The organism is Bowmanella denitrificans, from assembly GCF_039522935.1.
GTDB lineage: Bacteria > Pseudomonadota > Gammaproteobacteria > Enterobacterales > Alteromonadaceae > Bowmanella > Bowmanella denitrificans.
The window spans coordinates 1024733-1082403 of record NZ_BAAAEI010000006.1 but is presented as its reverse complement, the minus strand read 5'-3'; the positions used below and the strand labels follow the sequence as shown (position 1 = coordinate 1082403).

The following is a 57671-nucleotide window of genomic DNA, read 5'->3' as shown; positions in this document are numbered from 1 at the left end:
GCATAGCGCCAAATTTCCATCTCACCGCTGGCATCATTAAAGGCGTACACCCATTTGCCATCATGACTCAACAAGGCATTGCGGCTACGGGAGTTTTTTGGCGTGTCCACTTCTACCAGACGGGATTTGTCGATGCCAGCAATGGCAATACGCCCCCTGGCTGTCAGTACCGCTTTTTGTTGCTCGCCAGCCAAGGTGCTGGAGGTCAGATAACGAAGTGGTTTGTTTTCCCACTGTTCACGTAAGTGAGGAAAATCAGAGGTGAGATCCAGTGGCACCACCTTTAACTGATTGCTGGTCAGATCCAGCACCTGGATATCGGCGCCTAACTGAAATACCAGCTTGTCGCCGCTTAGGCTGGCATGGCGCACGGTATAATCAGTAAAACGGGTGACTTGTTCCACCGCACTGCCATCGGTATTCATTCGCCAGATATTGTCAGAGCCGCTGGCATCGCTGATAAAATAAAGTTTACCGCCATGCAGCATTGGACCGCGCACTGAACCCTCATGTTGGGTGGTAAGTGGTGTGGCTTCTTGATTCGAATCCGGTTGGAAGTGCCAAAGCTCGCCCGTGGCGCCGCCCCGATACTGACGGGTATTGTCGGTGGAAATCTGCAACCCAAACTGACTGAAGAACAGGTTTTTACCCTGGCTGTCCAACACACCATCCACGGCATCAGCCACTTGCAATACTTCGGTCGTGAGGTCGCGCGGATTGACCTTAACCAGATTCCAGCTGTTAGACATGCCGGTGCGCCCGGTTGTGCTGTATAACACTTGTCCTTCTGCGGTCCAGCCATGCACTTTCACCTGCGCTTGCTCAAAGGTAATCCGCTTGGCTACGCCACCTTGCAGAGGTAATACGTAGACCTCATTGGCACCTTCGTAGTTGGCGACAAAAGCCACTTGTTGTCCATCTGGGGAAATCGCTGCCTGAGTTTCCTCTGCTGGGTGCGTGGTCAGGCGTCTGGCCTGTGGCTGGTTTAATCCGGCTACCCATAAATCGCCTTCGGCTGTAAATACCAAAGTATCGCCTTGCAAGGCGGGAAAGCGGTAGTAGCCTTCAGCGGCAAGGCCAGTGAAACTGGCACCAAACAGCATAGTGGCAAGGAGTTTTCTTTTCATGGAGGTGTCCTTCGGGCTTTTATCGTTGTTATGTCAAAAGGACCAGACTAGGGCAGGGAATGGCTCTTGTGAAGCCGGACCTGTCGCAAAACTGTAACAGGATGTCGCAACATTTCTGGCGCGCTAGAACAGACTTTCCTGGCTACTCAGGCGAGGCAAATTCAATTGCACCGGCGCTGGGGAATGTGGCCATTCCCGGAAAAATTGTTCTGCCAGCCAGGGCGCCTGACTGTTGTCGGCCTGGTGGAAGAATACAAAGGGAGTTTTGCCTTGTTCCAGCCACTGGTGGAGCTTAGCGTACCAGCTTTGATAGAAAATACGGTTGGCATGCAGTTCGGGATGGCCAACAAAACGTACTACAGGGCGCTGGCCTGTGGCGATGACATTGACCGGCACTCGGGGCTTTTTCATTTTTACCTGCCCCAATAAACCCTGATGACCGGGGGCGCTGAACAGGCCACGCGTATCCATGATCACCCTGTTGACACCAAACTCCATTAGTAAGCGATTAAATTGCCGCTCCTCTTCACCCTTGGCAAAAAATGCCGGATGGCGCACTTCTACTGCATAGTGAAAATCTTCGGGCAACAAACGTAAAAAATGTTCGAGTCGCCCCAGATGCGCAGGGGAAAAGCACGCAGGGAGTTGCAACATCAGGCAACCTGTCTGTGCCGCCAAAGGACGAAAGCGGGTGAGGAAAGTGTCCAGCTCCGGCTCGATATCGCTAAGTAACTTGTGGTGGCTGATACTTTGATGAAATTTGAAACAAAAGCGGAAGTTTTCCGCCACAGATTGTTGCCAGCGCTGCAGGGTGGCGGTATCCGGAATCTGATAGAAACTGGTATTGCCTTCTACCGAATTAAACAGGCGGCTGTAATGGTACAGGCTTTGTCCCTGACCGCTGCTTGCCGGAAACAATGTGCCTGTCCAGGCATCCATGTGCCACATAGGACAACCGCTAAACAGGGCGCTGGTTTGTTGCATGACAACGTCTGATGCTGGATTTCGGGGCACACAGTCTAACAAAGATACCAACAGTTGTGACAAGCCCGTGGTACACCTCGCATATTCAGTTGGTTTGGGTATACTATGCGGCCTTTGGTACAGGCATTTTCTCGGCTATTTCAGGGCCGACTTTTCAAATACAAGGTTTTATTCATGCGCACAGACTATTGCGGCAACATCAATGCATCCCATATTGGTCAGGAAGTAACCCTGACAGGCTGGGTAAACCGTCGACGTGATCTGGGAGGGGTTATATTCCTCGATCTGCGGGATCGTCAGGGCATAGTGCAGGTTGTGTACGATCCGGATTTAGTTGAGGTGTTCGAGCAGGCCAATAAAGTGCGCAATGAATTCTGCGTGCAGGTCAAGGGGCTGGTGCGTGCCCGTCCGGAAGGCCAGGTTAATAAAGACATGAGTACCGGCGAGATTGAAATTCTGGGTAAAGGCCTGACGGTATTAAATAAAGCCGCGCCGCTGCCGCTGGATTTCAATCAGGACAACTCAGAAGAGCAGCGCCTTAAATACCGTTACCTTGACTTACGTCGTCCGCTGATGACCCAACGTCTGATGTTCCGGGCCAGGGTAACGGGCGCGGTGCGTCGTTATCTTGAAGAGCAGGGTTTTCTGGATATTGAAACCCCGATTTTGACCAAAGCCACCCCAGAAGGAGCCCGCGACTATCTGGTGCCAAGCCGAACCCATAAAGGCGAATTTTTTGCTCTGCCGCAATCACCACAGCTGTTCAAACAATTGCTGATGATGTCGGGCATGGACCGTTACTACCAGATTGTAAAGTGTTTCCGCGATGAAGACTTGCGTGCCGATCGGCAGCCGGAATTTACCCAGATTGATATTGAGACGTCCTTCCTGGATGCCGATGGGGTAATGTCGACCACCGAAGGTATGATCAGAAGTTTATTCATTGATTTACTTAATGTTGACCTGGGCGACTTTCCGCGTATGACCTACGCAGAAGCGATGCAGCGTTACGGCAGCGACAAGCCGGACCTGCGTAACCCGCTGGAACTGACCGATGTGGCCGATTTACTTAAGGACGTGGAATTTAAAGTATTCAGCGGTCCGGCTAACGACCCCAAAGGCCGTGTGACGGTGATCCGCGTGCCGGGTGGTGCTGCGCTATCCCGCAAGCAATTGGATGATTACGGTAGCTTTGTCGGTATCTATGGTGCTAAGGGCTTAGCCTGGTTGAAGGTTAACGATAAAGCCGCCGGCATGGAAGGCTTGCAATCACCTATTCTGAAATTCCTCGGTGAAGAGGTGGCCAATGCCTTATTGGCCCGCACTGGCGCTGAATCCGGCGATATTCTGCTATTTGGCGCCGATTCTGCGCGGGTAGTGACAGAAGCGTTGGGTGCACTGCGTCTGAAACTGGGTGAGGATCTGAATCTGCTGCAAGGGGAATGGCGCCCATTGTGGGTAGTTGACTTCCCTATGTTCGAAGAAGTAGATGGTCAGTTGTATGCGCTGCATCATCCGTTTACCTCGCCCCGCGATATGACACCAGAGCAACTGGCAGTCGATCCGCAAAATGCCGTCTCCAATGCCTATGATATGGTGTTAAACGGCGTGGAACTGGGTGGTGGCTCTGTGCGTATTCATGATCAAGGCATGCAGGCCGAGGTCTTCCGCATTCTGGGCATCAGTGATGAAGAAGCGCAACTGAAGTTTGGTTTTCTGCTTGAAGCGCTGCGCTATGGTGCTCCGCCGCATGCTGGTCTGGCCTTTGGTTTGGACCGTATGGTGATGCTGATGGTTGGTGCGACCTCTATCCGTGATGTGATGGCCTTCCCCAAAACCACCACCGCAGCCTGTCCATTGACCGATGCACCATCACCGGCCAATCCGGATGCTTTGAAAGAGCTGGCAATCCAGACCGTTAAAACCAGTCAATGATATTTAAACAGCCGCGCTCGGTGTTGGTCGTGATTTATGACGACCAACACCGGGTGCTGGTGATGCAGCGTCTGGACGATGCTAGCTTCTGGCAATCGGTCACCGGCTCGATGGAAACTGGCGAGCAGCCCATTGAAACTGCATGTCGCGAGGTATGGGAAGAGACCGGTATCGATGTGCGTGCACTGGGCTACACATTGATTGACAGCCGTCAGGTTAACGAGTATGAGATCCGGCCAGCCTGGCGGCATCGATACGAACCCGGTGTTACCCGCAACACTGAATATGTATTTAGTCTTAAGGTCAGAAGCGGGCAGACGGTCCGTTTGTCCGAGCATAGCCAGTTTGCTTGGTTACCCTGGTCTGATGCCGCCGCCAAGGTCTGGTCCGCCACTAATCGCCAGGCTATTCAGCATCTGGGCAAAGACTGGGGGGCGTAGTTATGAGCATTATTCTGGGCATTGATCCCGGCTCCCGCATTACCGGCTATGGCATAATTTGCCAGATTGGCAGTAAGTTTGAATATCTGGGCAGCGGTTGTATCCGTTTACCTGATGGCGCATTGCCAGAGCGACTGCAGCAAATCTACAACGGTATTACCGAACTTATCACCCAATACCAGCCCAACCAGATGGCGGTGGAACAGGTATTTCTGGCCCGCAACCCGGATTCGGCACTGAAATTAGGGCAGGCCCGCGGTGCGGCTATTGTCGGTGCCACCAATCAGGGGCTGGATGTATTTGAGTACTCGGCCAGACAGATAAAACAGGCGGTGGTAGGCAAAGGCAGTGCCACCAAAGAACAGGTACAGCACATGGTGACCTACCTGTTGAAGCTGCCCGGCAAACCGCAGGCCGATGCCGCAGATGCACTGGCTGTGGCGCTTTGTCATGGTCACACTAACCAGAGCCTGGTTAAACTGGCAGGCCAGGCCAGTAAAACCGTACGAGGCCGGTTAAGACGATAGTGGTATCTGACCGTAACCAAAAAGACACAGGTTACGCGGAGAGACAGGATGTGGAAGAGAATCAAATGACCAAAGGTATCTGCACAATGCGTAATGCCAAAAACCTAAGCTCAGAGTGTGTTTGTAGTGGCAGGCAGAGTTAACAAACACATAAACGCCAGGTTTGGGTTTCGACCAGGTAGCAATAGCCAGCAGGAAGAAATTAAATTTCTCATACTCTGTGCCCTCTGTGCCCTCTGTGTCTCTGTGGTTACAACCAATATAAAGGAAAAACAATGATAGGTCGGATTCGCGGTGTGTTAATTGAAAAGCAGCCACCGGAAATTCTTATTGAAGCGGCAGGTGTGGGGTATGAAATTCAGTTGCCCATGACCAGCTTCTACCAGTTACCGGATCTTGGTTTGGAGGCCATTGTTTACACCCATTTTGTGGTGCGCGAAGATGCACAGCTGTTATTTGGTTTTGCCACCAAAGCCGAGCGTGCACTGTTTCGGGAACTGATCAAAGCTAATGGGGTAGGACCCAAACTGGCATTGACCATTTTATCCGGCATGTCTGCCAGTCAGTTTGTACATTGCGTGCAGAGCCAGGATGTCAATGCGTTGCTCAAATTGCCGGGGGTGGGGCGCAAAACGGCGGAACGGTTGCTGGTGGAAATGAAAGACAGGTTGGCACACTTTATCGGTGACGAGCATCAGGCATTTGCCCTTGCCGCGCAGTCTGGTCCGGTAGAAAATACCTTTGTGGTATCGGACGATCCTCGTGATGAAGCCATCAGCGCCCTGGTGGCCCTTGGCTATAAACCGGCGCAGGCGGAAAAAACCGTAAAAGGTTTATATAAGGAAGGAACAAGTTCCGAACAACTGATTCGTGACGCCTTGCGTTCTATGCTGTAACCCATTGTCACATGATTCCAGACAGGTAAAACATGATCGAAGCAGACAGATTGATTCAACCCACAGCCAGCCAGGAAGACGAAGCCGTTGATCGCGCTATACGCCCTAAAATGCTGGCCGATTACACGGGTCAGGATCATGTGCGTGAACAAATGCAGATCTTTATTCAGGCGGCCAGAAAGCGCCAGGACGCCTTGGATCATCTGCTGATATTTGGCCCGCCTGGATTAGGCAAAACCACCCTGGCCAATATTGTGGCCAACGAGATGGGGGTGAATATTAAAACCACCTCAGGACCCGTGCTGGAGAAAGCCGGTGATCTGGCCGCCCTGCTGACCAATCTGGAAGCCCATGATGTGCTGTTTATTGACGAGATCCATCGTCTTAGCCCTGTAGTGGAAGAGATTTTGTATCCGGCGATGGAAGACTACCAACTGGATATTATGATTGGTGAGGGGCCTGCTGCCCGTTCCATTAAGCTGGATCTGCCGCCGTTTACTTTGGTGGGTGCTACTACCAGAGCCGGCTCCTTGACTTCTCCGCTGCGCGACCGTTTTGGCATTGTACAGCGTTTAGAATTTTACAATGTACGCGACCTGACCCAGATAGTGCAGCGCTCAGCCAGCTACCTGAATCTGGCTATGCAGGAAGAGGGGGCAGTAGAAGTGGCCAGACGCGCCCGCGGGACACCACGTATTGCTAACCGTTTGCTGCGCCGGGTGCGGGATTACGCAGAAATAAGAGCTGATGGCCATATTAGCCAGGACGTGGCCGCCAAAGCACTGGATATGCTGGACGTGGACAAAGAAGGCTTTGACTATATGGACAGAAAGCTGCTCAGCGCCATTATTGATAAGTTCGATGGTGGACCTGTGGGGCTGGACAATCTGGCCGCCGCCATAGGTGAAGAGAAAGACACTATCGAAGACGTGATTGAGCCGTTTTTAATTCAGCAAGGCTTTTTGCAACGCACACCTCGTGGTCGTATCGCAACGCAGCGGGCCTTCTTACATATGGGATTTGATATCCAGGGGTAGGTGTTACTGGTTTGCCGTTGGCAGTTTGATGAGTGATTGTCAGTAGTCGGTTGTCAGAATTAAGTCGTCAGATGGCTGAGTTAAGTGGTCAGTAATCAGTTGGCAGAGCAGGGGCGACCTGAACTGCCAACTTTAAAGTAACCCGGGATTTGAAGCTATTGTTGTTGGGCTGGAGCCCAACCCACAGTGGGTCGAAATTGATTTCGACAGCAAAGTTCAGATAAACACAACGAGTCATAATTGATTCCGACAGCAAAGCTTAGTCTGAGCGCCGTGGGTCGGACTTGAGTCCAACAGCAAAACTCATTTAAAGCACTGTAGGTCGGACTTTAGTCCGACGGAATTTAAGTCGTCAGAGCTAAGTGGTCAGTAATCAGTAGTCAGTTAGCAGAAATCCGTTGACAGAGCGCGAGGGCGAGTCAGACTGAACAGCCAACAGCCAACAGCCAACAGCCAACAGCCAACAGCCAACAGCCAACAGCCAACAGCCAACAGCCAACAGCCAACAGCCAACAGCCAACAGCCAACAGCCAACAGCCAACAGCCAACAGCCAACAGCCAAAAAAAAGCCCACCTAAAAGGTGGGCAAAAGCAACAAGTGTTGAAGGAAAAGGAAAACCCTTCCAGGGAACATGTCAACAGGAGATGTGACACTGCATCTGGCTCTCAAAGATGAAACATCGTGCGCTAGCTCAGAATACGAAGCGTATTTTACGGCTTTTCAGTATGTGCACAATTGAGTTTTTTTGTGATTTGGCATTATTAAAACTAATGTGTAAATCTATTGTGTAAAATTGTTATTGTCATTTTTCTGAAATAAACGCCGTGCATCCCTTTAAAAATAAGGATTTGAGTTTTTGCTTGTTTTGTAACCTATTAAAAATACTATAGGTTTGGTCGTGTCTTATCGATTTATGCGGTATTAGTGGGTAGATATGCAAATGCTGCGAATAATGGTGGCTTTTATATTTTTTTCATTCTGCTAATCGAGCTGGAGCATGCGCAACATAAGGAACAGGAATAAAACCTGATTGGTATGTTTTTTCATCGGTTGCGACAATCTACCTGTTACAGAAGATAACCAGGCTTGGTATGCTAGATGGCTAATGTTAGCGTTTGGAATATTTTATCCGTGACCATCCATCTGCATGAAATTCGTGTGTATTATGAGGACACCGATGCGGGAGGCATAGTTTACTATGCCAACTATCTAAAATTTTTGGAGCGTGCCAGAACCGAATGGTTACGCGCCTTAGGTATAGAACAAGATCTGTTATTGGAACAATCCATAGGTTTTGTCGTCAAACGGGTGGAATTGGATTATAAGGCGGCCGCCCGCTTTAATCAGTTACTCAGGGTGGAGTCCCGTTTGAGTAACGTTAAACGTGCCAGCCTGCAATTCGAACAAAATATTGTAGATCAGAACAATAAGGTTTTAGTGTGCGCTTCGGTTAAGGTGGCTTGTGTCAATTTACTTGATATGAAACCCCTTGCCATACCGACATTTATTTTAGGGGAACTGTCCAGTGTCAGGTGAAATGTCTGTTTTAGGCTTGTTTTTGCAGGCCAGTTTGTTGGTTAAACTGGTGATGTTGTTGTTGCTTGCCACGTCTGTGGTGTCATGGGCCTTTATCTTTCAGCGCAGTAAAGCGCTGAAAAGTGCGCAAACGGAAATGCGCAAGTTTGAAGATAAATTCTGGTCCGGTGGCGATTTGAACCGATTATTTCAGGAAATTTCTGCACGAAGCCAGGTCAGCGGCATGGCCAGCTTATTTGTTGCTGGCTTCAAAGAGTTTGCCCGTTTGCGTAAAAGTGCGGCAGCATCGCCTCAGGCGGTCATGGATGGCACCTACCGAGCTATGCGGGTTGCGCTGTCCAGAGAAGTCGATGCATTGGAAAGTCACCTGCCGTTTTTAGCCACAGCAGGCTCCATCAGCCCTTACATCGGCCTGTTTGGTACGGTATGGGGTATTATGACCGCGTTTATTGCACTGGGAGAAGTACAGCAAGCCACCTTGGCCATGGTCGCGCCGGGTATTGCAGAAGCCCTGATTGCTACTGCTATGGGCTTGTTTGCGGCGATTCCGGCGGTAATAGCCTACAACAGGTTCAGCCACCAGGTGGAGAAGTTGGAAAACAGCTATGCCAATTTTATGGAAGAGTTTTCCAGTATTTTGCACCGTCAGTCTCATGCCAGTGAAAGCGCAGCTTAGGAGCGAATATGTACGAGAGAAAGCGTCGCCGCCCGGTCTCGGAAATTAACGTCGTTCCTTATATAGACGTGATGCTGGTTTTGCTGATCATTTTTATGGTCACTGCACCGCTGGTGACACAAGGTGTCAAGGTGGAACTGCCAAAAGCCTCTGCAGAAGCTTTGTCAGACGATTCCAAGCCGCCAATTATTGCGTCGGTCAACATGGATGGCGAGTATTTCCTGAATGTCGGTGATAAGCCTGAAAGCCCATTGGCGGCGGATGAACTTGCCGCTTTGGTGGCCGCCCAATTAGAGTTGCAACCCGAAGCCCCTGTGGTCGTGAAAGGAGATGGTAGGGTGGCTTATGAGCAGGTTGTTCAGTTAATGGTGTTGTTACAACGCGCTGGGGTGCCGTCTGTGGGTTTGATGACGGATTCCACGGAGCAGTAGATGGACAAGTTGAAGGTTTCCTTGGGGAAATCCGCCGCCCTGCATGTGGTGTTGTTATTGTTGTTGTTTGTCAGTGTTGACTTTCACACACCGACTCGCACGCCTGATTTGCCTCAAGTGCAGATAGTGCAGGCCGTCGCTATTGATAAAGCGGCGATAGATGCACAGGCTAAGCGCATTCAGGATAAAAAAGATGCGCAAAGACGGGCCGAGCAGCAGCGCCTGGCGGAGATTGAGCGCAAGGCCAGGGAAGCCGAGAGAAAGCGTCAGGAACAGGTACAGCGTGCCCGTGAGGCGGAACTGGAAAAACAGCGTAGGGCTGATGACAAGCGTAAGGCCGAGGCTGCGGCAGCAGAGGCAAAGCGAAAAGCTGAGGAAAAACGCAAGGCCGAACAGGCTGAAGCCGAGCGTAAACGCAAAGAGCTGGAGCGCCAAAAAGCAGAGCAAGCCGCCAGGGAAAAGCGTGAGCGCGAGAAAAAGGCTGAGGATGAACGTAAGAAACGCGAAGCACAGGAACAGGCCGAAATGGAGCGGCAAATGCAGGAACAACTGCAGGCTGAGCGTGCTGCCCAGCAACGTCGTCGTAATCAGCAAGTGCTGACCGAGCTGCAAAAATATACTGCGCTGATCAAGCAAACCATCCAACGTAATTTGATTGTCGATCAATCTTACAAAGGAAAATCATGCCGTCTGAATATTCGTCTGGCGTCCAATGGTCTGGTTACTCAGGTGCGCATTCTCAGCGGTGACGCCATATTATGTCGCGCTGCCGAAACCGCCATATATAAGGCAGAAACATTACCCGTTTCACCCGAACCAGATGTATTTGAAAAACTTAGAGATATTAACTTAACCGTAGAGCCGAATTTGTGATGAAAAAACTCTTTATAGCCCTGCTGGCATATACCTGCTGCGTGCTTAACGCTCATGCCACATTAGAAATTGTGATTACCGAAGGTATCGACACTGCCCGCCCTGTGGCAATTGTGCCATTCCAATGGCGCGGTGCGGGGCAAATGCCGATGAATCTGACCGAAGTGATTGCTGCTGATCTGGCCAGAAGTGGCAAGTTTAATCCGATTAAAACCGCTGATATGCCGCAGATGCCAAGTCAGGATAGTGAGATGGATTACGCTGCCTGGGCCGCAAAAGGCATAGAAGCCGTGCTGGTGGGCAAAGTGGAAGAGCAGGGCATTGACCGTTATCTGGTGTCTTTCGAGCTGATTGATGTATTGCGAGGTCAGATTACCGGCGGTCAGGCGCAGGTACTAAGCAATGGCAAACTGGTTAATAGTAAAGATCATGTACTCGCTAATCGTCAGCATGCCATTGATGGCAACAGTTTTCGCCAGCATGCCCACCGCATTTCCGACATAGTGTATGAGAAGCTCACTGGAGAACGTGGGGCTTTTCTTACCCGCATTGCCTACGTGATTGTGCGTGACCGTAGTCAGGAAGAATTCCCTTATCAACTGGTGGTCGCAGATTATGATGGTTTCAACGAAACGGTACTGTTGCGTTCCAAAGAACCGTTGATGTCGCCGGTCTGGTCTCCTGATGGCACTAAACTGGCGTATGTGAGCTTCGAAAACCGTCGCTCGCAGCTGTATATTCAGGATATTTATACCATGAGCCGCACACGCATAACTGATTTCCCAGGTATTAACGGTGCGCCGCAGTTCTCGCCGGATGGCAAGCAAATGGCCATGGTGCTATCCAAAGACGGCAATCCGGATATTTATATTATGGATCTGGCCAGCCGCCAGCTCCGCCGCCTTACTGACAGCAGAAATATCGACACTGAACCGAGTTGGACGCCAGACGGGCAAAACATTATCTTTACTTCAGAACGGGGTGGTAAACCTCAGTTATATAGCGTAAATTTAGGCTCGGGCAAGGTTCGCCGCTTGACTTTTGAGGGAGAAATGAACCTGGGGGCCACTGTCACGCCCGACGGTAAAGAAGTGGTGATGGTGAACCGTACAAACGGTAACTATCACATTGCAAGATTGAATCTGGCGTCTGGTTTGATGCAGGTGTTGACTAAAACCTATCTGGATGAGTCACCCAGTATTGCGCCAAACGGCAGTATGATAATATACAGCACCCTGCATAACAGAAGGCAGGTGCTATCGCTGGTATCGTTGGACGGGCGCTTTAAAGCGAGGTTGCCTGCGGCTAATGGACAGGTTAAATCACCAAGCTGGTCGCCGTTTTTAATGTAATTTGTTAAAACCTTTGAAAACAATAAGGATCACGAGAATGCAACTAAACAAAGTATTCAAGGGCGTCATCATTGCTCTGCCGGTAATCACTCTGATGGCTTGCTCTTCCAGCAGTCAGGTTGATGATCAGGCATCTACTAATCAAACACAAACTAGCACAGAGCAAGATACGTCTTCCACTGTTCAAACTGGTACTATGGAGCGCGTTAAATCTCCTCAGGAACTGATGCGTGAAGAGCTGGATGCCCTGCAGAATGAGCAAGTGGTGTATTTTGATTTTGACCGCTCCACTATCAGCTCTTCTTATTACGGTATTCTGGACAAGCACGCTGCTTTCCTGGTGAAAAATCCTGGTCAGCGCGTCACAGTGGAAGGCCACTGTGATAGCCGTGGTACGCCAGAATACAACATTGCTTTGGGCGAGCGTCGTGCTAAATCTGTGGCTACTTACCTGCAAAACGCTGGCGTAAGCAGCTCGCAAATCTCTGTGGTTTCTTACGGTGAAGAAAAGCCTGCCGATGCCAGCCTGACCGAAGCGGCATTTGCCAAAAACCGTCGCGGCGTGTTGGTTTATCGATAAGCCTTGCTGATGATCAAGCCTAGCGTTGCTTTAATTGGCACTTTGATGGGGGCTGCGGTTGTAGCAGCTCCTGCTCCTGTGACTGATGTAACATCCGGCAGCCTGGAAAGCAGGATGGCGGCATTAGAGCGTATGGTGGATGCCAGAACCAATGCTCAGCATTCAGTGCAGGCGCAACTGGATCAGGTGCAAAACGAGGTGAACGAACTGCGCGGTATGGTGGAATTACATAGCCACAAGCTGGAGCAGATTCTTGAGCGTCAACGCGAGCTTTATCTCGAAATCGACAAACGTATCGATGCGGTGATGAATCGTCCTGCATCCCCAGGTGCAGATTTGTCGGGTATGACACCGGATACACCAGCAGCCGGTTCTGCCAGTGAACAGGAGGCCTATGACCGGGCGGTAAATCTGATTCTACGTGATAAGCGTTATGATCAGGCTATCCCTGAGTTCGAGGCGTTTCTGAAGGCTTATCCAAACTCAAGTTTTGCCGCCAATGCCAGATACTGGCTGGGGCAGTTGCTGTTTAACAAGCAAGACTGGAGTGGAGCCGCCTCACATTTCGACAAGGTGATCAGTGAGTTTCCTGATTCCAATAAACGAGCGGATTCCTTGCTTAAACTGGGTATGATTGCGCAGAACCAGGCGAACCTGGCACGCGCTCAGCAACTTTACGAGCAAGTTATTCGTGAATATCCTGATTCGTCTGCCAGGAAGCTGGCAGAGCCCAGACTCAGGACGTTAAAGGCTAACTAACAGCCAGTTGCAAATCTCGTTAAACGCCGCTCAGCTTGCTGTTCGGCGTTTTTTTGTGTCTGAAATAATGTGACACAGCACATCTGGTACCTCTATGGGTACATCTGCTTATATAAGTAAAACAAATTGACATATTTGGTGGCACGTTTTAAGGTCGAGTTGCTCAAGAAAAGAGCAGAAAATTCAAAGCCTTTACTTATATGGAGATGTGTAATGAGAAAATCACTAAAAAATAAGATGTTATCTCTGGCGATATTGTGCGCTTCAGCCGTGACCACCAATGTGGTATCTGGTGAGCAATATGTCTGGACTGGTTCAGCAAGCAATGAGATAGAAGCTGCTTTCAAAGCCGCAAACGCGGCATCAAGGCCGTTAAAGTATTTCCCTACCTGTATAAACTTTCAGGCCGGCTTTGGTTGGCTCTGCGTAAGCGAGTATGTTGACTAAGAGTCTCCATGGCAGGTAATGCACGAAAACATTGCCTGCTCATGTATGTATTTAGTCGCTGGATCATGTTTAGCGTTTTGTTATTCTAACTTCAGGCATCCAGCTTTTCGCCCTGAGGGCCATCGCTGACGGCGCGATGTTCAAATTTTTTCCTGAAAAATTTGTCGAACCGGCTGGTTCTCACCCCACACGACCCATATAGGTTGTATTGAGTAAAGGGAAACTTGATTTATAGCTTGGATGTTTTGGTGATTGTGGTGGGTCGTGCTGGATTCGAACCAGCGACCAATTGATTAAAAGTCAACTGCTCTACCAACTGAGCTAACGACCCACAATCTTATGGAAGGTAGCAGATTTTCTCTTGGGCTGAATGCTTGGAGAAAGTGGTGGGTCGTGCTGGATTCGAACCAGCGACCAATTGATTAAAAGTCAACTGCTCTACCGACTGAGCTAACGACCCACTTGTTTTCGTTGTCTGCTGCAACGGGCGCATATAATACTTATTTCCGAACCTGGCGCAACCCAATTCTCCAAGAAAGTGACATTTTTCTTACTGAGTGCTGTATTTATAGGCTGTTTGCATAAAAATAGCACCATAAGGTCTGAAAATACTGGTTAATTCCACTGTTCTGGGCCTGGTTTTGGGAGATAAAAGTGCCGGCCAGCCGCAAGTATAATTCCTTACCAGTACTTCTCCACGGTAATATGACCAGGCTGACGTTTTAAGTGTTTATGCAAGCCTTTTTCCAGCAGCAACTGTTGGGTTTCACTTACCATATCCGGGTTACCACAAAGTACTAAGTGGCTATTGTCGGTATTAATGGGTAAACCGGCTGCTTGCTCCAATTGCCCCGTTGCAATCAGTTCAGTAATACGCTGATTAAATGCACCTGGTATGGCTTCACGGGTCACGCTAATCATCAAGCGCAATGATGGATTTTGGCTGGCAAGGGTATTCAGTTCATCTATATAGGCAAGGTCATGTGCGTAACGCACACCATATACCAGCACCGCATTTTCACATTGCGACCAAAGCTGCCCGGCACGCAGCATCGATACAAAGGGACCGACAGCGGTGCCGGTAGCCAGCATCCACAGATCGCGACATTTGGGTATCTCTACCAGAGTCATAAATCCACTGGCCCTGGCACTGACTTCCAGCTTGTCACCGGCTGACAATGCTGCCAAAGCGGGGGACAGCTGCCCCTGTTCCACGGCTACGACCAGGATCTCAAGTGTGGCGCTGCCGGGGGCATTTACCAGGGAGTAGGCGCGGCCAATGCGCTTCCCAGCTATTGGCAGTGCAACCTTAATAAACTGTCCGGGTAAGAATGGCGCAATGTCTGCCTGAATAAACAGGGAGAATAGCTTATCATTCCAATCCCGTCGCTCTATGACTTTGCCTTCAACCCACATTATGCCTCCTATTGCATGACCTACCTCAAATGAGGGGAGTACCCAGCTACCATATCAATTTTCAGGCAAAGCTAGTATAATTCGGTCCCTTTTTAGCAAGACCGATGCCGTACCATGATCCAGACTCAAACCATTGATACTCTCGATTATCCGTTTCCACCCAAGCCCAGGGTGTTAAGCGAAGCGGAGCAGTGTGACTATCGTGAACGTATCAAGCGTTTGCTGAAAGAAAAAAATGCTGTACTGGTGGCACATTATTACACCGACCCGGTCATTCAGGCCCTCGCCGAGGAAACCAACGGCTGTGTGTCTGACTCATTGGAAATGGCCAGATTTGGCCGTGATGCCAAGGAACAAACTCTGATTGTAGCTGGCGTGAAGTTTATGGGCGAAACGGCCAAAATCCTCAGTCCGGAAAAGACCGTTCTGATGCCAACGTTGGAAGCCACCTGCTCGTTGGACTTAGGTTGCCCCATAGACCGTTTCAGTGCCTTTTGCGATGCACATCCTGAACACACTGTGGTGGTGTACGCCAATACCTCTGCGGCAGTAAAAGCCCGGGCAGACTGGGTGGTAACTTCCAGCATCGCGCTGGAAATCGTAGAACATCTGGACAGTCAGGGTAAAAAAATACTGTGGGGACCAGATCGTCATCTGGGCGCTTATATCGAGAAGCAAACCGGTGCTGAGATGTTGATGTGGCAGGGCGCCTGTATTGTTCATGATGAATTCAAGGCCAGGGCATTGCAAGCCCTCAAACAGCAGTATCCTGACGCAGCGATATTGGTGCACCCTGAATCACCAGCCAATATTGTTGCCATGGCCGACGCGGTGGGTTCGACTTCACAATTGATCAAAGCCGCGCAAACCTTACCCAATAAACGCCTGATTGTGGCTACCGATAAGGGTATTTTCTACAAGATGCAGCAGGCTGCACCGGGTAAGATCTTCCTGGAGGCGCCTACTGGCGGTAACGGAGCAACCTGCAGAAGTTGTGCCCATTGTCCCTGGATGGCCATGAACGGTCTGCAAGCTATTGAGCAGGCACTTACAGATAGCAATGGGCATGAAATTTTTGTTGATGAGGGCACCAGAGTCAAAGCGATGCTGCCATTGAACCGAATGCTGGACTTTGCCGCTGCACATAAAATGAAGGTAAAAGGCAACGCCTGATGTTGACCGGTTGATAGAAATAAAAACCCCCATCTCTGTATGGGGGTTTTTATTATGTGCTGCAAAAAACATTTACATTGAGAACGGAATACATTGGAGATTAGGGCCAGGCCACTACTGCCTAAGTGTCGTCGCCGATTGTCCGGGCAATATGCCTGTACGGCGGCTTCTTATGCAGCATCGGCCTGACAGACAAAAGTAAAGCACAGCAAATTTAAAATGCCAGGGGCTTTTCGGTATATATGCAAAACGTTTTAGGCAGTTACCTGATAACGGGCCAGAAACATGCTCACTGTTTCTTCGATGATATGTTGCTGCTGCCTAGCATCAGGCTCATCAAAACCATAGAGTCTGGGATAGAACAGGAAGGATTTCAGCTGCATCACAAACTGTTTGGCTGCCAGCTCAATGTCATCAATTTTCAGTGCATTGGCCTTTACGGCCTGTTGCAGGAAGGTTTCAAGAAAACTCATACAGCCCACTTTACTGCCACTAAAGCGCTTCGCCAGCTCGGGCTGTTTCAACATATGCAGGAAGGCGACTCTGGCGGTGCGCAGGAAAGTATCTGAAATCAAAAGCTGCGCTTCCTGCTGAGCAATATGCAGCAGTTGTGGCTGAATCGCCTGATTCGCATCAAACTGTACCGCAGCGGTGCTACCCAGTTGCTCTCGCATTCTATCCAGGATGGCCTGAAACAACGCATCTTTGGTGTCGAAATGATTATACACTGTGCGCTTGGACACATTCGCCAATTGCGCTACCTGATCCATGCTGGTTTGCTCCAGTCCTTGCTGATAGAACAACTGTTCAGCCGCTTGTAGAATATCCAGTCGCTTTTGATCCGATAGTTTCATACATCACCTTGTTCAATTACCCCGCAGTTTACCTCCTAATAAAAAAACTTGCACTTAGTAGTTTACTTTTCTTTGGTGTTGTCTAAACTACACCGTGTAGTTTACATTTTGTGGCGAATGAGAAAACGTTATTGGCTGGCAGGCATTGTCCTGGTTTTGTTCCTGGGGGGAGCGGCATTGAATAATCAACTCAGCGCGATGGGCACACAGCACAGCATCACGAAGGCTAACTTTAGCCAAGGCAAATTCCACAATGATGATGCCGTGCCTGGCACAGGTTTAGCGAAGACGCTGGAGATTATGTGGCGTTTCTTTACCGAGAAAAAAGTGCATACCATGCCAGATACTGTTTTACCGGTGAAGTCACTTAGTCGTGAGCAGTTATTGCAACTGTCTGATACCGAATTACATCTGATTAAGTTGGGGCATTCTTCAGTGTTGCTGAAGGTGTATGGTGAATTCTGGTTGCTTGACCCGGTTTTTGCACAGCGTGCTTCACCTTTTACATTTGTCGGGCCAAAGCGATTTCATCAGGCCCCGATAAGTATCCAAGACTTGCCTGACATCCATAAGGTGTTGATCTCCCATAATCACTATGACCATCTGGATAAAACGGCCATACAGCAGCTAAATCATAAAACTCAACAATTCCTGGTGCCTTTGGGGGTGGAAGGGGACTTACTGAAGTGGGGGATTGATGCGGACAAGATCTTAAGCTTCGACTGGTGGCAAGAACTGCACACCGACAAGGCAATGCTGGCGTTTACCCCCACCCGGCATTTTTCAGGACGCGGACTCAGTGATGCGAATAACAGTTTGTGGGGCTCCTGGGTGATTAAAAGCCAATACGACAGCCTGTTTTTCAGTGGGGATTCAGGGTACTTCCAGGGTTTTAAACAAATCGGCCAGAAGTATGGTCCATTCGATGTCACCCTGATTGAAACCGGTGCCTATGACAGTGATTGGCCCGATGTACATATGACCCCTGAGCAAAGCCTGCAGGCTCATATAGATTTGCAGGGCAGGGTGATGATACCTATTCACAATGGCACATTTGATTTGGCGTTCCATGCCTGGTACGAACCACTGGAACGCATCAGTCAATTGGCCAGTGCAGAAGGGATCCCACTGTCTACGCCAATACCCGGCGAGGTATTAAGTCTGCTTGACGCCATGCAGGTACAACGTTGGTGGCAACCGTTAATGCCACAAAGTCCGTTAGCGCCACAATTTTAAGCCAAGGATACCTAATTATGACCAATATCAACGCCAAGGATAGCTTGCTGACACATATCAATGTGTTCAGGGTCGCTGTGCAGCATCAACGCCATTTGGTGGATATACTGGTGCACAGCACCGAATATTCTGTCAGAAGCATACCGGGTTTCGTCTCGGCCAGCTTGCATCAAAGTCTGGATGGAACCAGCGTCACGCTCTACTCCAAATGGCATAAAGAGCAACTTAGGCAGACAAGCGAGTCTGACTTCTTGGCCTGTTTTGCGGCGGCCTTGGATATTGCCACCTTGGAAACCACAGTGTCTGAATCGGTTAAACACTTTGAGCCGCTGTGGCCAGGATTACAGGTGTTGTCAGATCCCCTCCGACAGTTATCCGGACGGCGGCTAAACTAGTGTGGTTTGCCGCAGTTCGGGGTGATAACCACTCCTTTACGGGGCTGTACTTGCTATCCAGTGCTGACCCATTAATCGTCACGGGTTAGCACTTCCAGTAACTCAATTTCAAAGATCAGATTACTGTTTGCTGGGATCATATCGCCAACCTGACGTTCTCCATAAGCCAGGGATGCCGGTACCCAGAGTTTGCGTTTACCCCCTACTTGCATGCCTTGCAGACCCAGAAACCAGCCCTGGATCACCTTGGTAGACGATAGAACGGTCTGGAAAGGTTTGCCGCGATGGTAAGATGCGTCAAATTCGCGGCCGTCCTCCAGCCAGCCCCGGTAATGGGTGGTGATCAATGCCCCTTTAACAGCAACCTTACCTGTACCTGTTATCAGATCTTCAATTTTAATTGCATCTGTCATCTGTGTTGTCCTGCGCGAAATAGTTCAGTGTTGCAGAAAACAGCCCAACTTGCAGCTGCTGAGACAGGCTCTGATCATTCCTTGTATCGCCCAGGACGATATGCCGGTTGTATGAATGTAAAAACAATGTAAATATTAATTAAGTAAAATGTTTTTACTTAATTAATCGGAGACAGCAAATGCAATATAAAAACTGGTTAATCAGTGTCTTAGTTATGAGTAGTAGTGGGGCCCTGGCAATACATCCGCAACCTGATCCTGATAATCCCGGTGGCTATTTACTGGATAGAGGAGAAGTGCAGGCCACAGAGGCGGCGCTTACTGCCAACCCCATGTATGCACTCTGGGCTGACGCCCTGCAAACCCGGTCAAATGTGCTAGTAGAGGCGATTGTGCCCGATGCCAGCAGCAATCCGGACAACGTAAAGCGGGCCGAGCGCGTGTTTCCCCAGGCCCAGTGGGAATATCTGACGCAAATGGCGGCACCGGAATACACTTATACCCGTTTTTTACGTGCCATTGGCAAATTTCCGGCCTTTTGCGGCGACTATACCGATGGCCGCGATGCCGATGCGATTTGTAAACGTTCTATTATTACCGCCTTTGCGCACTTTGCGCAGGAAACCGGTGGCCATATTGCTAAAACCAATATTTGGGATAATCCGCTTGGTCTGGAGGAGTGGCAGCAGGCCCTGGTGCATGTGCGGGAAATGGGCTGGTCAGAAGGGCAGGCAGGTTACACCACAGGCTGTGGCCAGAATGACTGGCAGAATCTACGCTGGCCCTGTTCTCCGGGAAAAGGCTACTTTGGGCGCGGCGCAAAACAACTGTCCTATCACTTTAACTATGGGGCTTTTTCGGAAGTGATGTACGACGGTGATGCGACCGTGTTGCTGAATAATCCTGGTCTGGTGGCTGATTCCTGGTTGAATCTGGCGTCCGCCATCTGGTTTTTCCTTACCCCGCAAGCCCCTAAACCGGCTATGCTGCATGTGATTGATCGCACCTGGGTGCCCTCTCAGCGGGAAGTGGATGCGGGGATTGGTTATGGCTTTGGCACCACCATTAACATTATCAATGGCGGCATTGAGTGTGGTGAGCAAAATCGCTACAAAGGTCAACCGGTAAACCGTATTCGCTACTGGCAAGACTTAGCGGATTACTATCAAATTCCTATTCAAGCCGATGAATTGAATACCTGTTATCAGCAGACGCCTTATGGCAGTTTGAATTTAAGCGGTGCCACCGATGTGCTGTATACCAACTGGGACGGAAACTGGCAGCACTTTGCCGACAGGCCGGGGGGATATTCCTTTGAATGTCAGTTGGTGGGCTATCAAACCGCTTATTCTGCACTGGTACCTGGTGACTATGAGAAATGCGTGAGTAATTTCTATCAGTCTCACGCCAACTGGCCTGCGGTCAGGGTCGTGGATAACCTTGATATTCCACCGACTGATCCACCGGCCAACGGCACGCCTGCCTGGGAAGCAGGCAAGGTGTATAACAATGGTGATCAGGTCAGTTATCAGGGCGCCAACTATCAAGCCAAGTGGTGGACACAAGGCGATACACCTGGACAGGGCAATGTCTGGGAGTTGTTGCCATAATAGCTAGCGTCGGCGCTTTACCTGGCGGTCATTGTTGTTCGAAAGACCGCCAATGGATTCCCTGCCCGCTAACCCGGCAAGACTATGCGCAGGGCACAAGAGGCCCTGCAGCCCTTGCCAATTCATAGGTAAATTCGTTAGGCTGCAAAAAACTCAGGGATTGACCATGCAGCCTCATTCTTATCTGCTTCGGCCTTCTAAACAGCAAATCCGCGAGCTGCCAGCATTTGTTGGTTTGCAACCAGAAAACATCCATATGCTGACCTGCGCCAATGAAGTGGCGGATGCCTGCCACGTGCTGAGCCAGGCTGATGCGCTGGGCTTTGACACCGAGAGCAAGCCGAGCTTTGTCGCCAATCAGTCAACTGGCGGGCCGCATTTGCTGCAACTGGCCACTGATAGCCAGGCGTTTTTATTCAGTGCATCCTTGCTTGAAGGCAACCCGCACCTGGCAGACATTATTCAGGCCGACACTATTCTCAAAGTAGGCTTTGGTCTTCGATCAGATAAAGGGCCACTGCAACATAAACTGGGGGTGACGCTTAAACCCTGTGTGGATTTGGCCAAGCTGGTAAAATCTCTGGGTTATAAAGATCAGGTCGGTGTGCAGGCGGCAGTGGCTGTTGTACTTAAGCAATATCTGCCTAAGTCTAAACATTTGTCCACCTCAAACTGGGCAAAAATACCGTTGTCCGCTGCACAACTGGCCTATGCAGCCAATGATGCATACGCTAGTTTATGTGTTTATCGGCAACTGCTGGTTACCGCCCCGCAGCTTTTTAGCAACTGAGCATGTATGCAAACACTCCGTCAGGCTCTCTATGGCTGGGATGGTAAATCTGCCTCCGCCATTCGTCATATCTATACAGAATATAGCGTGGATGCGAATTTCCTAACGCAATTGATGCAATTGATACAAGTGCCGGAGTTACAACCTGGCGTGACCTGGCTGTTAAAGGCATCACTGGAACATGGCCAGGACTTGAATGCACAGCAGCAGGCGACGTTGCTGGAGGCCTTTGTCACTATTGACGCCTGGCAGGCGCAACTGCACATCTTGCAAAGTTTTGCGTATTTGTCAGTGAATCAGCTCAGAACAACGGCGGTGGAGGCCAAATTGCGCTATGGCCTGCGGCACCCCAATAAGTTTGTGCGGGCCTGGTCGTATCACGGCCTTTATCATCTTGCTCTACAGTATCCAGAGCTACAGCCAGACGTAACGCAGCTACTGGAGATGGCATTAATGGATGAGCCGGCATCGGTCAAAGCCAGGGTTAAAAAGCTGGTCAAGCAGGGGTTTTAATATCCTGCAACAAAGTTGCCAAAGCGAAACCTTGCATCCCCTGAACTTATCCTTTTAAGGTCTGCAACAACAAGTTTGCCTGTTTATGTCACAAGGAAAAGCATATGCACAATAGCAAACCCGGCAAGTTATTGCGTGGCACCTTATATCTGGATTTTGTTATCACCTTGGCCTTTGGCCTTTATTCGTTTTTCCATCCTTACCAAACCTTCGGTACGGTTGTGGCCATCAACGACTATGCTGGCCCGGCCATGCAGTCTGTTTTGGGGGCTCTGTCGGTTATGTATGTGTTAGTTGGACTGAGTTGCCTGATAGTGACACAAAGTGTCGGTAAAACGGCCTGTTGGTTTGGCTTATTAATGGTATTGCGACATAGCTGGGTCGGCATCAATGGTTACCAGCGCATCGGCGCGCCCTGGCTTATCGGCGATCCCTGGTCGGATATTATTATCCATGCGTTATTTGTTTCGGCTTATGGTCTGGGCGTTTGCCTGACAGTCCGTGCTAAGATGGCAGGATAGCAAGCATCTGTGTGGTGACGGCATCTGTCTGAGTGCTGCCCCGCTATTTTTGGAGAATAACAATAGTGCAATTGGAACTGAATTCCCTGCAACTGGCTCTGGCCTTAGGCGGTGTGTTGGCTGGTGGTCTGATAAGCTGGCTGGTGGTGGCTAACCGTGCCCGTGCCGATAAACTGCAAATGCACAGTGAGCTGGAAAAATTGGCGCAGCAACTGGAGCAAAGTCAGCGCAGTCTGCATCAGGCCTATACCGAGGTTAGGGACAAGGAACGCAGTATAGAAGCCTATCATCAACAGCAACTGCAAATTCAAAATCAGCTTGGCCAGTTTCGCCAACAGGCCGAGCGGATCCCTGAATTACAGGCACAAAGTCGCGAGTGGCAGGATAAATGGCAACAGGCCAATGAACAGTCAAATAGCCTTCGCACTCAACTTGAAGCTCAGGCGGCGCGTTTTGAGCAGGAACAAAAGGCTATGGCAGAAAAGCTTGCCATGTTGCAGGAAACCGAAGAGCGCCTTAAACAGCAGTTTGAAAACCTGGCCAATAAGATCTTTGAACAGAAAACCCAGAATTTCAGCCAGGCCAGTAAACAGAGCCTGGACTCGTTACTGACGCCACTTAAAGATCAGATTGAAGGCTTCAAAAAGCAGGTGAGCGATCAGTACGTACGTGAAGGGCAGGAGCGTGCGTCACTGAAAACCGAAATACTGGGCCTTAAAGAGCTGAACAAACAGATTACCGAAGAAGCCGCGGCCCTGACCAAAGCCCTGAAAGGCGATAATAAGCAGCAGGGGAATTGGGGGGAGATTGTGCTGGAACGCATACTGACCGAGTCGGGCTTGCGCGAAGGGCATGAATACGAGACGCAGGGCCAGTACAAAGATGAGCAGGGTAAGGCCTACAAGCCTGACGTGATAGTGCACTTGCCCGGCGGCAAGGATGTAATCATCGACGCCAAAATGTCGCTGGCGGCCTATGAACGTTATTTTAACGAGCAGGACGACGACAGCCGTGCCCGCCACCTGAGCGAACACATTCAGTCTATTCGTAACCATATCAAGGGGCTGGGTAACAAGGATTACCAAAAGTTGGATGGGGTAAGGACGCTGGATTACGTACTGATGTTTGTGCCGGTAGAGCCGGCGTTTTTGCTGGCCATTGATCAAGCCCCCGACCTTATCAAACTGGCCCTCGATAACAATATTATGCTGGTCAGTCCCACCAATTTACTGGTGGCCCTGCGCACCATCAATAATATCTGGCAGTATGAGTATCAGAACCAGAACGCCCAGAAGATAGCCAAGAAAGCGGCCGATCTGTATGACAAATTCGTGGCCTTTACGGCCGATATGGAAGGGCTGGGTACGTCCTTACAGACGGTGCAGAAAAAATATGATGGCGCCATCAAAAAGTTGTCCGAAGGACGCGGCAATCTGGTGCGACGCGCAGAAGAGTTTAAAAGCCTTGGCGTACAGTCATCGAAAAAAATCAGCAACAGCCTGGCCGAGCTGTCAGTGGATGATGACACTCAGGGGTAAAGCCCAATAACTCGCATGGTGATAACGTCGACGGAAGACTAGGATAAAAGCAGGTCTTCAATATTGTGAAACGCCATGCGTCAAGGTGTGTATGACTGCTTACTGGCACTGACTATTGTGTTCAGTGTGCTCAACCCGGTTTTGGCCAAGGAGCCTCTGGTGTTGATCTCCGGTAATTTGTATCAGCACCGGGACGTTGACCCTCAGGAAAAACATCTACTGGCGCTGTTTTCTCAGGCACTGTCCGGCGAATTTGCCGTGGAGACATTGTGGCTTAACCAGCAGATGCGTATGAGCATGATTAGACGTTTTGACAATTATTGCTCATACAATGCCATTCGCACGGCCGAACGGGAACAACACAGCTATTTTTCCCGCTATCCTTCGACAATCTATCCAAGCCGCAAGCTTGTCAGTCTCAAAGGGCGCTTTGATGGATTACCTGAACGGGTATCGGTCAGCGCGCTGCTGGAGCAGAAGTTTACGATGGCCATTGTGGGGATGAGCTATTACGGCGAGCTGACCCCGTTACTGAGCGCCAGACCGGAGCAAATCGTGCAATTAAGTGGCAGTGAAACCTATGATCAACTTATTTCGATGTTCGAACGCGATCGTTTTGACATGCTGATTGAATATGAAGATTTTGTCAGGCGCATTGTCGGTCAGCGCGATGTATTGCAGTTTCGGCAAATTGCTGAATATGATAACTCGCCTGTGGCTGGATTTTTTTTCTGCTCTATATCGGAGTCCGGGCGCCGGGCTGTAGACATTATCGATGATTTTTTCCGCAGCAAGGCCATGCTTGAAGGACTCAGGGACTTTCATACCAGTCGCTTCAGCCCTGGCGATCAGGCATTGATATTCCGGCAGTTCAGGGAATTGTACGGTTTGGACTTGCAAAAAGGGCAAACTCAGCATTAGATTGAAACTGTGGCCTATGTTGATGTTTTGCAGGGAGAAATTGTGAAAGTCAGCAAGATTATGAGCGCACCGGTGGTAACGGTAAAGATGGATGACAATCTGTACCGGGTGCACGAGATTTTTCAGAAACATAAGTTTCATCATGTGCTGGTGGTGGACGGCAAAACCCTGCTAGGGGTGATTTCTGATCGCGATCTGCTTAAAGCGGTGAGTGCCCGTATTGGTTCAAACAGCGCAGATGCCAGGGATATGGCGTCTTTTCAGAAAAAAGTGTACCAAATCATGAGCCGCAATCTGATTACTATCAATCTCAATGACTCCGTGTTGCAGGCGGTTCGCTTATTTAACCGCCATGCTATTTCCTGTTTACCTGTGGTTGATGACAACAAGCACTGGGTGGGGATACTCAGTTGGCGGGATATTTTCCGGCAAATTGAAAAAATGAAAGATAGTAGAGCGTCTTGACCTTTTGCGATCCCAATAAATTGCCATAAGCCGCAATCTCCAATATACCAGACTACTGACAAAGCCTGACACAACAGAACAACAAGACCAGAGCCGATCCCATAGAATTCCTGCAAGCCATTTCACCGCCTGAATCTCTGACGTCAGGCTTGTATGGGATATCAGGGAACTATGTATCACTTTCGGCTTTTTCAGGAACCTGCCGAGCTCGAGCAAAGCGGCTGGCAGGACTTTGTTCAGCGCCATGCCGCTCATGATCTGGCTGATTTAGCGTTTTTACGTGCCATTCACGCCAGTCTGTCTTCTGCCGATCGGTGTTTCTTTGCCCTGTTTTTTGATGCGCAGCAGCAATGTGTGGCCTGTGCCGTGTTGTCACTGTTTAACTGGGATCCACTCAATGTACCGGGCGCAAAGCGGCAACGACTGCTGCGGGGTATTCGCCGGATCTGGCCGGGTTTTTTGAAGCTGCCACTGCTGTTGTGTGGCCCACCCGTATCCCTGGGAAGCAATCTGCTGGTGGTACACAACCAGGTAGACGGTGATGCTCTGGCAGAAACCCTTAAAAATGCCCTCGAACAAGTCGGGCGGCAATGTCGTTGCAGCCTGCATATGGTGACGGAGTCAGCACCTGAACAATTGCCGCTGTTAGGCAAACTGACAAACTACGGTTATCAACTGGCGCCCAGTCCTCCCTATTATTATTTTCCTTCAAAATTTCGTCGCTTCAGTGACTACTGTCAGGCGCTTCAGGCCAAGTACCGTGCCAATGTACGCAGGGCACAGCAGCATTTTTTGCAATCTGGCTTTGCCATCTCCCATCTTTCCAAAGCACAGTTATTCGATGCCTTTGGGCCTGATCTTTACCAGTTGTATCTGGCCGTTGTGAAGAAATCTGCCTACAGATTCGAAGTGCTGGAGCATGACTTTTTTCAGCAACTGATACGGCATCAATCTGATCGACTGTTACTGACGTTGGCGGTTAAAGAGGAACGAACCGTCGGCTTTATGCTGTCTTTGTTCAGTCATAAACGTTTCTATCTGCTGTTTGCCGGTTTGGACTATCAGGCCAATCGGCAGACCAATGTCTACTACAACCTGGTATACGCCGCCATTGAGCAGGCGCTGGAAAAAGGTCCCTTCGACAGTATTCATGTGGGGCAGGCCGCTGACACTTTCAAGGCCCGCTTGGGATGTCAGGCGGTACCTATGACCTTGCTTCTCAAAGCTCGCACCAGGCTTGGCCGCATCCTGCTGGATTGGTTTGGTCAGGACATGCTGACAAGCCCACCACCGCAACCCAATTACCGGGTATTTAAGGTATCTGATAACAGACACTTCCATAGTCATGTCGGAGGCAAAGATGAATAAAGATAAAAAACACAAGGACGCCCAGATTGGGATGGGGATGTCGCTGTTTCGATTTCTGAAATTTTGGCGGCAAACGCAATGGCAGGTTGCCAAAGACAAGGAATCCTTGCTGGTGGATTACCTTGCATATTTCCTGTTATTCGGCTGGTTTTTTACGCTGTTGGGATGGTTGGAATACCTGCTGTACCAGCGACGGATTACACGCACTCCCATTGTTCATCAACCGGTTTTTTTGTTGGGACATTGGCGCAGTGGTACCACCTATTTTCACTATTTGCTCAGCCAGGACCCACAGTTTGCCTGTCTGACCCTGCGCCATGCATCTACCTATCCCTGCTGCCTGATCCTGGACAAATTGGGATGGTTGAAAAAACTCTTTGATGACCAGGTACCGCAAAAACGCCCTATGGATGATGTTGAGTTGACACCTGATGCGGCGTTTGAGGAAGAATATGCCCTGCTTTACACACAGGGCTCCTGCTATCTGGCATGGTTGTTCCCTGCAGTGTTCCAGACCTTCTTCCAACGTTTTTTGTTTTTCGGCAATACTTCGTTGGCGGCCAGCCAGTGGAAGCAGCAGTATGCTAAGGTCATCAAAAAACTGAACTTTTTGTATCGGCAAAAGCGTCTGCTGCTCAAGAATCCTATCAACACTGCCCGGGTCAAGTTGCTGTTGCAGCTATATCCTGATGCCAAGTTCATTTACATCAAACGTAACCCTGTGGATGTGTTTCATTCCACCCTCAGGCTACATCGCAAGATGTGTCAGGACTCTGCCATACAAACGCTGACAGAAGAGCAGAACAAAGCTGCGGTGATGAACATTTATCCTAGCCTGCTGCAACGCTATTTTGATGAGCGTCACCTGATACCCGCAAACAACCTGTTTGAGGTGCGGTATGAAGATCTGGTCCATGACCCCCTTGGCAACCTGGCGTCGTTGTATGAGCGTTTACAACTGCCTGGTTTTGAGCAGGTCAAGTCGCGCTTTGAGCACTTTGTTATGGCGCATCAGCACTATGCCGTTGAGTCCTACCAAAGTGATGATGAGCTGCTGAATACCCTGCGTCAGCAATGGCATGACGGATTTTGCGACTGGCAACCGGATGCACCTTCAGTGTCTTCATCCCGAGCCGCCGGGTAAGGCTGGCAAGTGACAGATGTCATGTGTTTGTCAGTAATTTTCCGGCCTATTTTCGCCTTTGTCAGCATCTCTGCGCAAAGGCTAAACAGGCCAAATTTCTATGCTAGTTTGGCGCGTCGACATCGCTTTTTGGTTCTGCCACTAACTTAAGGATTCAGAGGGAAACATGAACTTTGCTGCGCGCATCCTGCAAACTGCACACCGCTTTCCTGAGCGCATTGCCATGGAATATGGCCAATATCACCTGAGTTATGCCCAACTGGCGCAGCAGGCAGATTTGTTGAGCACCAAAATTAGCCGGCATTGTTGTTCCGGGGGCGTTATTTGCACTTATCTGGGGATTCAGCCGGAGCTCATCAGCGCCATGCTGGCGATTGGTCAGAGTCACTGTGTGTTTACGCCTGTGGATCCATTCCAGCACCCTTCACGTCAACAGCAGGTTTTGTCACAGGCAAAGCCCATATTGATTATCACCACGGCCAACTGGCTGGCCCAGTTGGATCAACTGGCGCAGCGCATTCAGCAACCCTTAGCGGTGTTGCTGCTGGAGGAAGATCAACAACCAGTGCAGACTTATACAAATCTGCACCAAGCCATTGACGAGCTGGCCGGGACCAAAGTGTCAGCGGAGGTTGGCTATTTGTATTTCACTTCGGGCTCCACTGGTGTGCCCAAGGGAATTTTGGGCCGCCACCAGGGGCTATGTGCCTTTATCGATTGGGAAAGCGACTATCTGCAGATTCAGGCGCAGGACAAAGTGAGTCTGCTGACACCACAAACCTTTGATCCCTTCCTCAGGGACGTACTGCTGCCGCTTTTCAATGGTGCAACATTGTGTATCCCGCCGGATCCCGGTGTTCGATTGGATCCAGAGCGCACCAATGACTGGTTGGCGCAAAGCGGGGTGACGGTGCATCATAATGTGCCATCCCTGTTTGCCATCCTGCTGGATAACGCCAATACGCAGCCGGTCAATACCACGCTCCGTCATGTATTGCTGGCCGGTGAACCACTGAAACCCAGGCTGGTGGAGCATTTTTTCGCGCACAAGCGCTTTGCCAATGCCAGCCTGACTAATCTGTATGGTCCAACTGAAACCACCCTGGCCAAGTTTTTTTACCCGGTGTCAGATGCCGACGCAGAGCGCAAAAGAATACCGGTTGGCCGACCCATCAGCGGCGCGCGTTTTTTACTGCTGAATGAGCGCGGTGAAGCGCAACAAAGTGGGCAAGGAGAAGTCGTCATTGTAACTCCGCACAGGTCGGCAGGATATCTGGGCAAAACCCCGCAAGACCTGGTGGACTGGTTTGCAATAGGCGATGAGTCCGTGCCTGGATACCGAACCGGAGACTTAGCACAGGTTAATGAATCCGGTGAGCTGGAGTTGATGGAGCGCATCGACTTGCAGGTCAAAATTCATGGACAGCGCGTGGAGCTCAGCGAGGTGGAACTGGCCCTTGAAGCTGTCGAGGAGATTGAGGCTGCCGTGGTGAAAGCTGTTGGTGACGAAGAGGCCATGCTGGTTGCCTATGTGATTAGCTCAACAAGCATAGCGCCGCATGCCCTGGCTCAGAGCCTACGTGCTCGCCTGGCTGACCATATGATACCGGCACATTTTATTCAACTTCAGTCATTCCCCCTTCTACCCAACGGCAAGGTGGACCGTCGCAGCTTACCTATGCCACCGTCGGGGCGGCCCAATGCTTTGGATGCTGAGTTTGAAGCCCCGCAGGGAAAGTGGGAAATAATGTTGGCGAAATGCTGGCAACAGGTGCTGAATATGGACAGCATTGGACGCCACGATAATTTTTTTCAATTAGGTGGCCGTTCGCTGCAAGGCTTGAAGCTTAACAGTCTGGTGCAAAGCGAATTCGCTGTCGTTTTAAATCCTGCCACGTTGTTTGCCTACCCAACTATTGCCGAACTGGCAGCTTATCTGACTAAGCCACATGATAATCAGGCTGATAGCACGCCATCAGCCGCATCAGAGGGACTTACGCCGGATCAACGACGGTTGTGTTTCTTCCAGCATCGTCATCCTGACAGTGCCTTGTATAACATGGCCTATGAAAGTTGTTGGCAGGGTTACCTGGATGTTAAAGCACTGCAAAAAGCATTGCATGTAGTGGTGGCGTCTCAGCCAGCACTGAGAACCGGAGTTATCCTGCAAGACGGTGAGTTTATGCCGCTGCCTCTGGCGTCAGAGCCAGACTTGAACTTTGTCGACCTGAGCGACGAAGTGAACGCCAGCGACGCTGCACGGCAGTGGATGGAAGCCGCGGCAAGGCAGCCATTTCATCTGGATGGTCAAGCCTTATGGTGTGCAGCGCTGCTTAAGGTTAGTGATGCTGAATATCGGCTGTATATCTGTTTACACCACAGTATTGCTGACGGCTGGTCTTTTGACCTGTTCTGGCAACAATGGCTTGATGCTTATAAGCAGTGTCTGAGTGGCAAGTCGGTGCCACACACAATAACAAGTAACGCAACCGCCTGGCCCAAGGTTGAACAGGCAGCAAGCCTGGCTTACTGGCAGGCATTGATGCAGGATGCGCCCCCTGTTACCAGCTTGCCAGGTGATTATGCCAGGCCGGCTCAGTGGCAATATCAGGGGCATCGCCTGCGTTTTACCTTACCCAAAGCCCTGGCACAGGGCTGTGCCATGCAGGCCCGGCGTCTCAATGTGTCGGTGTTTTCCTTTTATCTGGCTGCGTTTAAAGTGCTGCTGAATCACTACAATGGTCAGCAGGATCAAGTGATTGGTGTACCGGTCGCCAACCGCAATCAGCCTGGCAGTGAGCAGCGCATTGGCTTCTATGTCAATTTACTCTGCTATCGCTCCAGTCTTGAGCCGCACAACAGTTTCGCCCAGTTTGCGCAACAGATTCACCGCCAAAGCAGTCAGAATCTATATCACCAGCAGTTGCCATTTGATGAGCTGGTTCAGGCGTTAAACCCCTCCAGAGCGGCCAATTTGTCGCCACTGTTTCAGGTGATGTTTGCCATGCAACAACAAGAGGCAAATGAACAGATTCTGCCTAATGCGGTGCTGGCAAGGCCGAGACAGTTGGATAATGGTACCGCAAAATATGATCTGACCCTGCAACTTTGGGACGAAGACTGGGGACTGGAAGGAGAGCTGGAATATGCCAATTCGCTCTTCTGTGAAAAGACTATACAGCGGCTAACCGATAGTTTTGCGTATTTGCTAGCGCAGCTCAGTAGCGATCCTCAGCAACCAGTCAGTTCACTTAAACTGCTGTCAGTTGCGCAACGTCAGCAAATTCTGGCCTGGAATCAGACGGCCCGGCCATTCACTGACAATTGTGGAATTCATGAGCTGATTCGCCGACAGGCACTAAAAACGCCGACCAATACGGCTCTGGTTTTTCAACAAGAGCAAATGAATTATCAGGACCTGGAACGCACCGCCAACCAACTGGCGCATGTGTTGATCGCCAAAGGCGTCGGTAAAGGTGACCCGGTAGCCATCAGTCTGGCGCGCGGCATACCGCTGGTGGTGTCTTTTCTGGCCGTGCTTAAAGCCGGTGCTGTATACGTGCCGGTAGATCCGGATTATCCCTTAATGCGGCGCGAATATATGCTGAGCGACAGTGGTGCGCGACTGCTGATCACTGAGGCGCAATACCTGAGCGCATATCAGACGGCGGGTGTGGAACTGCTGGAGCTGAACAGTTACTGGGCTAGTCTTGGCCAGCAGAGTGATGAACCTCCGCAGGTGGAGGTACTGGCTCAGTGCATGGCTTACATCATTTATACCTCTGGCTCGACCGGTAAACCCAAAGGTGTGGCGATTGCCCATCAGGGCGTCTGCAACCTGGCCGAGGATGAAATTGAGTTGTTGCAGGTCAAGCCAGACAGCCGGGTGTTGCAATTTGCCTCATTTAGTTTTGATACGTCTGTGTGGGAGATTGTCGTTACCCTCATCAGCGGCGCGGCATTGGTATTAGATGAGCGACTGGCGTTAATGCCAGGGCTGGGGCTGGCCAGGGTGGTGGAAAAACAACAGATCACGCACCTTACGTTACCCGCGTCAGCCCTCGCTGTTATGCCCAAAGAAAGCCTGACCGGCGTCAAGGTGCTGATTGTCGCTGGTGAGGCCTGCACCCCGGAATTGGTGGAGCAATGGGCAAGCGGGCGGGTCTTTATCAATTCTTACGGGCCGACCGAAACCACCGTCAGTGCCACCAACGCCCGGTTGATGCCGGGCTGTGCAAAAGCCCATATTGGTCGCCCGCTGTCCAACACCCAATGCTGGGTGCTGGACAGCCATTTGCAACCTTGTGCCATAGGCGCCATCGGCGAGCTGTGTATCAGTGGTGTAGGGCTGGCCATGGGCTATCTTAATCGGCCCGATGCTACGTCCGAACGCTTTGTTCAGGTTGAACTGGGCGAGCTGGGCAGCCATCTTGTCTATCGCAGTGGCGATTTAGTGCGTTATCTGGCGGACGGAAATCTGGAGTTTCTGGGGCGGGTTGATCACCAGGTTAAGATTCGTGGCTTTCGTCTTGAGCTGAGTGAAATTGAGCAGTTGGCCAGGCGCCACCCGCAGGTTTTGGATGTGCTGGCGCTGATACAAGGAAGCGCAGCGCAGGCACAGATTCTCCTTTATGTGGTCGCATCCACCCCCGCATCCTTCCCTCGGGACGAACTGCAGTCATTGCTGATGAGGCAACTGCCAGATCATGCTATGCCCAATCACATACTGATCATGGATGGATTTCCCCGGCTACCCAATAACAAAATTGATCGTGCTGCCTTACCCCAGCCCGGTGCGGGCCCCGATAATCTGACTGTATCGCCGGCCATTAGCAAAGAAGAAATTGCCCTGCTGGCGGTTTGTCAGGAACTGTTGGGTGGCAAAGTACTGGATTTACAGCGCTCGTTTTTTGCCCAAGGGGGGCATTCATTGCTGGCTGTACAAGTGTCGGCCCGGCTGGCTAAACAGTATGGGCTGGAACTTCCTGTCGAGGCATTCTTTGAATCCCCTCAACTTCAACATATTGCTTTACGCTGCAAACCATTGGCAAGCCCGCAGCCTATCCGCACCGAGCGGCCCTGGCCGACTCCCACAAGGGCTGGTGAATGGGTTAATCTGAGCGACTCACAGTTACCCATCTGGCTGGACTGCCATCTGCAGGAGCAGAGTAGTCATTACAATATCTGTCAGCTTTGCCTGGTTGGTCAGCGTTACCCGCTATTGGTGCTTATTCAGGCCATTAATCAGGTGTTATCCATCCATGACATCTTTCGCCTGCATTTTCGTTTCGAAGACGGCAGGCCACAACAGTCTTTGCAATCCGTCCCTGGCGGGCTGCTAACAGAGCAGGATGTTGAGTATGGCTATGCAACATTGGCGGAGGTTTTAACCCAGGCCCGCGCACAGGCAAAAATCCCCATTGCCCTTACTGATAGCCAGCCTTACCGGTTAACCCTTTATCAGACTCATTCAGAAGGGTTAGCCCTGCTGCTATGCATCCACCATATTCTTATTGATGAGCAGTCGTTGACGAAGCTGCATCAGGCTATCAATGCCGCGGCAGCTAAGCTACAGGGGGAATTGCCGGATGCTGCCTACATAGACTTTGCCTGCTGGCAGCAGAGCCAGACCGTTAACCCGCAAAGTCAGGCATTCTGGCAACAGCAACTGAAAGACCCGCCTCAGGCCTTGTCGTTGCCTTTTGCAGGCCGCAACAGTGACAGCAGTCAGATACAGGGGGTCAGTGCCGGCGCAGTAGTGACCTGTGAAATTGATTCATCAGTAGGTAGGTCGGTAGCGCAACTTGCTGATTCGCAACAAAGTACGCCCATGCAAACCTGGTTGGGGCTGTTTATGGCCTTTTTGCACAGGTTGACGGGCCAGACGGATATTTTAGTGACAACGCCGGTATCCTGGCGCCCGCTATCTTGTCTTGAAAATACAATCGGCTTATTTATCAATACCTTGCCTGTCAGACTAAACATTGGACATGAAGACGGCACAGGTCAGGTGGTGGGCCGTTTAAAAACTCTCTTACCGCAACTTATGCGGCACGCCGACAGGCCTTTGCAGCAATTACTCAAAGCATTGGGTCGACAGCAGGGCCATGATCTGGCTGCCTGCAACATTATGTTTGTTTATCAGAGTGAGGAACTTGAAACACCTTACCCGGTACAAACACTGGACAATGATACGGCTAAGTTTGATTTAACGCTGTTTATTGTCCAGAAACAGGGCCGGATCAGTTGTCGTTTTGAGTACCGCCTCAGCGCCTTTTCGTCCCAGGCAGTGGATAGCCTGGCCAAGTGCTGGTTGCACTTTGTTGCACAGGGAGCGGCTTACCCGAATCAGCTCGTCAGTCAGCTAGGCTTATGGCAAAAAGCCGATGCCGATGCGTTGCTGGCACGCTGGGCTTGTGGTCCTGCAAAGCCTATGGGTAAAGATGTACTCACTCAGTTCAGTAAGGTGGTTAACACTAGAGGTGATGCTACAGCGCTGAAAATGGGGGATACCTCGACAAGCTACCAACAATTGGACAGGCAAAGTGGCCAATTGGCTGCGCATCTGCAGCGCTTGTGGCAAGTACAGCCGGAATCGCTGGTTGCCATATTGTTACCCAGAGGATTGGCACTACCACTAAGTGTACTGGCAGTGTTCAAAGCCGGAGGCGCTTACTTGCCAGTGGACCCGGCACTGCCTGCCGGCAGAATAGCCTTTATGCTCAAAGATGCCAGCGTTTGCGGGGTTATTTGCAATGAGCAGACCCGGGAGCTGGCCTGTACCGCCTATGCGGCAGCTGGCAAGGCGCCAAGCCTGCTTAACCTGGACAGCAATCACTGGCAGTCAGTGGATATGGCAACGAGTGCTTTACCCTTGCCAGCGTCACAATTGGCTTATGTGATCTACACATCCGGCTCAACCGGAGTGCCTAAAGGGGTGATGATCGAGCATGGCGCACTGAGTAATTATCTGTACCACGCCCAGCATCAGTATGGCCAGCAGGGTGCTGACACCCTGATGCATTTGTCTGTCAGCTTTGATGCCTCTGTCACCAGTTTGTTTGTTCCGCTGCTGCGTGGTGCCACCTTACATTTACTGGCCCCGGATGCCGATGCTCAGGAACTGCTGGAAACACTGACCATAGGTACTGATCAGGACTTTCTCAAACTGACTCCGGCGCATCTGGAACTGCTGCAAGGCCTGCAACAAAGGCAGCACCTGCAGCATTGCCACTTCGTAATTGGTGGGGAAGCACTAAAGTACGAGAATGCCAGCCGCCTGCAAGCGCTGTTGCCTGATGCCGTTTTGTATAACGAATATGGCCCGACAGAAGCCACGGTGGGCTGCTGTGTCTATCAGTTCGGGCAAGGGCCGGATAATGTAGGTGGCCTGGTGCCCATTGGCCGGCCTATTGCCAATACCAAATTGTATGTGCTGGATAATGCTATGCAGCCCGTGCCACCAGGTATGGACGGCGAGTTGTACATCGGCGGAAGCGGGCTGGCACGAGGATATCTGAACCGCCCCGATCTAACCCATGCGCGTTTTGTCACTGACCCTTTTACCGCGAAGGAAAAAGGAGCCCGGCTTTATCGTACCGGGGACCGGGTAAGGTATTTGAATGACGGTAACCTGTTGTATCTGGGCCGCATAGATGAACAACTTAAATTCAAAGGCTTTCGTATTGAGCCGGGGGAAATTGAAGCCATTGCCTGTCAGTCTCCACTGGTGCATCAGGCCAGTGTTGGCATTCGTCAGCAGGGCCAACATCAGATACTGGTGGCCTACCTGGTACTGCATGAACAGCCGGCTCAGTGGCAATCTATGCTGCGTGACCATCTTTGCATGCACCTGCCGGATTACATGCTGCCCAATCTGATGCTGGCTTTGCCTGTGCTGCCGCTGACAGCCAACGGCAAGGTCGACCGTGTTGTGTTAGAGAAAATGCCACTGCCGCAAACCAAAGGGGCGGCAAACGACAGTCTCAATACCCAGCAATGTCTGATAGTCAGTCAGTGTCAGCAACTATTTGATAACCAGGCAATCGGGCTGCAGGATAACTTCTTCGAGCTGGGAGGAGACTCTATTCTGGCCTTGCAACTGGTGTTTCGTTGCCGGGAAGCCGGGTATGCACTGCAGGCCAGAGACGTGTTTCAGCGCCAGACCATTGCACAGATAGCCCTTTGCCTTATTCCTCTGACTCCCCGGACCATTGTGCCGCAAAACCAAAAAGATGTCGGACTCTCACCCATGCAGAGCTGGCTGTTTGAACACGGCGGTCATGGGCACTGGCAGTTTAACCAGGCAATGTTGTTCAGCCTGGATAAAAACCTCGATGTTCAGCGATTTGAGCGGGCATTTGCTCAGGTACTGAATCAGCATGCCGGCCTGCGCCAGATTTTTGATCTTCAGACTGAACACGGGCACCCCAGGCTGTTACCACAAGGGCAAAAGGTTTTGCTGAGTCAGGTCGACTGTCCTTCCTCCCCTGAAGGGTTCAATGAACTGTTAGAACAGCAGCAGGGCTTCGCGCTGGACAAAGGCCCTTTGCTTAAGGCACTGCGAATTATCCGGGCCAAAGAGGCTGAGGACTGGCTGTTGCTGGTGGCCCACCACAGCATCATTGATAATTGGTCCTGGACGGTGCTGATTGAGGATTTGCTTGATTATTACCAGCAACCGCATAAGTCATTGTCTGATGTACCGTCAGTAATAGATTGGGTAAGTTGTTTGCAACAACGTGAGGTTGCCGAGGCGGAAAGGGCGCTTTGGTATCACCGAGCATCGACGCGTTTGCCCCCATTATTTGCCCGCACAGACAGTCATAGTTACGGACAAAGCGCCAGCTTGCAGATCCGCCTGGATAAGGAGCAGAGCGATAAGTTGCTGAGCATGGCCCAACAACCCGTAGATGCGCGGGTTGATGAGGTGCTCAGTGGGGCATTGGCCATAACGCTGATGCAGATGCAGCAGCGCGGAGCACTAAGATTTAATCTGGAAACCCATGGGCGGGCGGAGGGCCTGGCCGTAAACCCGCAACGTCTGGTGGGATGGCTGACTGCCCTGTTTCCGGTGTTATTTGAACTTCCCTGGCCCTGCAGTCCTTTACAGGTATTGCGAGAAGCCAAACAACGTTTACGTGAAACTCCGGCCCAAGGGGTGGGATACGGCAGTCTCAAATACCTGCATAAAGATAAACAGCTGCGTGATGGTCAGCCGGTCGAGGTTTGTCTCAATTATCTGGGACGTTTGAGTGTACAGCAGAATCTGAGCTTGCCTCTTATCGCCGCACACAATACGCCAATACCGGGTCGCCATCACAGTGCGATTCAGCGTGCTCATCAACTGGAAGTGGATGCCATGCTTGATGAGCAAGGACTGACCCTGCACTGGCAGTATAATCCGGCTTGCTTGCCTGCTATTCAGGCCCAACAACTTGCTGAGCGAATGCTGGATAACATCAAGGTGTTAATTACCCTCGGTGATACGCCATTGCCGGTACCGGCCGACTTCGATCTGGTGGCGTTGGAACAGGACGAGCTGGCGCTGTTAATACAAGATTACCCCGAGCTTAGCCAGATACTGCCCTTGTCGTGGATGCAGGAAGGGATGCTGTTTCACAGTCGCTATGCGCCCGCTAGCGGCGTTTATCATGAACAAATTGTATATACCCTTAATGGCCGCTGGCAGGCGGACAGAATGCGCCAGGCATTTAACTCGCTGGTGGCCCGTCACGACATTCTGCGTAGCGCCTTTGTGCTGGATTTACCCTCAGGCCCCGTGCAGGTCATTAACTCCAGAGCTGAGCTTGACTGGCACTATCTCGACTGGCAGGCACAGCCTGTACAAGACCTTGACGCTGCGCTGGACAAGCTTCTGGCGGACGATTTGAGTCAACCTTTTGCCATGCATAAGCCAGCTTTACTGCGGATTTACCATATTCAACTCAATACGCAGTTGCACTGGCTGTTGGTCAGCCATCATCACGCCATTCTGGACGGCTGGTCCTTATCCCGTCTGATGGCGGAATTTAGACACTTGTGTGGCATGGCAGATGCCGACATGCCGGACCGGGTCGAGGCCACTGCACAGTATGGTGATTACCTTAAATGGTTGCACGGCCGTCAGTCAGATTTGGCCTTCTGGGAAGCCTGGTTAGGCAAAGGATGTCAGCCCACCACTTTGCCTTTGGCGGATATACAGAAATTAACCGAGCTAAGAGGGGAGCTCGCGCAACATCATCATTGCCTGAAAGGTCAGGCCTTTAGCCATCTTCGAAGCTTTGCCCGCCGCCATCGCCTTACTCTAAGTACGCTGGTACAGGCGGCTTGGGCAACACTACTGCATGAATACAGTGGCAGTCGCCAGGTGATCTTTGGGGTTACCCACTCAGGACGGAATATCGAGCTGCCCAGGGTCGAGGAAATGCTTGGATTGTTTATCAATACCCTGCCTTGTAGCGTGACCTTTGAGCCCGGTAAACCCATATTAAACTGGCTGACCGATATTCAGCAAAGCATGCTGGCATGTCAGCCCCATGTTCATGACTCATTAGCCGATATTCAGCAGCACTGTGCGGCAAATCCGCGGCAATCTTTGTTTCACAGTATCCTGGTGTTTGAAAACTACCCCATACCCAAAGCCGTTGATCAGGAGCTGAATTACACCTTACTCAAAGCCAAAGAGAGCACAAACTACCCGCTGGTTCTGGTGGTGGGAGACGATGGCAGCCAGGGGCAAGAGCTGCGTTTCAACCTGGTGTATGACACCACTTGCGTGCGTGATATTCATATCCTGGCCGATAAACTGGTAGACATTCTGGCGCGATTCAGTGCTGCAGATTCAACTACCTGTTTGGTGGCGTCCGGACTTCCTCAGGTGCTGCAGGGGAGCAGGGTAGTGCATGACGCAGAACACTGCTTGCAGTGGTTTGAGCAGGCGACAGCCGCGTTCCCCCATCAACCAGCCATTCGTGATGATATGGGGGACCTGACCTACAAGGAACTGGCTTGTCGGGTTGACTATCTGGTCGGTCAGCTCCAGACCTGGATGCAGCAACATGGTTTCGCTGCTAAGGGCACCCATATCGGCGTGTGCATTTCAAGGCGCCGGGAGCTCATCGTTGCACTGCTGGCAGTCATGCGCTGTGGCGCGGCATATGTGCCGCTTGACCCCAGTCTACCTGCAGCGCGCTTGCAGTTTATGCTCAGCGACGCCAAGCCGGCTTTGCTGTTAAGTGAGACTGGTATCCAGCGCTTTGGTGACGAGGTACCGAGATGTGATCTGGACCTTGTCGGAGCGCAATTACCCGAGCCTTCGTCAGCCTCCTTGCCGCAGATACAAGCACAAGACCTTTGTTATCTGATATACACCTCGGGCTCCACCGGGCAGCCTAAAGGCGTAAGGATTACGCATGGCGGTTTGCGTAATTATCTTGGCTATGCTCGTGAGGAATATGCAAGGCACGGTTGCATCGATAGCTGTGTACACAGTTCGATTGGGTTTGACGCCACTATCACTAGTCTGTTTTTACCACTCACCCTGGGCGGTTGTGTGCAGCTGGTGTCTGAGCGGGACGAACTGGGGGCCTTGGCTGAAGCTGTGATGGCAGCTCGACATCCGTTGCTACTGAAAATTACCCCTGTGCATTTGCAATTGCTGGCTGAGCGTTTACTACCCGGCCAATGCCAGGCACTGGCTTCTGTTGTCATCGGTGGAGAGGCGCTGGATTACAGTCAGGTGCAACCACTCAGACAGTTGGCGCCCCAGGCCACTTTCTACAACGAATACGGGCCGACAGAAACTGTGGTGGGCTGTTGTGTCTATCGTCTTGACGCACACCTGACCCAAGGGCCAGTACCCATAGGCAAGCCCATCCACAATACCTGTTTGTACCTGGCCGATGTTCAAAACGGGCCGGCAACAACCGAACTGGCTGCTGAACTCTTGATTGGTGGGGATGGCGTTGCGCTGGGCTATCTAAACCGGCCATCACAAACGCAAGCGCAGTTTGTGCCGTTGTCTTTGCCCGCCATCAGCGGGCGCTTCTACCGCAGTGGTGACCTGGTCAGAGTGCTGCCCTCGGGGGATTTGCTGTATCTGGGACGTCAGGACACCCAACTGAAGATTCGTGGCTTTCGTATTGAAGCGGCAGAGGTGGAAAGTGCCTTGCTGGCCATCCCGGCGGTCGCACAGGCTGCCGTGCTGGTCATGCATCAGCAGCAAGAAGCCAGATTGACGGCCTTTGTTGCTTCCCGACAAGACGGGGAGGAGGTGTCCGCCGAGTCATTGCGCGAGCATCTGAGCCAGCATTTGCCCTTGTATATGGTGCCCGAGCAATTTGTGGTGTTACCGCAACTGCCAATGACCACAAACGGCAAGCTGGATCGCACAGCGCTGGCCACCACTGCGTTACCAGAGCAGTTGGCAAGTGATTATCAGCCTGCACGTAACCCAACAGAGCAGATGCTGTGTGAACTGTATGCCGAGTTGCTAGGCCAGCAAAGGGTCGGTCGAAATGACGACTTTTTTGCTATCGGAGGACATTCCCTCAAGGCCACCCGCCTGGTTTCACGTATCCGTCATCGCAGTCAACAGGCTTTGACGCTGCGCGAAGTATTTGATTTTCCAAAGGTCTGGCAACTGGCTGAGCGTCTGGCAGGTCTGCCTGAACACCACTCAGATGCAAAGCAACAGCGTGCCGGTGCTATTCCCCGACTCAACCGGCAGGCTCGCCGGGTTGATGAACCATCCGACAGTTACTAACAATACAAGGTTTTGGTATGACTACATTAGAGACGACATCAAACACGGAAGAGTATCAGTTTGCGCCATCGTCAGCGCAGCAGCGGATGTGGTTGCTGCAGCAACTGAGACCGGATAGCCATCAATACCATATTCCCAAGTTACTCAGGATCAAAGGCTGCCTGGATGTTACGGCCCTGGAACAGGCTGTTAACTACCTTGTGGCACGCCATGAGATCTTACGTACCCGTTTTGTCTATGAAAACGGTGCATTGTATCAGCGTTGTCTGGCGCAATATGCTGTCGGGGTGGACAGGCAGGATGCGGAGCTGTCAAAGCCTGAAGCGGCGATTGCCGAATTTGCCACTGACCAATATCAAAAGCTGTTTGAGTTGTCCCGACTGCCTTTGTTTCGCGTTGCTGTGCTGAAACTCAATGACGCAGACTGGCTGTTGTCAGTGACCATGCATCATATTATCTCTGATGGCTGGTCGGCAGACATATTTGTCAGCGAGCTGGCTCATTGCTATCAAGCCTACCAACAAGGGGAACCGCCCCAACTGCCAGAATTGCCTTTGCAATACGGTGACTATGCACAGTGGCAACAGGACAATCTCAATTCAGAGCGACACAAAGACGACCTGGCATACTGGCGCAAAATGCTGAGCGGTGCGCCTTCACTGGCATTACTTACTGACAAACCCAGGGCCAAGATACAAAGCCTGAAAGGGGCGCTGCAACCCTTTTGCCTGCCCAAGGCATTGGCCGACAGGGCGAGCGCTTTTGCATCTGCCCATGGATTAAGCCGTTTCAGTTTGTATATGACCGCCTTCCAATTGTTGCTATCCAGAATGTGCCGACAGCAGGACATCAGTGTTGGTTTCCCTGTCGCCGGTCGCGATCACCTGGATACTGAAGGATTGATAGGGCTGTTCGTTAATACCCTGGTGTTACGTACCCGCCTGGATCCCAGTCTGAGTTTTAAGGCTCAGGCACGTTTGGTGCAAAAGAGCATATTGGACGCTTTGGAACATCAACATCTGCCATTTGAAAAACTGGTGGACGAACTGGTTGGTGAAAGAGATGTCAGTATCACCCCTTTATTCCAGGTCATGTTCGCTTACCAAAGTGACAGCGCACAAGTGCAGTGGGGAGAATTGGAGGTCGAAACGCTTCCACCATCCATTGACACCAGTAAATTTGATCTGACCTTTTCATTACAGGAAACCGATGGACAAGTGGATGGGGTGATTGAATATTGCCGGGATCTTTTTGAACCTGACAGTATGGAAAAACTGGCGCAATGGTATCAGCAACTGTTAAGCGTTTTACTGGGTAATCTGGAGCGCCCCTGTTCTTCCTTACCTATGCTTGATCCTCAGGCCCAGCAGGCCCTGGTGATGCACACCGAGAAGGTGTTACGCAGACATGAATCCCCTGTGGGGCTGGTGGAATGCTTTGAGCAAAGTGTCGAACGATTCGGGCAAAGAGTGGCCCTTAGCTGTGATGGCCAGACACTGACCTACACCGAGCTTAACCAGCAGGCCAATTTGTTGGCACAGTTGATTCGCACCCGCCAGCAAGCATCAATCAATCCGGCGTCGCCTTCCATTGTGGCGATATGTCTTAGCCCATCGGTTGATTTGTTGGTCAGTATTCTGGCCGTGTTGAAAAGTGGGGCGGCCTATTTGATTTTAGACCCGGCCCATCCCAGTCAGCGTCTGGATTACTATCTGCTGGATGCCAGAGTGTCGCTGCTCATCAGCGACCATCTGCACGCGCCATTGCTGGCAAAACTGGAAAATCATCCAGAATGCATCTGGCTTGATGATGTGTCAGCCGCCGAGGACCAGCATCATTTTAATCCCCCGCTGGCCAGCGATGCAGATTCAATGGCGTATGTCATCTATACCTCTGGTTCAACCGGTCAACCTAAAGGGGTGTGTATCAACCAGGGTAACGTGCTGCGATTATTCAAGGCGACAGAGTCTGATTTTGCCTTTGATCAGCATGACGTATGGACCTTGTTTCACTCCTGTGCGTTTGACTTTTCGGTATGGGAAATGTGGGGAGCCTGGTTGTATGGGGGCAAGCTGGTGGTGGTACCGCCAGCCATCAGCCGAGATCCTGACCGATTCTACCAACTGGTTGCCCAGCAAGGCGTTACGGTACTGAATCAAACCCCGTCGGCCTTTTCTCAGTTTATTGGCAAAGACAGCAAGCTCAGGGCTCAACTGTCCTTGCGATATGTGGTGTTTGGTGGCGAAGCCCTGGATTTCGCCGCCCTTCGTCCGTGGATTGAAGTACATGGCGACTGCGTACCTAAGTTGGTCAATATGTATGGCATTACCGAGACGACGGTACATGTGACTTATCAGGCCATCGACAGGCAAATTATTGAGAAAAGCCATGGCAGCCTGATAGGCAGGCCGATTGAAGACCTGAGTATCTATTTATTGGATGAGCACGCAAATCTGGTACCGCCTGGCGCGGTAGGTGAAATTTATGTGGGCGGCGCTGGCTTGGCGCGGGGCTATCTGTATCGTCCCGAACTGACTTCTCAGCGATTCATTGACAATCCGCTACCTGCCTCCGTTCATCCGCGCCTGTATCGTTCCGGCGACCTGGGCCGTTGCTTGCCTGACGGTAGCTTGCAGTATCTGGGGCGTGCCGATCAACAAGTGAAGATTCGTGGTTTCCGCATTGAGTTGGGCGAAATTGAGGCGGTATTGCAGGGACTGCCGATGGTAGAGTCCGCGAAAGTGGTAGCCAAAAGCCAGGCTGATGGCCTGAATCAGATTGTTGCCTATCTGGTCTGTGGTGAAGCAACACCCACCGTAGAACAGATCCGTGCCGAGGCGGCAAAACGGCTGCCGGATTACATGCTACCTGCCGCTTTCATGATGCTTGATGCCATGCCACTGACCGTTAACGGCAAACTGGATTTGGCGGCCTTACCTGAACCCTCTGGACTGCGTCCCAGGCTGGCCAGCCGTTATCAGGCGCCGGAAAGTGACAAGGAACAGTGCTTATGTGAAATTTGGCAGGCGGTGCTGGGTATTGACCGCATTGGCGTACTGGATAACTTCTTTGCCCTGGGAGGTGACTCACTCAGGGCTGTACAGGTGATTGATCAGGCCAAGCGCCGTGGCCTGCAACTGACAATGATGGGGTTGTTTCAGCATCAAACCGTGCGGGCGCTGGCAGCCGAGCATGGCGCGACCGATGAAGAGCTGGGATATCGTCATACCGCACCATTCAGTCAAGTGAGTGAACAGGACAAAGCCAGTTTGCTGTCAGCCTACCCGGATTTGCAGGATGCCTATCCACTCAGTCAGATGCAGGCGGCCATGTTTTACCATATGGAAATCGCTCCGGACTCCAATGTTTATCACTGTACCGGCACCACGCAGTTTCAACTGAGCCGCCCCTTTGATGCCGGGGCATTTCAGGCCGCGGTTCAGGACACAGTGGATGCTCATGAGGTTTACCGTACCGCCTTTGATTTGCAAAACTTCAGTGAGCCTCTGCAACTGGTGTTGCCCAGTGCCACCCTGCCCACACAGATTGAAGATATCAGCCACTTGTCTTTGGCGGCTCAGAATGAGGTCATTCTGCAACTGCTGGAACAGGAGCGCCAGCATCCTTTTGATCTGAGCAAGCCAACCTTGCTGAGGTTTTTTATTCATCTGCGCTCGCCACGCTGTATCCAGTTCACCATGACAGAGTGCCATCCGGTGTTTGATGGCTGGAGTTATCACTCCATGATCGTCGAGGTCTTCAATCGCTACGAGGCCAGGCTGAGCGGCAAAATGTACCAGCAGGCGCAGGCATGTGACTTCCGTTATGCCGATTTTGTTGCATTGGAACAACGTATTTTAGCGACCGAGGCGCAAACAGCGTTCTGGCGTGCAGAGTTGCAGGACGCGCAGGCGCTGACCCTGCCAAGAATGAAACCCCAGAACGTTAAAAATCAGGTGCCCGATATTCGGCTGCGCAGATTTACCTTGTCTGCCGCTGATTATCAGGGGCTGTGCCGGCTGATGCGTGAGGCCGAAGTACCGATGAAAAGTGTGGCATTGGCCGCGCACATCAAGGTAATGAATATCCTCAGTGGCCAGACCGATATCCTGACGGGCATACCGGCAAACGGCCGACCGGAGGAGATTGGTGGTGACAGGCTGGCAGGGTTGTTTCTAAACACGCTGCCATATCGGTTCAAATTAAAAAAATGCAGTTGGCAGGCGCTTTGTCAGCAGGTGTTTGCTCAGGAAAGAAAGTTACTCCCTTACCGGCGCTATCCTTTTGCCGCCATTCAACGTGATGCCGGCGGGCAAGGGCTGCTGGATGAAGTGCTGTTTAACTATCTGGATTTCCATGTATACAACGAACTGGATCCGGAACTGGGGCTGACGGCCAGTAACCCGTTGGACAAAGAGCAGGTGAATGAAGGCACCAACTTTACCCTGAGTGTGCACTTTCAGCATCTGACACTGACATCCAATCTGCAGCGCAAACAGCTGTCACTGGATATCGATTATGACGCCAATAAGCTCACCGAGCAGCAGGCCGATTTACTGGCAGATACCTACAATGCGGTATTGTCTGCCATGGCACGTCAGCCGGGGGCCCTGCACCTGGATAGCGAACTTGTGCCCCGCCAGTGGCAGGCGCCCAGTATGGAGCAGGATTATCCGGACGTTCCCGATATCCTGGCCTTATATCATGCGCAGCGACAACTATCGGCAGATACGCCGGTTATTCTGGAAGCCGACAAGCGTTTAAGTTTGTCCGAACTGGAAACCCAATCCAATCGACTGGCCAATTTTTTGCTGGCCCAGGGCGTCGCCAAGGGCCAATACATTGGTTTGATGTTACCCAGAGGCACGGCATTTATTGTCACCATGCTGGCCATCGTAAAAACCGGGGCCGCCTATCTTCCCCTTGACCCAGATGAACCCGATGCCAGGTTGCAAAGCATACTGACACAAAGTGCTGCGTCTTTTGTGTTGTCACATTCAAGTCATTGGCCAGCAGAAAGGTTGACGGTACTGGCTGGCAGCACCTTGTGCTGTGTGGACGAAAAAGTCTCTGTAATTAGCGCTTACAGCAAGGATGACCCTGGTATCCGGCGGACGGCAGAAGATCCGTTGTATCTGATGTTTACCTCTGGTTCCAGCGGTCATCCCAAAGGGGTGATCATTCCAGACCGAGGGGTGGTCAGGTTACTGCATGAAGCGGATTATGTACCACTGAATCATCAAAGCAGAATACTCCATCTGGCACCGGTGACCTTTGATGCTGCAACCTTTGAAATTTGGTCGGCATTACTCTGTGGTTGTCAGTTGGCCATTTATCCGCCTGCCGTACCTAGCATTGCATTAATATCCCAATACATCCGCGAGTTTGGCATTACTACGGCGTTTTTTACCACGTCTTTATTTAATACCTTGGTGGATGAAGACGCTGAGGTCTTAGCCGGCATGCAACATGTGTTGATCGGTGGTGAGGCTTGCTCCACTGAGCATGTTATGCGTTGCCAACAACGGTTGCCCGATGTGCAACTGCACAACGCCTATGGCCCCACCGAATGCACCACCTTTGCCCTGACCCATGCTATTGCGCCACTGTCAGGTGATCAGACTAACGGTATTCCTATTGGTCTGCCAATCAATCGTACCTGGGCCAAGGTTTTGGATCCACTAGTCCAGGAGGTGCCGGTGGGCACACCGGGTGAACTGTATCTGGGCGGTGATGGCCTGGCGCTGGGGTATCTGCATCAGGAGGCGTTAACCAACCAGCGATTTGTCAAACTGGCAGGTAGGCGCTGGTATCGCACTGGTGATCAGGTTTGCTGGCTGACCACCGGCGAATTGCAGTTTGTCGGACGTCTGGATGCGCAGGTTAAAATCCGCGGTTTCCGTATTGAACCGGGAGAAGTGGAAGCGGTACTGCAGAAAATAGAAGGTGTTGCGCAGGCGGTTGTGGATGTGCAAGGCAGCGGAGCCAACCGCCACCTTGTGGCTTACTGTGTTGGCAAATATGACCAGTCATTGGCGGAAGACTGGCTGCGTGGCAAGCTGGCTGAAAAGTTACCGCGTTATATGCTGCCGCAGCATTTTGTGGCTATGTCTAACCTGCCGCTGAATGTGAATGGCAAAGTTGACCGACAAAAATTGCCCGCACCTGTCATTCTGGAGCAACAGGATGACAATCTGCCTTTATCAAATCTGGCCGCCCAAGTACTGCAAACCTGGCAATCCCTGCTGGGGCGTGAGGATATCGGTTGCAAAGACAACTTCTTTGATGTGGGCGGACACTCCCTGCTGTTGATGCGACTACTGCAACAGCTACGACGACAAGGTCTGACACTGAGCATGCTGGACTTGCTTGAACACCCTAGTGTCGATGCGCTTTGTCAGTATTTACAAGGTAGTGAAGCCGAGTTTTGTGCTCAGACTGATGTACGACATGGCCGCAACCGCCTCAAAAATCAAGCCTCGCAGCGCCGTTCTGGTGTTTTGTTAAAGGAATAAAGAGATGGATATGGATACTGAATTGGATATTGCCATTACCGGCCTGGCCTGCCGCTTCCCCGATGCCAGTGATGCGCAGACGTTTTGGCGTAATATTTTCGAAGGGCATGAATCCATCAGGACACTCAGCGATGAAGAGCTACAGGAAGCTGGCATAGATAAGGCTGTGCTGGCGGATCCTGATTATGTCAACAGCGGTTCCTTTCTGGATGATATCGATCAGTTCGACGCAGCGCTTTTTGGCTACTCAGCAAAAGAAGCCGATTTGATGGATCCCCAGCATCGGTTGTTTTTGCAGACCGCCTGGGAAGCCTTGGAAAGCTGTGGCCATGCTCCGGACAATACCCCATTGCGTATTGGCGTGTATGCTGGCTGTTCAGGTAGCTCATACCTGAGCGATGCGCTCAGCGGACAGGGCCTGTCCGCTGAACAGATCCGGGACCTTTGTTATGAAAACAACTCGGATCTGATGGCCAGTCGGGTGGCGTACAAGCTCAATCTGAAAGGGCCTGCGGTGACATTGGGCACGGCCTGCTCAACCTCTCTGGTGGTAATACACCAGGCTTGCCAGGCGCTTATTGCCGGTGAGTGCGATATGGCGATTGCGGGTGCAGCGAGAGTGAGTGTGCCGCAAAAGAGTGGTTATCATTATGCCCAGGGCGGCATATTGTCGCGTGACGGCAAGTGCCGAGCCTTTGATGCCGGTGCTTCCGGCACTATTTCTGGCAGCGGTGCCGGTGCCATTATCCTTCGTCCGCTGGATCAGGCGCTGATGGATGGCGACCCAATTTTTGCGGTGATCAAAGGCTCTGCTATCAACAATGACGGCGCGCGTAAACTGGGATTTACTGCGCCTTCCGTGGACGGACAGGCCGATGTGATCACCCAGGCCCTGAATGCGGCAAATGTGCAGCCGCAAAGTATTGGCTATGTTGAAGCCCATGGCACGGCTACCGCGCTGGGCGACCCTATTGAAGTGAAGGCGCTGACCAAGGCTTACCGGCAATACACCGCTGAAACCGGGTTTTGTGCCATAGGCTCGGTAAAAGCCAATATCGGACACCTGGATACTGCGGCTGGTATGGCGGGCATTATCAAGCTGTGTGGCGCGTTTGCACGTAAACAGTTACCGCCCAGTATCAATTATTCCCGTGCTAACCCTGAAATCGATTTTGCTTCGTCACCGTTTTTTGTGAATACCCAGCCTGGTGATTGGGAAAGGGTTCCCCGTCGGGCGGCGGCCAGTGCCTTTGGCATTGGCGGCACCAATGCGCACGTGATTCTGCAGGAACCCCCTGTGCAGGAGAGCTCAGCCTGGGCCAGACATGTGCAGCTGTTGTGTTTTTCTGCTAACAGTCAGTCCGCGCTGCAGGAAAATATGGCCCGCTTTGCTCGGCATCTGGCTGAGCACAAACCACTGTCATTGCCGGATGCGGCTTACACCTTACATGTGGGGCGAACCCTGCTGCCTTATCGCGCCAGTCTAACCGCTGCAGATGTGAATCAGGCGCTGCAAAAACTCAATGAACCCGGCATGCGAGACATTCAGCGCACCTTGTCTAAGCAAAGTCACAGCAAACTGGCAATGATGTTTTCCGGTCAGGGCGCCCAATATGTCTCGATGGGGGCAAGTTTGTATGACACTGAACCCGAATTCAGGGCCATTCTTGATCAATGCGCGCGCCTCGCCGCCCCGCATTTGCAGGGCTACGATCTGCTCACCCTGATGTTTGATAAAACGTCGGAAAATGCAGAACGACTGACCGATACAGCTTTTGCCCAGCCTTGCTTATTTGCGCTGGAGTACGCCCTGGCTATGTTCTTACAAAGCCTTGGCGTTAAGGCGCAAACCTTTATCGGTCACAGTCTGGGGGAATATGTCGCGGCTTGTCTGTGCGGTGTATTTACGTTGTCGCAAGCCATTGAACTGGTTTGTTTGCGAGGCCGCCTGATGGCAAAAATGGCACCTGGCCGTATGCTGGCGGTGCAGGCCGATGAGCACTTCTTACTCCCCTTTTGTTGCGCAGATGTGGTGATTGCTGCCCGCAACAGCCCGGCTTCACTGGTGCTGGCCGGGCCGGCTCCTGCCCTGGAAGAGGTTGCTGAGCGTCTGCAACAACAGGACGTGGATTGTCGCTGGCTAAAAACCTCCCATGCCTTTCATTCACCCATGATGGAGCCTTGTCTGGCCGAGTATGGCGCCGCTCTGGATAGTATGACGCTGTGCCCGCCAACCCGACCCTTTATTTCCAATTTGAGCGGTCAGTGGGCGTCCCCGAGAGATGTCTGTCAATCTGCTTACTGGACGGCCCACCTGCGTCACAGTGTCAATTTCAGCCAGGGAGTGGCTACCTTGCTGGCGGAAGGCTATCAGTTGCTGGAGGTGGGACCGGGTAAAGCCTTGGCGACATTGGCAGCCATGCAACTGGAACCGGGTGCTGGCACGGTGCCATATTGTCTGCCTGGAGCCAAGGAACAAGTGTCGGATTTTGAACAAATCGCCAGTGCAGTCGGCGCGTTGTGGCGACACGGCGTTAATGTTGACTGGTCGCGCTTTTATCAGGGGCAGCAACGTCGCCGGGTAGCCCTGCCGACCTATGCTTTTGAACAAGGCCGATACTGGCTGCGGCGCAGTGCCTCAAATTCAGTGCGCAATGAGCATAGTCGTCAACCACTGCATAACTGGTTTTATCGCGCCACCTGGCAACGCAACGAGTTGCCGCCGGCGTCTGCCAGGCTGGATGGCGATATCCTTTGTCTGGTCGATACCCCCAGACGCTGGCAGGGGCTGCTGGACAATCTGGTGAGCCAGGGACTGCGCGTTACCTTGGTGTACAGTGGCAGGGCATTTAGCCAAAAAGGGCAATCTCTTTTCAGTATTAATCCAGGCCACTATGGGGATTTTGAGGCCTTATCTGCTGAACTGGTACGCCAGGGGCGTGTTCCTTCAATGATCCTGCACACCTGGGCCTTTGGTCGCCAGTCAGGGCAGGCGCAGTTACAGGATCATACCTTCCATAGTTTGTTGTATCTGGCCAAAGCACTCAGCAGTCATGCAGCAGAACAGAAAATGGCCATGTTGATTCTGACCCGTCAGCTTTTTGCGCCGGATGGCCACGAGCCCTGTGACGCTTCTCAGGCATTGGTGCTTGGCCCTTGTCGGGTCATTGCCAGGGAGTTTGATATGCTGTCCTGTCGGGTGCTGGATTTACCCGGTGAGCGGGCGATGGCAGAACATTCCAACCGACAGGCCGTGGTGCGCGAGTTACTGCATTGGCAAACGCAAAACTGGGCACAGTGTCCCCATGTCGCCATCCGTCAGGCAAAGCGCTATATGGAGGAATATCAAGCGGTTAACCTGCAGCCGGTGGATAACCAAAGCCCCTATCGTCAGGGGGGCTGCTACCTTATCAGTGGCGGCTTCGGCGGCATTGGTGCCACATTGGCCAGACATTTATGTAAAGCCTATCAGGCCAAAGTGATCCTGCTAAGTCGACGCGCACTGCCGCCACAGAGCAAATGGCAAAGCTGGCTGGACAGTCATGACGAACAGGAGTCTATTACCCGAAATATCCGCCTGATGCAGGAATTACGCGAGTCGGGGGGGCATCCGGTGGCAGTGGATGTGGATGTGTCCGACTTTAAAGCGCTCAAAAAGGCCATGGGTGTCGTAGTCCGGCAGACCGGGCCGGTGCATGGCATTTTTCACAGTGCCGGTATTGCCGACGGGGCGTTGATCCAATCCCGTCAAGCGCTGGAATCACAGCAGGTGTTCAGCGCTAAAGTGATGGGTAGCCAGGCGCTACTGACCCTGTTTCGCAACAGCACACTGGATTTTTTTGTACTCTGTTCTTCACTGTCGGCTCAGATTGGTCCTGTCGGACAGGTTGCCTATTGTGCTGCAAACGCCTATCAGCAAGTGTTAGCGCAACAATACGCGGCACAGTTACCGATAAAGAGTATTGGTTGGGATTCCTGGCGTGAGGTCGGCATGGCGGTAGACAGTCTGCGTGCTCAGCGCGGTGATAAAGAAGATGCACTGGAAGCCATTCGCCACGGCATACTGCCCGAGGAAGGGATAGAGGTGGTTCAGCGTGTTCTGGCCTATGACTATCCGGATGTTGCCATTTCAACCCGGCCATTAGCACAGGTATATGCAGGACAGGACAGTGCCGAGTCCCGTGCGGATGATGAAGACGTTCACAGCCAGTATCACGGACGTCCAGATTTGGCGTCTGAATTTCAGGCACCGGCGGGGGAGCTACAAGAGCGCCTTGCCCGTCTGTGGCAGGATCGATTCGGCATCGCGCCCATTGGTGTCAAAGATGATTTTTTTGAGCTGCATGGACATTCACTGATGGCCGTGCAAATCGTTACTGACATCAAGCGGCACTTTGCCGTGACGTTACCATCAGGCGTGCTGTACGAGCATCCTACTATCGCTTCGCTGGCCCTATTGTTGGAGCAGCGTCTGGCCGCCCAGGGTGACGGTGTAACGTCAGTGAACAAAACCACTATCAGGTTATAGGCATGCATATGGTGGCATTCAATGCGTTACTTGATGAGTTGTCGCAGCGCCAGATCCGTGTCTGGCTGGAAGGCGATGAATTGATGGTAGAGGGACCAGAGCAGGCACTGGACAACAGCATAAGGGACAGGCTCAGCCAGCATAAAACGCAACTGAAGCAATTTCTGCAGGATGAGCAACACCCATTGCTGCAACCGGCAGGCAGCTTTCCCTTAAGTCATGCTCAGTTATGTTTCTGGTTTGTCTATTTCATGATGGGGGAAACAGCCAACAACCTGTCACGGCTAATTATACATGGACCGCCTCAGCATGCCTTGCTGGAGCGTTGTATCAGCAACATTGTGGCTGCCAATGACAGCCTGAGAGTTCGCATCGGCAGCCTTATTGCCAGGCAAAAAGTTCAGACCTTTCCACCTTTCTGCTTACCTTTTAATGACTTACGCCATATGGAAGAAGCAGAGCAGGAGGCCTTTGTGCAGCAACTGGTCAGCGACTTTATGCGGCCTTTTGATCTGAGTAAACCGCCGTTGCTGCGAAGTCACCTTGTGCAACTGACAGATAATCAATCTCTGCTGCTGTGCAGTTTTGCCCACATCATTCTTGATGGCGCCGGGTTGTACTTGTTTGAACAACAACTGATGTCAGCATACCGCCAGGCGCTGACTGGACAAGCCAGTGTGCAGAAACGTCCATTGCAGATTGCCACGGCGGTGGCCAGGGAACGCCGCGCCGCACAGTGCAGTTTCGCCAGCCAATCGTCATTCTGGCAGGCTCGTCTGGATGGCTTTTCCCGCACTATCTGGCCGCTGACGCACTTAGCGGACAAAGGGCCGTCAGAGCATTTTGATCGCAACGTCAAACTAACTCAGGACATGATGCAATACCTGCATGAGTTGTCTGTCAGCAGTCGCTGTTCCATACAGATGTTGCTGGTGGCTGTGGTCGCTCATGCGGTGGGGCAGGTCACGCAGCAACCAAGGGTATTGCTTAACTCTGTTCTTGAGAACCGCGTTGCTGATGGCTCGCGCACTTTACTGGCGCCTTGCCTGTATCAGTTGCCTGTGCCATTGCATCTGGGGGGAGAAATAGAAGGGTTACTGGAACAGGTTAAGAAACACAATGTTGAAGCTATGGACAAGCTAGACATTCCTTTTAGCGTGCCCTTGGGGATGGTAGCCCGCCAACGCTGGCGCGGCAAATACAATGGCTGGCTTGCCGGGATGATCATGCGCCTGAGTCGTGCTCTTGCCAAATTGATGCCGGTCGCCAACCTGTATCCAAGTTATTGGGCCGATTATTTGTTCACGCTCAATCCGCCGTTTAACGATCCGACACTGCCGCGCGGTTACCGACGTAAGAAGGTGGCCGATCCCATCATCAACGTCAATATGCTGCAAAGTGTCTACCAGCCACAAAGTGGTGAGGAAAAGCAAATCATCGAAGTATTAACCGACAAACACCGTTTTTTGCCTGCTCAGGCCCTGGATGGCGAATGGGAGGACGAAACCATTAATTTCTATATTGTTGCCGATGGCGTGGAGGGAACCATGTTTCGTATTACCTGTAGTTGCCTCAGCCCATTGGGGATAGATGCCCTGGAACGTCAGCTGAACCAGAGTCTGGCGCTTTTGCTGCGACCTCAATCTTCTTCTAATTCTTGTATAGGTGGTTTATGACGTTTTCCTGTGATGAAGTGCACATTGAAGCCATGATCAATGCGCTGGTCAGGATGGTGCTCGAATTTGTGGTGCTGTTCGTGGTGTATTTCTGGTTATTGGGCCAAAACACCAACCTGGATACCAGTTGGCTATTCTTTGCCACGTTTTATGCTTTGTCTGTGTTTGTGGTGCCGGTGCAGGTGCAATATGAACTGGCAGGAAAATATGCACAGCGCTGGTTAATAGCGGCCAATCCGGCAACTCACACCCATAGCGGGGAGATCAACTTATGGCGGATATTGCTGCCGTACTCTCTGCCACTGGCCATGATTGGGGCAACGGGACTGGCCCTTTTTCAGGTGTGGTTTTTCACTCCGACCTGGCTGGTCATTGCTGTTCTGGCCGCTGCATCATTGCTGACTGTATTGCCGCTGGTGGTCTTGTTAAACCGCAAATACCTTAAGCCCTTGTATCAAAGTACCGTTTCCCCTTCAGCCAATAGCCCGACGTTAAAAGATAACCATGAGGAGTATTATTTTACCCACCACGTGTTTCCCTGGCTTCCGGTCACCCTGATAACCAGTATTTTGATTCTGTACAAAATGTCTGAAGAAAGCCTGTTCAGCGCTGGAAGGCTGGATATCCTGCAGTCTGCCCTTTTTGTCGGAAGTACCTGCTATATCAGTTGTTTATGGATGTGCTATGAGTCAGTTAGTCAAACCAGGGTGGATTTGAAACTGGGCCGTTTTAAAGGTAATAGCGAGGACAGTATTAACAGTACGGAGCTGCTTTTTTTGATTCATTTGCTGGTGGTCGCTGCCATCGGAATTACTTACATATTGGGGTACTGGCTGTGGCCACAAGGTTTCTCTCAGCTTTACCTGATCATCATTGGTGCATTGTTGGTATGTCTGTGCGGCGCCGGTGCCAATATACTGGGTGTTACCTGGGCCTGCAGCACCAGACAAGCTCAGTTAAATGAAGACGCCTGAAGTAGCCTTATGGCTACGCGATTGAATCAACAATGACAGGATATGTGTATTTTCATTCAGACTTTGCACCCATAACGACTGTCCACGTTGATAGTCAGGGTGCAGGTTTTTATTCAGTACAAAACCCAGATACTCGCCCTCAATACAGCGCAGGCTGACTGCTTCAAAGCCAAAGTACGCCTGTACATAGGGGTAGAGCGCTTTGAATATGGCTTCTTTGGCGGAAAATACCCGGGTGACAAAAAGGGCGGTATCCAGCTTCTGCCCGGACAATAAGACCTGTTCCTCTCGGGTCAGTACCTGAGCGGCAATATCATCGGCTGTGTCAGGTGACAAATGTTGTTCAAGATCAATGCCCAGTGCCACGATGCTGGGGGAGGCCGAACAAATACAAAGAGCGTTCTGATCGGTGTGGGTGATGGATCCTCGTATACCCTCTGGCCAGCAAGGACTGCGGTGTGAACCAATGGATATCCAGGTCTGTTGTGTGCCTAACTTTTCAAGACAAGTCCTGGCACATAGTCGCCCAGCCAGGAACTCGGCCTGGCGTTTGGCTACCGCCTGCTGACCAGGTTGTGCTGACGGGGGCAGCATTTGCATCATTTGTGGTTGATAGTCTGCCAACGAAAATTGACAGCGAAATCCGATAACATCTGGCGTCGCCACATGCAGTGGCTGCATATGGCGAATAAAGCGGTTAATCATTTTTTACGGCATTCAGTGGCTGGAGAAGCAAACTGCTGTGCAGCCCATTGGCTGATATCTGTCAGTACGCCATCCACGAAGAAATGTTGTCCCGTCAGTTGAATCAGTGCATAGGTGGCCAGCCCCGGACTTTGCTGATTTAACCAATTGGCTTTGGTCATTGAATGGGTTGCCTGCGGGTAGACTTTGGCCTGATAACACTGAGCTGGCAGCGCCGAAAAAATATCCGCATAAGTGGTTTGACTGTTGTTGATGTCAACATTCAGATCGGCCTGGCCAAAAACCGCCAGGACCGGCAGGTGCAATGCTTTGAGATCCTGTGAAGCATCAGATTGCCAATTGACGCGGACAAAGTCATAGCGTGATTTGTCCAGCAGTTTGTCATCCTTATCGGCATGCTGGCTGAACAGTTGTTGATATTGCGCATAATCGGCGTTTTGTTGCAGGGCCTCGGTCACCAGTGACACGTCTGCCTGTTGGTTTTCCAGGCGTTTTTGCCGATGATACTGGCCTTGCTGCTCCCAGTTTATGGCGGTAGATACCAGTATCATAAACTGCAGCTTGTGCTGGTCAGGTGCCAATTTGGGTAGCACCCAACCGGCCTGGCTGAATCCAATCACGCCTACATGCTCTGCCTGCACTTTGTCCTGATGTTGCTTGAGGGCATCGATGGCGGCCAGCACTTCATTGGCCCGGTCCTGCATGCTCTGTGCTAACCAGTCTCCACTTGAGCCCCCGACACCGGGTTTATCCCAGGCAAAGGCGGCAATGCCCTGCTGTGCCAGCGCCTGCCAATAGGGGCGATAGTAGCCTTGGGCATCGAATGGTAAGGCACCGTCCCCATGTACAAACAGGATAACCGGAAAGGGCCCCTGGCCCTGAGTGGGCAGAATTAGCGTGCCATACAACTCGTCCTGCTTTGAATGGAATCGGACGCGCTCCTGGGTGTAATCCGGCGCCAAACCGCAGGCCGCCATCGCTAACAATAGCGCCAGGCCAAGACAAACACGGCAAATCCTTGTCATGCGTATGCATCCTTGTTCTTGTTGCAGCGAATCTGCCAGCAGCTTATCCAGTTGTACCTGGGCTGACAAGCATATGCCTTAACTATTCCCGCTGTGTCAGCAGCGTATGCCGCCAAGACCGCACCTCTGTGCTGCAATAGCGACAAACGCTGACATAGCCTTGCACATATAGACCACAGCCCACGGGTAACATGGTGCATGACATTATGTTGATAAAGGAGATAAACATGACAAAGACAGTTGCAGGTTGCGCCTGGTTGCTCGCTTTGACGGTCTGGGGAGCGACGGCCCAGGAGACGACCCTCAATCTGGAAGGGTTAAAACAGCAAGCCGGGATCAGGATTGATAACTGGGGGATTGCCCATATTCAGGCACAAAGCCAGGAGGATGCGTTTTTTGTACAGGGTTTCAATGTGGCCCGCGACAGACTCTGGCAACTGGACTTGTGGCGTAGAAAAGGACTGGGAAAGTTGTCTGCCGTGTTTGGTGCTGATTTTGTTGAAATGGACCGCGCCTCCCGACTGTTTCTGTTTCGCGGAGATATTCACCAGGAATGGCAGTACTATGGACAGGACAGTCAAATGATACTACAGCGTTTTGTGCAAGGGATTAACGCCTATATCAGTCTGATTCATAGCGAACAGCAACCCTTGCCCAAAGAGTTTCAATGGCTGGGATACATGCCAGAGCCATGGCAGGCAGAGGATATCCTTAAAATCCGCAGCCATGGACTGTCGCGCAACCTTAGCAGTGAGGTGACCCGGGCGCTGACCCTGAACCAACTCGGTAATGAGGCAGAATCGCTACGGCAAAAATTGACCCCGGCGCATAGTCTGCAAATACCTCAGGGCCGTGATTATCAGCATCTGAGCGCCGAGGTATTACGCGACTACCAATTGGCCACTGGTGCGGTCCGATTCAGTCGCGAGGACGCCACGGACCCAGCCACATTTCGCCGTCAACTGCTAACGCAACTACGTGATGTACAAAGCTTGCCATTACAACGGCATCTGGGCAGCAATGCCTGGGCGCTTGCACCGCAAAAAAGCCATACTGGGCGGGCCATACTGGCCAGCGATCCACACCGGGTGAATACCCTGCCTTCCGGTCGTTATGCGGTGCACATTAAAGCCCCTGGTTTAGATGTGATTGGCGCTGGTGAGCCTTACATCCCTGGTATTTCGGTGGGACACAATGGCCAAATTGCGTTTGGTTTTACGATTTTTTCTGCGGATCAGGAAGACCTTTACCACTATGTTACTGACGAGGCCAAACGCTACCGCTACCGGGGGGGCTGGCGGTCACTTAAGGTAATCCGCGAACAGATAGAGATCAAAGATGCGGATGCGATGGAGGTTGAGCTTGCCTATACCCGCCATGGCCCGGTTATTTATCACGACCAGGCCAACAACCAGCTCTATGCGGTGCGGGCTGCCTGGTTGCAAGCGGGAATGGTGCCTTATCTTGGCAGTTTGCATTATCAACGGGCAGACAACATACAGCAGTATCTGCAGGCCCTGCGAC

38 protein-coding genes and 2 tRNA genes (2 of these 40 running past the window's edge) are annotated in these 57671 nt (G+C 51.6%); 31 read left to right on the top strand and 9 right to left on the bottom strand.

Annotated features, from left to right (window positions below):
* A protein-coding gene (locus ABD028_RS07515) for a S41 family peptidase (RefSeq protein ID WP_343843647.1) crosses the window boundary here: on the bottom strand, positions 1-1127 show its start. It extends 2161 nt beyond the left edge of the window; 1127 of the gene's 3288 nt are visible here — the first part of the coding sequence; its start codon is at positions 1125-1127; the stop codon falls past the left edge of the window.
* A 123-nt stretch (positions 1128-1250) separates the two neighbouring features.
* The gene (locus ABD028_RS07510; RefSeq protein ID WP_343843645.1) at positions 1251-2111 is read right to left on the bottom strand and encodes a DUF72 domain-containing protein; all 861 of its coding nucleotides are present in this window, start codon (positions 2109-2111) and stop codon (positions 1251-1253) included.
* A gap of 174 nt (positions 2112-2285) precedes the next feature.
* On the opposite strand from ABD028_RS07510, the gene aspS reads away from it, so the two are divergent.
* The 13 genes from aspS (at position 2286) to ABD028_RS07445 (ending at position 13601) form a co-directional block, all read left to right on the top strand.
* A complete protein-coding gene (aspS, locus tag ABD028_RS07505) occupies positions 2286-4046 on the top strand; it encodes an aspartate--tRNA ligase (protein WP_343843643.1) in 1761 nt (586 codons plus the stop codon).
* Positions 4043-4486, top strand: a complete 444-nt coding sequence (gene nudB / locus ABD028_RS07500; RefSeq protein ID WP_343843641.1) for a dihydroneopterin triphosphate diphosphatase — start codon at positions 4043-4045, stop codon at positions 4484-4486. Before aspS ends, nudB begins: the two co-directional genes overlap by 4 nt.
* Before the next feature lie 2 nt (positions 4487-4488).
* Complete coding sequence (ruvC, locus tag ABD028_RS07495) at positions 4489-5013, top strand: crossover junction endodeoxyribonuclease RuvC (RefSeq protein ID WP_343843639.1); 525 nt, start codon at positions 4489-4491, stop codon at positions 5011-5013.
* 275 nt (positions 5014-5288) lie between these two features.
* Positions 5289-5909 carry a Holliday junction branch migration protein RuvA gene (gene ruvA / locus ABD028_RS07490; RefSeq protein ID WP_343843637.1) on the top strand — a complete coding sequence of 207 codons (621 nt, stop codon included), beginning with the start codon at positions 5289-5291 and terminating at the stop codon, positions 5907-5909.
* A 32-nt stretch (positions 5910-5941) separates the two neighbouring features.
* Positions 5942-6946 (top strand): Holliday junction branch migration DNA helicase RuvB, encoded by a 1005-nt coding sequence (ruvB, locus tag ABD028_RS07485; RefSeq protein WP_343843635.1) that lies wholly within the window; start codon positions 5942-5944, stop codon positions 6944-6946.
* A 1099-nt stretch (positions 6947-8045) separates the two neighbouring features.
* Positions 8046-8483 carry a tol-pal system-associated acyl-CoA thioesterase gene (gene ybgC / locus ABD028_RS07480; RefSeq protein ID WP_343843633.1) on the top strand — a complete coding sequence of 146 codons (438 nt, stop codon included), beginning with the start codon at positions 8046-8048 and terminating at the stop codon, positions 8481-8483.
* The gene (gene tolQ, locus ABD028_RS07475; RefSeq protein WP_102796114.1) at positions 8473-9159 is read left to right on the top strand and encodes a protein TolQ; all 687 of its coding nucleotides are present in this window, start codon (positions 8473-8475) and stop codon (positions 9157-9159) included. The genes ybgC and tolQ overlap by 11 nt, the downstream gene beginning before the upstream one ends.
* Positions 9160-9167: 8 nt before the next feature.
* Complete coding sequence (tolR, locus tag ABD028_RS07470) at positions 9168-9590, top strand: protein TolR (protein ID WP_102796115.1); 423 nt, start codon at positions 9168-9170, stop codon at positions 9588-9590.
* Entirely contained in the window at positions 9591-10463 is an 873-nt protein-coding gene (gene tolA, locus ABD028_RS07465) for a cell envelope integrity protein TolA (RefSeq protein WP_343843630.1), read from the top strand.
* Positions 10463-11815, top strand: a complete 1353-nt coding sequence (tolB, locus tag ABD028_RS07460) for a Tol-Pal system beta propeller repeat protein TolB (protein WP_102796117.1) — start codon at positions 10463-10465, stop codon at positions 11813-11815. Before tolA ends, tolB begins: the two co-directional genes overlap by 1 nt.
* A gap of 37 nt (positions 11816-11852) precedes the next feature.
* On the top strand, positions 11853-12395 hold the full coding sequence (gene pal, locus ABD028_RS07455; RefSeq protein WP_102796118.1) for a peptidoglycan-associated lipoprotein Pal: 543 nt from the start codon (positions 11853-11855) through the stop codon (positions 12393-12395).
* A gap of 9 nt (positions 12396-12404) precedes the next feature.
* Complete coding sequence (ybgF, locus tag ABD028_RS07450; RefSeq protein WP_102796119.1) at positions 12405-13154, top strand: tol-pal system protein YbgF; 750 nt, start codon at positions 12405-12407, stop codon at positions 13152-13154.
* 213 nt (positions 13155-13367) lie between these two features.
* Positions 13368-13601 carry a hypothetical protein gene (locus tag ABD028_RS07445; RefSeq protein ID WP_343843625.1) on the top strand — a complete coding sequence of 78 codons (234 nt, stop codon included), beginning with the start codon at positions 13368-13370 and terminating at the stop codon, positions 13599-13601.
* 255 nt (positions 13602-13856) lie between these two features.
* Here the strand turns inward: ABD028_RS07445 and ABD028_RS07440 are convergent.
* The 3 genes from ABD028_RS07440 to ABD028_RS07430 all read right to left on the bottom strand — a co-directional run bounded on the left by ABD028_RS07440 (position 13857) and on the right by ABD028_RS07430 (position 15017).
* Positions 13857-13932, bottom strand: a tRNA-Lys gene (locus ABD028_RS07440).
* A 53-nt stretch (positions 13933-13985) separates the two neighbouring features.
* Positions 13986-14061: transfer RNA gene (locus ABD028_RS07435), tRNA-Lys, on the bottom strand.
* Positions 14062-14282: 221 nt separating this feature from the next.
* Complete coding sequence (locus ABD028_RS07430) at positions 14283-15017, bottom strand: ferredoxin--NADP reductase (RefSeq protein ID WP_343843623.1); 735 nt, start codon at positions 15015-15017, stop codon at positions 14283-14285.
* A gap of 114 nt (positions 15018-15131) precedes the next feature.
* On the opposite strand from ABD028_RS07430, the gene nadA reads away from it, so the two are divergent.
* The gene (gene nadA, locus ABD028_RS07425; RefSeq protein WP_343843622.1) at positions 15132-16190 is read left to right on the top strand and encodes a quinolinate synthase NadA; all 1059 of its coding nucleotides are present in this window, start codon (positions 15132-15134) and stop codon (positions 16188-16190) included.
* Between the two features lie 254 nt (positions 16191-16444).
* Here the strand turns inward: nadA and ABD028_RS07420 are convergent, their stop codons facing one another.
* Positions 16445-17044 carry a TetR/AcrR family transcriptional regulator gene (locus tag ABD028_RS07420; protein WP_343843621.1) on the bottom strand — a complete coding sequence of 200 codons (600 nt, stop codon included), beginning with the start codon at positions 17042-17044 and terminating at the stop codon, positions 16445-16447.
* A gap of 117 nt (positions 17045-17161) precedes the next feature.
* Here ABD028_RS07420 and ABD028_RS07415 point away from each other — a divergent pair, with 117 nt between their 5' ends.
* Complete coding sequence (locus ABD028_RS07415) at positions 17162-18280, top strand: MBL fold metallo-hydrolase (protein WP_343843619.1); 1119 nt, start codon at positions 17162-17164, stop codon at positions 18278-18280.
* A gap of 17 nt (positions 18281-18297) precedes the next feature.
* The gene (locus tag ABD028_RS07410) at positions 18298-18675 is read left to right on the top strand and encodes an antibiotic biosynthesis monooxygenase (RefSeq protein ID WP_343843617.1); all 378 of its coding nucleotides are present in this window, start codon (positions 18298-18300) and stop codon (positions 18673-18675) included.
* Positions 18676-18746: 71 nt separating this feature from the next.
* Here ABD028_RS07410 and ABD028_RS07405 read toward each other — a convergent pair whose 3' ends face one another.
* Positions 18747-19088: an FKBP-type peptidyl-prolyl cis-trans isomerase gene (locus ABD028_RS07405; protein ID WP_343843615.1), complete on the bottom strand. Its 342-nt coding sequence runs from the start codon at positions 19086-19088 to the stop codon at positions 18747-18749.
* Between the two features lie 179 nt (positions 19089-19267).
* On the opposite strand from ABD028_RS07405, the gene ABD028_RS07400 reads away from it, so the two are divergent.
* The 14 genes from ABD028_RS07400 to ABD028_RS07335 all read left to right on the top strand — a co-directional run bounded on the left by ABD028_RS07400 (position 19268) and on the right by ABD028_RS07335 (position 54417).
* On the top strand, positions 19268-20698 hold the full coding sequence (locus tag ABD028_RS07400; protein ID WP_343843613.1) for a chitinase: 1431 nt from the start codon (positions 19268-19270) through the stop codon (positions 20696-20698).
* Positions 20699-20864: 166 nt separating this feature from the next.
* A complete protein-coding gene (locus tag ABD028_RS07395; protein ID WP_343843611.1) occupies positions 20865-21488 on the top strand; it encodes a 3'-5' exonuclease in 624 nt (207 codons plus the stop codon).
* Positions 21489-21494: 6 nt separating this feature from the next.
* Complete coding sequence (locus tag ABD028_RS07390; protein WP_343843609.1) at positions 21495-22001, top strand: hypothetical protein; 507 nt, start codon at positions 21495-21497, stop codon at positions 21999-22001.
* A 104-nt stretch (positions 22002-22105) separates the two neighbouring features.
* On the top strand, positions 22106-22522 hold the full coding sequence (locus tag ABD028_RS07385) for a hypothetical protein (RefSeq protein WP_343843607.1): 417 nt from the start codon (positions 22106-22108) through the stop codon (positions 22520-22522).
* A 65-nt stretch (positions 22523-22587) separates the two neighbouring features.
* A complete protein-coding gene (gene rmuC, locus ABD028_RS07380) occupies positions 22588-24060 on the top strand; it encodes a DNA recombination protein RmuC (RefSeq protein WP_343843604.1) in 1473 nt (490 codons plus the stop codon).
* Between the two features lie 75 nt (positions 24061-24135).
* A complete protein-coding gene (locus tag ABD028_RS07375) occupies positions 24136-24981 on the top strand; it encodes a hypothetical protein (protein ID WP_343843601.1) in 846 nt (281 codons plus the stop codon).
* Positions 24982-25023: 42 nt separating this feature from the next.
* Positions 25024-25446, top strand: coding sequence for a CBS domain-containing protein (locus ABD028_RS07370; protein WP_343843597.1), 423 nt, complete (start codon positions 25024-25026; stop codon positions 25444-25446).
* Between the two features lie 171 nt (positions 25447-25617).
* On the top strand, positions 25618-26814 hold the full coding sequence (locus ABD028_RS07365; protein ID WP_343843594.1) for a GNAT family N-acetyltransferase: 1197 nt from the start codon (positions 25618-25620) through the stop codon (positions 26812-26814).
* On the top strand, positions 26807-27958 hold the full coding sequence (locus ABD028_RS07360) for a sulfotransferase family protein (protein WP_343843591.1): 1152 nt from the start codon (positions 26807-26809) through the stop codon (positions 27956-27958). Before ABD028_RS07365 ends, ABD028_RS07360 begins: the two co-directional genes overlap by 8 nt.
* 166 nt (positions 27959-28124) lie before the next feature.
* The gene (locus ABD028_RS07355; protein WP_343843588.1) at positions 28125-40724 is read left to right on the top strand and encodes an amino acid adenylation domain-containing protein; all 12600 of its coding nucleotides are present in this window, start codon (positions 28125-28127) and stop codon (positions 40722-40724) included.
* 17 nt (positions 40725-40741) lie between these two features.
* Complete coding sequence (locus ABD028_RS07350) at positions 40742-47239, top strand: amino acid adenylation domain-containing protein (RefSeq protein ID WP_343843586.1); 6498 nt, start codon at positions 40742-40744, stop codon at positions 47237-47239.
* A 4-nt stretch (positions 47240-47243) separates the two neighbouring features.
* Complete coding sequence (locus ABD028_RS07345) at positions 47244-51767, top strand: type I polyketide synthase (protein ID WP_343843583.1); 4524 nt, start codon at positions 47244-47246, stop codon at positions 51765-51767.
* Between the two features lie 2 nt (positions 51768-51769).
* Positions 51770-53443, top strand: coding sequence for a condensation domain-containing protein (locus ABD028_RS07340; protein ID WP_343843581.1), 1674 nt, complete (start codon positions 51770-51772; stop codon positions 53441-53443).
* The gene (locus ABD028_RS07335; protein ID WP_343843579.1) at positions 53440-54417 is read left to right on the top strand and encodes a hypothetical protein; all 978 of its coding nucleotides are present in this window, start codon (positions 53440-53442) and stop codon (positions 54415-54417) included. Before ABD028_RS07340 ends, ABD028_RS07335 begins: the two co-directional genes overlap by 4 nt.
* Here ABD028_RS07335 and ABD028_RS07330 read toward each other — a convergent pair.
* Together ABD028_RS07330 and ABD028_RS07325 are read right to left on the bottom strand one after the other, a co-directional pair.
* Positions 54400-55122 (bottom strand): 4'-phosphopantetheinyl transferase family protein, encoded by a 723-nt coding sequence (locus ABD028_RS07330; RefSeq protein ID WP_343843576.1) that lies wholly within the window; start codon positions 55120-55122, stop codon positions 54400-54402. The genes ABD028_RS07335 and ABD028_RS07330 overlap by 18 nt on opposite strands.
* Complete coding sequence (locus tag ABD028_RS07325; RefSeq protein ID WP_343843573.1) at positions 55119-56216, bottom strand: alpha/beta hydrolase family protein; 1098 nt, start codon at positions 56214-56216, stop codon at positions 55119-55121. Before ABD028_RS07325 ends, ABD028_RS07330 begins: the two co-directional genes overlap by 4 nt.
* A 158-nt stretch (positions 56217-56374) precedes the next feature.
* Here ABD028_RS07325 and ABD028_RS07320 point away from each other — a divergent pair, with 158 nt between their 5' ends.
* Positions 56375-57671 carry the 5' portion of a penicillin acylase family protein gene (locus ABD028_RS07320; RefSeq protein WP_343843570.1) on the top strand. Its footprint extends 1109 nt past the window's final position, so 1297 of the gene's 2406 nt are visible here — the first part of the coding sequence; it begins with the start codon at positions 56375-56377; its stop codon lies beyond the right edge, outside the window.

Coding starts and splice junctions, on each gene's coding strand:
- ABD028_RS07510 (WP_343843645.1), bottom strand. CDS start 2,111: ATGCAACAAACCAGCGCCCTGTTTAGCGGTTGTCCTATGTGGCACATG.
- aspS (WP_343843643.1), top strand. CDS start 2,286: ATGCGCACAGACTATTGCGGCAACATCAATGCATCCCATATTGGTCAG.
- nudB (WP_343843641.1), top strand. CDS start 4,043: ATGATATTTAAACAGCCGCGCTCGGTGTTGGTCGTGATTTATGACGAC.
- ruvC (WP_343843639.1), top strand. CDS start 4,489: ATGAGCATTATTCTGGGCATTGATCCCGGCTCCCGCATTACCGGCTAT.
- ruvA (WP_343843637.1), top strand. CDS start 5,289: ATGATAGGTCGGATTCGCGGTGTGTTAATTGAAAAGCAGCCACCGGAA.
- ruvB (WP_343843635.1), top strand. CDS start 5,942: ATGATCGAAGCAGACAGATTGATTCAACCCACAGCCAGCCAGGAAGAC.
- ybgC (WP_343843633.1), top strand. CDS start 8,046: ATGGCTAATGTTAGCGTTTGGAATATTTTATCCGTGACCATCCATCTG.
- tolR (WP_102796115.1), top strand. CDS start 9,168: ATGTACGAGAGAAAGCGTCGCCGCCCGGTCTCGGAAATTAACGTCGTT.
- tolA (WP_343843630.1), top strand. CDS start 9,591: ATGGACAAGTTGAAGGTTTCCTTGGGGAAATCCGCCGCCCTGCATGTG.
- tolB (WP_102796117.1), top strand. CDS start 10,463: ATGAAAAAACTCTTTATAGCCCTGCTGGCATATACCTGCTGCGTGCTT.
- pal (WP_102796118.1), top strand. CDS start 11,853: ATGCAACTAAACAAAGTATTCAAGGGCGTCATCATTGCTCTGCCGGTA.
- ybgF (WP_102796119.1), top strand. CDS start 12,405: ATGATCAAGCCTAGCGTTGCTTTAATTGGCACTTTGATGGGGGCTGCG.
- ABD028_RS07445 (WP_343843625.1), top strand. CDS start 13,368: ATGAGAAAATCACTAAAAAATAAGATGTTATCTCTGGCGATATTGTGC.
- ABD028_RS07430 (WP_343843623.1), bottom strand. CDS start 15,017: ATGTGGGTTGAAGGCAAAGTCATAGAGCGACGGGATTGGAATGATAAG.
- nadA (WP_343843622.1), top strand. CDS start 15,132: ATGATCCAGACTCAAACCATTGATACTCTCGATTATCCGTTTCCACCC.
- ABD028_RS07420 (WP_343843621.1), bottom strand. CDS start 17,044: ATGAAACTATCGGATCAAAAGCGACTGGATATTCTACAAGCGGCTGAA.
- ABD028_RS07415 (WP_343843619.1), top strand. CDS start 17,162: ATGAGAAAACGTTATTGGCTGGCAGGCATTGTCCTGGTTTTGTTCCTG.
- ABD028_RS07410 (WP_343843617.1), top strand. CDS start 18,298: ATGACCAATATCAACGCCAAGGATAGCTTGCTGACACATATCAATGTG.
- ABD028_RS07405 (WP_343843615.1), bottom strand. CDS start 19,088: ATGACAGATGCAATTAAAATTGAAGATCTGATAACAGGTACAGGTAAG.
- ABD028_RS07400 (WP_343843613.1), top strand. CDS start 19,268: ATGCAATATAAAAACTGGTTAATCAGTGTCTTAGTTATGAGTAGTAGT.
- ABD028_RS07395 (WP_343843611.1), top strand. CDS start 20,865: ATGCAGCCTCATTCTTATCTGCTTCGGCCTTCTAAACAGCAAATCCGC.
- ABD028_RS07390 (WP_343843609.1), top strand. CDS start 21,495: ATGCAAACACTCCGTCAGGCTCTCTATGGCTGGGATGGTAAATCTGCC.
- ABD028_RS07385 (WP_343843607.1), top strand. CDS start 22,106: ATGCACAATAGCAAACCCGGCAAGTTATTGCGTGGCACCTTATATCTG.
- ABD028_RS07375 (WP_343843601.1), top strand. CDS start 24,136: ATGCGTCAAGGTGTGTATGACTGCTTACTGGCACTGACTATTGTGTTC.
- ABD028_RS07365 (WP_343843594.1), top strand. CDS start 25,618: ATGTATCACTTTCGGCTTTTTCAGGAACCTGCCGAGCTCGAGCAAAGC.
- ABD028_RS07360 (WP_343843591.1), top strand. CDS start 26,807: ATGAATAAAGATAAAAAACACAAGGACGCCCAGATTGGGATGGGGATG.
- ABD028_RS07355 (WP_343843588.1), top strand. CDS start 28,125: ATGAACTTTGCTGCGCGCATCCTGCAAACTGCACACCGCTTTCCTGAG.
- ABD028_RS07350 (WP_343843586.1), top strand. CDS start 40,742: ATGACTACATTAGAGACGACATCAAACACGGAAGAGTATCAGTTTGCG.
- ABD028_RS07345 (WP_343843583.1), top strand. CDS start 47,244: ATGGATATGGATACTGAATTGGATATTGCCATTACCGGCCTGGCCTGC.
- ABD028_RS07340 (WP_343843581.1), top strand. CDS start 51,770: ATGCATATGGTGGCATTCAATGCGTTACTTGATGAGTTGTCGCAGCGC.
- ABD028_RS07335 (WP_343843579.1), top strand. CDS start 53,440: ATGACGTTTTCCTGTGATGAAGTGCACATTGAAGCCATGATCAATGCG.
- ABD028_RS07330 (WP_343843576.1), bottom strand. CDS start 55,122: ATGATTAACCGCTTTATTCGCCATATGCAGCCACTGCATGTGGCGACG.